Raw genomic sequence first — 54,749 nt, 5'->3', positions numbered from 1 at the left:
AATAGTCGCCCGATTGAAACGGCACGGCAGTCCCCTTATATACCCCGCAGTAAGCAACAACTCATCCGTCAGGAGAACGTAACAACCATGATGCGCATTCTGTTGTTTGTAGCCACCAACCTCGCGGTGGTGCTGGTTGCAAGCATTACCCTGAGCCTGTTCGGCTTCAACGGGTTCATGGCCGCCAACGGGGTTGACCTGAACCTCAGCAGCCTGCTGGTATTCTGCGCCGTGTTCGGCTTTGCCGGCTCCCTCGTCTCGCTGTTCATCTCCAAGTGGATGGCGAAGATGAGCACCGGCACCCAGATCATCAGCCAGCCGCGCACGCGCCACGAGCAGTGGCTGCTGCAAACGGTCGAGGAGTTGTCCCGTGAGGCGGGCATCAAAATGCCCGAAGTGGGCATCTTCCCGGCCTATGAGGCCAACGCCTTCGCCACCGGCTGGAACCGCAACGACGCGCTGGTCGCGGTGTCCCAGGGCCTGCTGGAGCGCTTCTCGCCCGATGAAGTGCGCGCGGTACTGGCCCACGAGATCGGCCACGTGGCCAACGGCGACATGGTCACCTTGGCGCTGGTACAGGGCGTGGTGAACACCTTCGTGATGTTCTTCGCGCGGATTATCGGCAACTTCGTCGACAAGGTGATCTTCAAGAACGAAGAGGGCCAGGGCATTGCCTACTACGTGGCCACCATCGTGGCGGAGCTGATCCTGGGTATCCTGGCCAGCATGATCGTGATGTGGTTCTCGCGCCGCCGCGAGTACCGCGCCGACGAAGCTGGCGCGCAACTGGCCGGTACCTCGGCGATGATCGGCGCCCTGCAGCGCCTGCGCGTGGAGCAAGGCCTGCCGGTGCACATGCCGGACACCATGAAGGCTTTCGGCATCAATGGCGGCCTGAAGCACGGCCTGGCCGGCCTGCTGATGAGCCACCCACCGCTGGAAGACCGCATCGAGGCCCTGCGCCGCCGCGGCTGATCCACCTGAGAAAACAAAGGGCGACTTCGGTCGCCCTTTGTTATTCCCGGCCTTACGCAGCTTCTGTGGGAGCGGGCGCGCCCGCGAACACCGGCAAAGCCGGTGCCATCTACCGCGCCGCCTGGTTCGCGGGCACGCCCGCTCCCACATGGGCCGGGTCAGCCTGCCCTACCTGCTTACCGGCTGAGCCGGTACACCCGCTCCAACAAACTCGAGGCCCCAGCCAGCACAAACTTCGGGCTCTCCTCAATCACCTCCACAGCCTCCAACTGCTCCACCTGCCACCCCGCAAACCCCTGCCTCAGCTCTTCATCGCTTACCGAAAACGGCGGCCCGGCCAACAACGACTGGTCATACTCCAGCGTCACCACCAACCCGCGGCAATTGGCCGGCAGCAACCCCGACAACAGCTGCATATACCGACCACGCATTTGCACCGGCAAGGCAATCACCGCCGCCCGGTCATACAGCCCCACGCAGTCATCAACATCCTCCGCCCGCAAGGCAAAGAAGTCGCCACACCACAGCTCCACATCACCACTGCGCCACACCTCGAATGCACCCTGCTGCCGCACCTCGGCTTCCAGCCCGTGCTCAACGAAGAAATCCTCCACCGCCCGCCGCGAGAGCTCCACGCCCATCACCTGATGCCCCTGCCCTGCCAGCCAGACCAAATCCAGGCTCTTGCCACACAAAGGCACCAACACGCGGCTGCCCGGCGCTAGCGGCAACTGTGGCCAATACTGCTGCAGATAGGGGTTCACCTGCGCCTGGTGAAAGCCGATCTGGTTGTCGGCCCACCGCTGCTGCCAGAACGCTGGCTCCATGATCACTCCCGATTTTTAGATGATTTGTCGGTAAAACTTGGTTTGGATTTCGATCTGTGGTTGATCGAAGATGACTGCATCTTAACCTCCAGGACCCCTGCCATGCTGCCCAGCCTGTTCATTTCCCACGGTTCCCCCATGCTTGCCCTGCAACCCGGCGCCAGCGGGCCGGCGCTGGCCGGGTTGGCCAACGCATTGCCACGGCCGAAAGCGATCGTGGTGGTGTCGGCACACTGGGAAAGCCGCGAGCTGCTGGTGACCGGCAGCGCACAGCCAGAAACCTGGCACGACTTCTACGGCTTTCCACCGGCCCTGTACGCGGTGCAGTACCCGGCGCCAGGAGAGCCCCGTCTGGCTGGCGAGGTCAGTGAGCGGTTGAAGGCTGCGGGGCTATCAGCGCAGCTGGACATGCAGCGCCCATTCGACCATGGCGCCTGGGTACCCCTGTCGCTCATGTACCCGGATGCGAACATTCCCGTGGTGCAGGTTTCACTGCCCAGCCAGATGGGGCCAGCACTGCAGCTGAAGGTGGGCCAGGTACTGGCAGGGTTGCGTGCCGAGGATGTACTGCTGATGGGTTCGGGCAGCATTACCCACAACCTGGGCGAGCTGGACTGGCATGCAGGGCCGGATGTGATTGAGCCGTGGGCGCTGGCGTTCAGGGATTGGGTGGTAGACCGGCTGCAGGAGGATGACCAAGCGGCGTTGCTGGATTACCGGCAGCAGGCGCCGTTTGCGGTGCGCAACCATCCCAGTGATGAGCATTTGCTGCCGCTGTTTTTTGCCCTCGGGGCCGGGAGCAAGTTCGGCGTGGTGCATCAGGGGTTTACCCTGGGCGCGCTGGGGATGGACATCTACCGGTTCGACTAAAGGGCCTCTTCGCGGGCTTGCCCGCTCCCACACGTACTACACAGGCACTGAAATCTGTGGAGTACCTGTGGGAGCGGGCAAGCCCGCGAAAGGGTCGGTACAGGCAAAAAAAATCCCCGACCTGGGCCGGGGATTTTTTTAGCGCGCCAGGATCAATCCTCGCGGTAGCGACGCAGCTTCAGCTGCTTGCCAGCCACACGGGTATCCTTGAGCTTGGACAGCAGCTTCTCGAGGCCGTCTTCCGGCAGCTCGACCAGGCTGAAGCTGTCGCGCACCTGGATGCGACCGATAGCGTCACGTGCCAGGCCACCCTCGTTGAGGATCGCGCCCAGCAGGTTCTTGGCGGCAATGCCGTCACGGGCACCCAGGGCGGTACGGCAGCGTACGCGGCCTTCGGCCAGCGGCAGCGGCGCACGGCGCTCGCGGTCACCACGGTCAGGGCGCTCGCCACGCTCACCACGCTCACCGCGCTCGGTACGCTCGCCACGCGGGGCGAAGCTTGGTACCAGCGGCTGCTCACGCTCTACCGCAGCCAGGTCCAGCGCCTGGCCATTGGTGGCCTTGCGCAGCAGGGCCGATGCCAGTGCACGGGCGCTGCAACCCAGGTCGTTGGTCAGGCGGTCGAACAGGTCGCCGTGAGTGGCTTCTGCTTCGGCTACCAGCGGCGCCAGGCTGTTGGTCAGCTTCTTGATGCGGGCATCCAGCACGGCCTGGGCATTCGGCAGGCGCGCTTCAGCGACTTTCTGCCCGGTTACACGCTCGATCACCTGCAGCATGCGGCGCTCACGCGGGGTGACCAGCAGCAGTGCACGGCCATCGCGACCGGCACGACCGGTACGGCCGATACGGTGTACGTAGGACTCCGGGTCGTACGGCATGTCAACGTTGAATACGTGAGTGATGCGCGGTACGTCCAGGCCACGGGCGGCAACGTCGGTAGCGACGACGATGTCCAGGCGGCCATCCTTGAGCGAGTCGATCACGCGCTCACGCTGGTTCTGGGCGATATCGCCGTTCAGCGCAGCAGCCTTGTAGCCTTTGGCTTCCAGCGCGGCGGCCAGGTCCAGAGTGGCTTGCTTGGTGCGCACGAAAGCGATCAGTGCGTCGAACTCTTCCACTTCCAGCAGACGCAGCACTGCCGGGATCTTCTGGTCGGCGTGGACCATCAGGTGGGCCTGCTCGATCGCGGTAACGGTCTGGGTCTTGCTCTGGATCTTGACGTGCTTCGGTTCACGCAGGTGACGCTCGGCGATCGAACGGATCGACGACGGCAGGGTCGCGGAGAACAGTACGGTCTGACGGGTAGCCGGGATTGCGTCGAAGATCACTTCGAGGTCATCCATGAAGCCCAGCTTGAGCATCTCGTCGGCTTCGTCCAGTACCAGGTACTGTACAGTCGACAGGACTTTTTCGTCACGGCGCAGGTGGTCGCACAGACGGCCCGGGGTAGCGACGACGATTTGCGCGCCGTTGCGGATGGCACGCAGCTGTGGGCCCATCGGGGCACCACCGTACACGGCCACCACGTTCACGCCTGGCATTTGCTTGGCGTAGGTTTCGAAAGCGGTAGCAACTTGCAGCGCCAACTCACGGGTTGGCGCCAGGATCAGGGCTTGCGGTTCGCGCTTGCTCACATCGATCTTGTTGAGGATCGGCAGGGCGAAGGCAGCGGTTTTGCCGGTGCCAGTCTGCGCCTGGCCGATCATGTCGTGACCGGCGAGGATGATCGGGATCGATTGTTGCTGAATGGCGGACGGCTCTTCGTAGCCGGTCGCCAGAACGGCAGCAACAATGTTCGGATTAAGATCGAGAGCGGCGAAGCCGCCGGTTTCCTGGGTCATGGGTCTGCCTCTAAGTGCATCCGCAAAGACCCATGCTGCAAAGCTGCACATGCCTTGAAAGACCGGAAGGTCACCCAGGCAGCTTTGTCGGCGGGGATTTGCGAAAACGATTGAAAAAGAAAACTTGGGAAGGTCCGCCTAGCGGACGTGCAGCCGAAGCTGGACTCGGAGGATTTGCACCACCTGATTTTGAGGCCCGCTAAAAGACCGGCGCGTACTATACCCGAAATAGTGCAAGGACGTGAGGAATATTTTCAGGGTGCGTAGCCAGCATCGGGCCATCAATGCCTTGGGGCTGAATCGATAATTCTTGACTGCCTTCACCGGCCCTATCGCCGGCAGCCTCACCACAACGTGATCAGGTAGCCGGGCGAATCTCGCGAATCAGCCCTTCAAGGCTATACCCCAAGCGCGGCGCCAAGGCCTCGGCCCGGGCCCGCAGCCCATCGATGTCCAGGCTCTGCTCCAGATCCGCCGGTACCAGCAGGATCACATTGCCCTCCTTCACCGGCAACTCCCAGTAATGCCTGTGGTACAGCCCGCGCAGCAACGCCGCACCCAGCGGCTTGCCGTCATCGGTGGCCCACTGGTTGATCACCAGCCAGCCACCCGGGTTGAGCTGCTGCTGGCAGTTCTCCAGAAATTTCCACGCCAGGTGCCCTACCCCTGGCCCATGGTCGGTATACAGGTCGACGAACAGCAAGTCGGCCTTCTCTGCCGTGGGCAACAGCTCCAGGGCGTCGCCGATGCGCACATACAGCCGTGGGTCGTCGTCCAGACCCAGATACTCCATGGCCAGGCGCGGCACGTCCGGGCGCAGCTCGATGGCTTCGATGTCGTCCAGCGGCAGGAACTTCATGCAGGCCTGGGTCAGCGTGCCGGCACCAAGCCCCAGAAACAGCGCGCTCTCGGGCAGTTCATGGCACAACGCGCCGACCAGCATGGCGCGGGTATAGTCATACTCCAGCCAGCTGGGGTCAGCGGTGAACACACAGCTTTGCTCGATGGCATCGCCAAATTCCAGAAAGCGGTAGTCGTCGACTTCGTACACGCTGATGACGCCAAAGGCATCTTCCACCCGTGCCAGTAGCCGCTCTTCCCGTTCCGCCGTCATGTTCAACACCCACCCGCGCAAAAGCGCGCATTGTCCGCCAACGCCCTGGATGCAACAAGCGTGGCGGCAACTGTTACCATGGCCTATAGCCGATAACCTACAAGACCGAGCCCGACATGAACCAACCGTGGAGCCCTGACAGCTGGCGCGCCCTGCCGATCCAGCAGCAACCGACCTACCCCGATGCCGGGCACCTGCTGAAGGTCGAACAGACCTTGGCCAGCTACCCGCCACTGGTGTTCGCGGGCGAGGCGCGCGAGCTGCGCCGGCAGTTTGCCGAGGTAACGGAAGGGCGCGCGTTCCTGTTGCAGGGCGGCGATTGCGCCGAAAGCTTTGCCGAGTTCTCGGCTGCAAAAATCCGCGATACCTTCAAGGTGCTGCTGCAAATGGCCATTGTCATGACCTTTGCCGCCGGTTGCCCGGTGGTCAAGGTCGGGCGCATGGCCGGGCAATTCGCCAAGCCGCGGTCATCGGGCGATGAAACCATCGGCGACATCACCCTGCCCGCCTACCGCGGCGACATCGTCAACGGCATCGGCTTCGACGCGAAAAGCCGCATCCCCGACCCGGACCGCCTGTTGCAGGCCTACCACCAGGCCACCGCCAGCCTCAACCTGCTGCGCGCCTTCGCCCAGGGCGGCTTTGCCGACCTGCATCAGGTGCACAAGTGGAACCTGGACTTCATCGCCAACTCGGCGCTGGCAGACAAGTATCACCAGCTGGCCAATCGCATCGACGAAACCCTGGCGTTCATGCGCGCTTGCGGCCTGGACAGCGCGCCGCAACTGCGCGAAACCAGTTTTTTCACTGCCCACGAAGCACTGTTGCTGAACTATGAAGAAGCCTTCGTGCGTCAGGACAGCCTGACCGGCGACTATTATGACTGCTCGGCGCACATGCTGTGGATCGGCGACCGCACGCGCCAGCTGGACGGCGCCCATGTTGAGTTTCTGCGCGGCGTGCACAACCCGATCGGGGTCAAGGTTGGCCCCAGCATGAACCCCGAGGAGCTGATCCGCCTGATCGACACGCTCAACCCGGCCAACGACCCAGGGCGCCTGAACCTGATCGTGCGCATGGGCGCGAGCAAGGTTGGTGACCACTTGCCTGGGCTGATCCGCACTGTCGAGCGCGAGGGGCGCAAGGTGCTGTGGAGCTCCGACCCGATGCACGGCAACACCATCAAAGCCAGCAGCGGCTACAAAACCCGCGATTTTGCGCAGATCCTGGACGAGGTGAAGCAGTTCTTCCAGGTACACCAGGCCGAAGGCAGCCATGCCGGCGGTATCCATATCGAGATGACCGGGCAAAACGTTACCGAATGCATCGGCGGTGCGCGGCCGATCACTGAGGATGCGCTGTCTGACCGGTATCACACACATTGTGATCCGCGGATGAATGCCGATCAGTCGCTTGAGTTGGCATTCCTCATCGCCGAAACCCTCAAGCAAGTACGGCGCTGAGCGCGTTTCGCTTTCCGCTTTCCGCTTTTGATTTTGCTTCTAAGCGCGCGATAGTTCAGGCGACACAGGTTGCGACTTCAGGAGGCTGAGCGAAGGGCATGCGGAGGGAGGTGACGGGCATGGATGCCCGTCAAGCGCTGAGGCCCCATGGATGGGGCCTTCGGCGCGTACTCCCGGGAGCATGCCCGTAGTGAGGGAACCCCGGAGCGCAGCGCAGGGGCCGGATGATGGGAGCGCAGCGTTTTTTGGTTACTTTTTGTCGCGTTTGACAAAAAGTGACTCGCCGTAAGGGCGAAAAGGTGAGTCAGCGTCGCCCTCGCAAACGGCCTATGCGCGTCATCAAAACCAGCGCTTTCCGCTTTTTGCTTTTTGCTTTTTGCTTTTTGCTTCTCGCTTTTCGCTTTTCGCCTCAAGGCGTGCGCATCAACATCACGGTCAACATTCATTTGCAAAGGCGGCGCGCAATCACCTTTCCGCCCTTACGGCGGGTCACTTTTTGTCAAACGCGACAAAAAGTAACCAAAAAACGCTGGCTCCCATCATCCGGCCCCTACGCTACGCTCCGGGGTCCCCTCGCTACGGGCATGCTCCCGGGAGTACGCGCCGAAGGCCCCATCCATGGGGCCTCAGCGCTTGACGGGCATCCATGCCCGTCACCTCCCTCCGCATGCCCTTCGCTCGGCCTACTGAAGTCGCAATCTGTGTCGCCTGAACTATCGCGCGCTTAAAAGCAAAAGCAAAAGCAAAAGCAATAGCAGCGGCAGCGGCAGCGGCAGCGGCAAAGCAAAAACGGTCGCCAGACCTGGCGTTACTTACGTAGTGGGTCATCCCAGAAATGCCGGTCGGCTTCTTGCTGGATATCCGCCCGGCTCAATCCCAGATCGTGCAGGGTCGCATCACTGAGGCGGGCCAGTTCCTGCCGTTGGCGGTACAGCTGCAGCCAGCGCGCAAGGCGCTGCAGGGTCGCATGCCACAGGTGGTTCAGGGTAAAGGCAGGTTGCTGGATGCTGCTGACATGACCTTTCATCGTGAAGCCCTCCGTGTTGATGGCCTCAGTTTCACGCCAGGCTTAAGATCAATCCAACGAATGTTTCTGATGCGATGCATCTCGGAGATTGATGCAATGTCCCTTTATCAGAGCCTCGATGCGGACGTGCTGCGTACCTTCGTCGCCATCGCCGAGCAAGGTGGCTTTACCCGCGCCGGCGAAGTGGTCAACCGCACCCAGTCGGCGGTGAGCATGCAGATGAAACGGCTGGAAGAAGATATTCTGCAGCGCCGGCTGTTCGAACGCGACGGCCGCCAGGTCCGGCTGACGGCCGAAGGCCAGGTGCTGCTGGGCTATGCCAGGCGCATCCTCAAGCTGCATGGCGAAGTGTTCAATACCCTGCGCATGCCGCACATGGTCGGGCTGGTGCGCATCGGCACGCCAGACGACTATGCCATGCGCTTTCTGCCCAGCATCCTGTCGAGCTTTGCCCAGGCATACCCGCTGATACAGGTGGAAGTGCATTGCGACTCGTCCAAGCAGCTGATGCTGCGCCAGGACCTGGACTTGACCATCGTCACCCGCGAGCCTGGCAACGAAATCGGCCAGTTGCTGCGCCAGGAGCGCTTGGTGTGGGCTGCCGCCGAAGGCTTCTGCCCCCAGGAGCAACGGCCGATGCCGGTGGCACTGTTCAATACCGACTGTTTCTGCCGCGCCTGGACCTGCAATGCGCTGGAGGCTCAGGGCATCGACTACCGCATTGCCTACACCAGCCCCAGCCTGGCAGCGATCTTTGCCATCGTTACGGCGGGGTTGGCGGTGACGGCGCAGTTGCAGAGCCTGATTGGCGGGAACATTCGGATTCTGGGCGAAAGCGAAGGCTTGCCGCAGTTGCCCATGGCCAATGTGATGCTGGTGCGCAGTACGCATAACCCCTCGCCAATTACCGACTGCATGGCCGATTACATCATTGAAGGTTTCCAGTAGGCCAAACGCACCCCATCACCTGCAGGGGCAGCCTTGTGCTGCGAATGGGCCGCAAAGCGGCCCCACACATTCAAAGCTCAAAACCGAGCATGACCGCGCACACCACCAAAAACACGCAGAACATCGCGCGCAACACCTTCTCGGGCAACGCATGGGCCAATTTCACCCCCCAGCTGATACTGAGCAAGCCACCCACCGCCAAAGGCAGCCCTACACCCCAGTCAACACTGTGATGCGCCCCATACGTCACCAGGGTGACCAGCGTACTGGGTGCCGCCAGCGCCAACGAAAGGCCTTGCGCCACCACCTGCGTCGTGCCAAATACGCTGGTCAGGATCGGCGTAGCGACCACCGCCCCGCCCACCCCGAACAAGCCGCCCATAGTGCCGGCAAAGCTGCCAAGCACACCCAGCCACGGCCAGGCATAGCGCATCTCGGCACTGGCCGGCGCCGCCTTCATGAACATGCGCGCCACATTCCACACCGCCAGGGCTACCAGGAAGCCGACAAAGCCCAGGCGCATGGAATGCGCATCCAGCCCCACCGCCCAGATAGACCCCAGCCAGGCAAACACAAAGCTGCACAGCGACAGCGGCACGGCATGGCGCAGCTCGATGCGGTTGCGCTGGTGATAGCGCCACAGCGCCAGCAGCACATTCGGCACCACCATCACCAGCGCCGTACCCTGCGCCAATTGCTGGTCCAGACCAAAAAGCACGCCCAACGCCGGAATCGCGATCAGCCCACCGCCAATGCCGAACAAGCCCCCCATGGTGCCCAGGGCTGCGCCCAGCACGATATACAACAACCACTCGATCATCAGGGCCTCGTCCGCCTGTACAAATAATGCGAGCATGCTAACGATTGTACGCTGGCGGGGAAACGCACAGCAGCGCACAATGGCTATGCGTTTTTCGCAAAAGCCAGGCAGCCATGAGCCCCGATACCCTGACCGATCAGTTGAGCCTGTTCCTCGACGTGCTGGAAACCGGCAGTTTTTCTGCCGCCGCCCGCCGCCATCCGCTGACGCCCTCTGCCGTGGCCCGGCGCATCGACAACCTGGAAAGCGCAGTCGGCAGCCGGCTGTTCACCCGCAGTACCCATGCCGTGCGTGCCACACCGGCAGGCAACGCCTTTGCCGAGCGGGCCAGGCGCATCATCGAGGAACTGCGCCTGGCGCGCGCCGAGGCGGTATCGTTGAGCAATGCCCCGGAGGGGTTGATCCGCATCGACGCGCCCGCCGCGTTCGGCCGCCGCCACCTGGCCCCGGCCATCGCCGACTTTCTGGTGGCCTACCCGGGCCTGGACGTGCAACTGCGCCTGATCGACAGCTTCGTCGACCTGCATGGCAGCCACCTCGGCGAGGTCGATCTGGTGCTGCGCGCTGGCCCGTTGGCAGATACCCGCCTGGTCGCTACGCCGCTGGCCTACATGGTGCGCATCGCCTGCGCCAGCCCGGCCTACCTGGCCAGCCGTGGCATCCCCACCTGCCCCAGCGAATTGCCCGGGCACGATGGGCTGGACTGGGATGGCCTGGCGCCACCGTTCGCCTGGCGCTTCAACGTGGCCGGGCAAACCCGGCTGTACCGACCCACGCGCATGCGCATGGCCGCCAACAACGCCGAAACCTTGCTGTTCGGCGCTCTCGCCGGCCTGGGTATAGCTCACCTGCCCACCTGGCTGATCAGCGAATACCTGCTACGTGGCGAGCTGGTGCCGTTGTTTTGCGACGGCGGCCTGCCCAAAGCCGAGACCAGTGGCATCTATGCACTACGCCTGGAACATGAAACGAACTCTCGCAGCCGTTTGCTGCTCGAATTCCTCAAGAGCCGCTTCAGCCCGATTCCACCTTGGGACCTGGCCTTGCGCAATGAACTGCGTGAGCTACACACGCACTAATGATCAGCATGCCAGAATTTCCCTTTGATCACTTTCAAGGACCTGCATGAACGCCGACACCCAAGTTTCCTGTGACGAGCTGCTGCTGGACAACCAGGTCTGCTTTGCCCTGCATTCCACCTCGTTGCTGATGACCAAGGTCTACAAACCGCTGTTGCAGGCACTGGGGCTGACTTACCCCCAGTACTTGGCCATGCTCGTGCTCTGGGAGCGCGACGGCCTGACTGTGGGTGAGATCAGCCAACACCTGCTGACTGACCCGGGCTCGCTCACCCCGCTGCTCAAACGCCTGGAAAGCGAAGGCCTGCTGCAACGCAACCGCAGCCGCGAAGACGAACGGGTGGTGCTGGTGCAACTGACCGACAAGGGCCGTGCGCTGCAGCAACAAGCCAGGGAAGTGCCGCAATGCATCCTCAAGGCCAGCGGACGCAGCCTTGAACAGTTGCAGCAATTGCAGGCCGACTTGCTGAAGCTGCGCGAAAGCCTGCAAAAAAACCTCTGATGACTATGCTGGGCAATGGCCGCTCGGCCAGAAGGTGAAAATTTATCTTGCGCGCTAACTAATCGCGCGCTAATTTAAATCCCACACCAACCCGCGCCTCCCTGCAGACGGGAGCGCACAGCACATTAGCGAGGCTCAAGATGCAAAAGGTGACTCCGCTGTACATCGCAGAAGCTACCTCCACCGGTGGGCGCGACGGCAAATCACGCTCCAGCGACGGCAAGCTGGAAGTCAAGCTCAGCACCCCCAAAGAGCTGGGCGGTGCAGGCGGTGACGGCACCAACCCCGAGCAGCTGTTCGCCGCCGGTTACTCGGCCTGCTTCATCGGCGCCTTGAAGTTCGTGGCCGGGCAAGAGAAGAAAGCCCTGCCGGCAGATGCCTCGATCACCGCCAAGGTCGGCATCGGCCAGATCCCGGGTGGTTTCGGCCTGGACATCGACCTGCACATCAGCCTGCCGGGCCTGGTCGAGGCCGATGCCAAAGGGCTGGTGGAAAAGGCGCATCAGGTTTGCCCGTATTCCAATGCCACCCGCGGTAATGTGGATGTGCGCCTGCACGTAACCGTTTAAGCCGCGAAGGCTTGCGCTTGCTTGAGTGGGAGCGTTGAGTATTGGCTTAACCTCAGGCACAAAAAAACCCGGCGAGGCCGGGTTTTTTTGTGGGCATTGCAAGAAGAATTACTTCTTGGAACGGCCTTTGAAGCTGTTGTCGCGAGTGTCGATGTCGATCCACTCGTCGATCTGGATGAAGTCGGCAACCGAAATCTCGGTACCGTTCGCCAGCTTGGCAGGCTTCATGACTTTGCCGGAGGTGTCACCGCGAGCAGCGTTCTCGGTGTAGACAACTTTACGGCTGATGGTGGTCGGCAGTTCAACCGATACCAGGCGGCCTTCGAAGAACACGGCTTCGCAGACGTCTTCCATGCCTTCTTCGATGTACGGCAGAACGGCTTCGATGTCTTCGGCGTTCAGCTCGTACATGGTGTAGTCGGTGGTGTCCATGAAGGTGTACTCGTCACCATTGATGAACGACAGGGTCGCTTCTTTGCGATCCAGGATCACGTCGTCCAGCTTGTCGTCCGCACCGTATACGGTTTCGGTCTTGTAGCCGGTCAGCAGGTTCTTCAGCTTGGTCTTCATGATCGCGCTGTTACGGCCCGACTTGGTGAACTCAGCTTTTTGAACCAGCCACGGGTCGTTGTCGATCCGCAGTACGGTACCGGGTTTCAGTTCTTTACCAGTTTTCATTACGAAGTATCCGAATCTGGATGGATTTATAAAAATCGAGGCCGCATATCATAGCCAATTTCGGTAAAACTGTACCAGCGTCATGGCAAGGTCCGGCTGAGCGGCCTGTCGCGCGGCCCAAAGCCGGGCATGTTGCTGCAGTTGCGGCCAATGCTGGCGGGCCGCCTGCCAGGCCTGGGCCATGTCCGAATCCATGTTCCAGGCGCGCCACAGGCCCATGAGTGCGGCGTCGGCATCGCCTGACAAGCCCCGTCGATAATGCGCCAGGAACGCTTCCAGCTTTTCCCAGTGGGCGTTCTCGTCCTGCACGTAGATATGCCACAACATCGGCTGCGCGGCCCATTGCGCACGCACAAAGGAGTCTTCGCCACGCACCGCGTTGAAATCGCAGCTCCACAGCAAGCGGTCGAAGTCGTCCTGGCTGACGAAAGGCAGCACCTGTACGGTCAGCGTACCGCGCTTACGCACATCCCCCACTTGCAATGGCGCCTCGCCAAGCCACTGGCTGAGGCCGGCGACGATACGGCCTTGCGGCACCAGCAGGTGACAAGGTTGATCCCCTGAGGCCAAGGCATCGAGCCAGTTGGCCAATTGTGGGTTTTCATAAGCGAACAACGAAATCAGCAATGCCCCGTGCTCGGGGCTTACGCCCAAGCCTTGCAGAAACGCCTGCCGTGCATCGGCCGAGTGCTGGAACGCGTCACGCCGGGCCAGCAGCTCACCCTCACGCAGCAGGCCACCGGTTTTATCGGTAAAGCCCGGGAAGAAAAACACCTTGCGCAGGCCATTGGGCTGCGGCGATGGCAGGCCATGGCAGCCTTCCACCCAGTCCTCGGCACTGAGGTATTCAAGGTTGAGCCACAGCGGCGGCCGCGGGCAGGCACGCATGGCCTCGACATAGGCGTTGGGCAACTGGCAGGCAAAGGCACCGATCACCACGTCGGCAGGCGCCACCGGCAGCCACGCCGCCGGCCACTGCCGCACCTCCACACCTTGCTGCCATTGCTGCGCGGCAGCGGCATGGGCGCCGGGGCACATGGGCGTGAAGGCGTTCAGGTCATCCACCCACAGGCGCACCGCCAGGCCATGCTCGGCCACCAGCTGGCGGGCCAGGCGCCAGGTAACGCCGATATCGCCGTAGTTGTCGACGACGCTGCAGAAGATGTCCCAGGTGGCTTTCATGCGCCGCTCCCCTTTACCTGCGGAAAAACGCGGATTCTGCCCGACAGCATGCGACAATGCACCCTGCCCCACCCTGCCAAGGAGGTTGCCATGCGCCGCACCCGTGAACTGAAGATCACCCTGAAGCCGCTGCAGTTGGTCCTGTGTGTTGCCTTCGGCCTCTGGCTTGGCGCCGTGGCCATCGCCCTGAGCCTGTGGCTGGCCCTGCAACTGTGGCCCGCCCAGGTAGCGCCCATTGCCCAGGCTGTGGCGCCAGCCCTGGTAAAACCGGCAACGCCAGTGGCGCAGCCGCAGGATGCGCAAGCGGAGATGTTCGAACGCTACCAACACATCCTGCACAGACAGGAACAGCAGCAAGCCGCCGAGGCAGCCCAAGGCAACCCGCGCAACCTCAACAACCCCAAGTGCCAGTTCTGGCTGCAACAGAACCGCACTGCACCCACTGACAAAAGCCAGGCCAACGTGCTGGAGTTCTGTTACTGACCATGGACAAGCCCCACCTGCTGGCGCAGATCGTCGCCACCCTCGAGCATGACCTGGACGTGCTGACCCGGGCGGCGCAAACCGCCTACGAAGCTGCCACCGCGGAAGAAAACATCGCCGAGAACAAATACGACACCCTGGGCCTGGAAGCCTCCTACCTGGCCACCGGCCAGGCGCGGCGCAGTGCCGAGATACGCCAGGCGGTGCTGATTTACCAGCAACTGCTGCTGCGCGCCTACGACCCTGCGCGCGGGGTGCAGGTGAGCAACCTGGTGACGCTGGAGGATGAAGCTGGCGAGCGACGCCGAGTGTTCCTGGGGCCCGAGGCAGCGGGGTTGAAGATTGGTGACGGCGACGAGCTGGTCACGGTAATTACCCCTCGTTCACCGCTGGGGCAGCTGTTGCTGGGCAAGCGGGTCGACGACGAGGTGAGCCTCGGGATGCAGATACTGTTCATTGTTGATGCTGCCTGAACCGGCCTCTTCGCGGGCACGCCCGCTCCCACAAGGCCCCCACTGTCTTCAGGGCTGTGATATCCCTGTGGAAGCGGGCGGGCCCGCGAAAGGGTCGGCACTGGCAATAATTCGCTAAAGGGCCTGCAAGGCATCGAACCGCCCCGCCAGCCCCTGCTCGGCAAACTGCTCCACCACAAAATCGATAAACGCCCGGGTCTTGCCGGGCATCAGCTTGTGCTCGGCGAAATACAGGCTGATATGCCCATCGTCCACATACCAGTCCGGCAGTACCCGCTGGAGCCGCCCGCCCTGCAAATAGGGCACTGCAAACGGCAGGCTCACCAGCGCAATCCCCAGCCCCTGCTCGGCCACCGCACACGCGGCATCCGAATCGCTCATGGTCATCGCCTGGCGTAACTGTAGCGGCTGCTGCGCCTGCCAGCGGCTGGTCAACGGCCACGAACGCACCCGCCCGGTCTGGGGTGAGCGAATCAGGATGCCGTCATGCCGCTGCAACACCTGCGGGTCTTCAATCTGCGCATGCCGCTGCAGGTACGACGGTGCCGCCACCAATACCCGGTGGGCCGGTGTCAGCTTGCGCGCGACGACCCCCGGCGGCAGCTCGAAACCACCCCCGATCGCCGCATCGAAGCCTTGGCCGATCAGGTCGACCTGGCGGTTGTCAAAATGCCAGTCCGGGGTAATCGCCGGGTAGCGGCGCAAGAACTCACCCAGCAGAGGCAACACATACAAACGCCCGAACACCGTGCCCATACTCACCCGCAGCAGCCCGGCCGGCTGCCCTTCGGCGCTGGCCAGGTTGGCCACGGCGTACTGGATGGTGCGGAAGCTGTCACTGACTTCACCCAGAAAACGCTGCCCCGCCTCGGTCAAGGTCAGCTTGCGCGTACTACGCTGGAACAACCGCACGCCCAGGCGCGACTCCAACTGGGCAACATGCTTGCCCACGGCGGCGGGGGTAATGCGCAAGCGCCTGGCAGCCTCGGCGAAGCTGCCGACCTCGGCACTGCGGATGAAGCATTCCAACGCGTTGAACGATTCCATGGCCATGATTGGCAACCAAAGGTTTACTCTGCTGATAGTGATTGCCATCTTATCAGCAGGTAATCGAGCGCCGATACTGCGCCCATCCAAGGCATTTCGGCCTGGCTTCCAGCAGGAGATCAGCATGTCCAAGCAACTTACACTCGAAGGCAAAGTGGCCCTGGTACAGGGCGGTTCCCGCGGTATTGGTGCGGCCATCGTGCGGCGCCTGGCACGCGAAGGCGCACAGGTGGGCTTCACCTATGTCAGTTCTGCCGGTCCGGCAGAGGAGCTGGCACGGGAAATCAACGAAAACGGCGGCAAGGCCCTGGCCCTGCGCGCCGACAGCGCCGACGCCGCCGCCGTACAACTGGCCGTGGATGACACCGTAAAGGCCTTCGGCCGGCTGGATATCCTGGTCAACAACGCTGGCGTACTGGCGGTGGCGCCACTGACCGAATTCGACCTCGCCGACTTCGACCGTACCCTGGCGGTGAACGTGCGCAGCGTGTTCGTCGCCAGCCAGGCCGCTGCACGCTACATGGGCCAAGGCGGGCGCATCATCAACATTGGCAGCACCAACGCCGAGCGCATGCCGTTCGCCGGTGGCGCGCCTTATGCCATGAGCAAGTCGGCGCTGGTTGGCCTGACCCGCGGCATGGCGCGTGACCTGGGGCCGCAGGGCATTACCGTGAACAACGTGCAGCCAGGGCCGGTGGACACCGACATGAACCCGGCCAGCGGCGAGTTTGCCGAAAGCCTGATTCCGCTGATGGCGATCGGGCGGTATGGCGAGGCGGATGAGATTGCCAGCTTCGTGGCTTACCTGGCGGGGCCGGAGGCTGGCTATATCACAGGGGCCAGCCTGACTGTGGATGGTGGGTTTGCGGCCTGATTGACGGGCTGCCTGTACCGGCCCTTTCGCGGGCAAGCCCGCTCCCACAGGCCCCCACAGGTCCAGGGCTGCAGTGAGCCTGTGGGGCGGGTTTACCCGAGACGCTTGCGCGGGCTCACCCGTTACCTCACTCAGAAAGGCCCTGGCAGCCGGCGCGCCACCATCGATCTATCCGCTTTCAAGAGGGATAAATTGAAAACGCTACATTGGCGTCATCCCTGACACTTCCTGATAATTACCCCCCATTCACTCCTGCCGCCACGAGAACCTAATGAACACCCCCCTCAGCCGCGCCCTGATCCTGCTGATGGCAACCGCCACCGGCCTGGCGGTGGCCAGCAACTACTACGCCCAACCGCTGTTGCACAGCATCGCCCAACAGTTCGGCCTGAGCACCGCCAGCGCCGGCAGCATCGTGATTGCCGCGCAGCTCAGCTACGGCGCCGGCCTGTTGCTGCTGGCACCGCTAGGCGATCTGTTCGAGCAGCGCCGGCTGATCACCGTGATGACCGTCATTTCCACCGTTGGCCTGGTCATCAGCGCCTGCGCACCCAGCCTGCCCTGGCTGATCCTTGGCACGGCGCTGACCGGGCTGTTCTCGGTGGTGGCGCAAATTCTCGTGCCGATGGCCGCGACCCTGAGTGAACCGCATCAGCGCGGGCGGGCGGTTGGCACGCTGATGAGCGGCCTGCTGCTGGGTATCCTGCTGGCGCGCACCGCTGCCGGCTTCATGGCCGAGCTGGGCGGCTGGCGCAGCATCTACGTGCTGGCCGCTGTGCTGATGGGGATCACTGCCGTGGCGCTGTACCGCAGCCTGCCGCAGCACCACAGCCATGCCGGGCTGAAGTATCCGGCCCTGATCGGCTCGGTGTTTCGGCTGTTCCTCGAAGAGCCGGTACTGCGCCTGCGCTCGCTGCTGGGGCTGCTGGCGTTCAGCCTGTTCGCGTTGTTCTGGACACCGCTGGCATTCCTGCTGGCAAAGGGCCCCTACCACTACTCGGATGCCGTGATCGGCCTGTTTGGCCTGGCCGGTGCCGCGGGTGCGCTGTCGGCCAACTGGGCCGGGCGCCTGGCCGACCGCGGCAAGGGTTCACTGGGCACCACCGTTGGCCTGGTGGTATTGCTGCTGTCGTGGGTGCCGCTGGGGTTTGCCGAACAGTCGCTGCTGGCCTTGCTGCTGGGCGTGCTGATGCTCGACCTGGCGGTGCAACTGGTGCATGTGAGCAACCAGAATGCGGTGATTGCCTTACGACCAGAAGCACGTACGCGACTGAATGCCGGGTATATCACCTGCTACTTCATTGGCGGGGCGCTGGGGTCGCTGCTGGGCACGCAGCTGTTCCAGCGCCAGGGCTGGATGGGCATTGTGGTGGCGGGATTGGTGATTGGAGCCTTGGCGTTGCTGGCCTGGGGGTTGGCCGAGCGCAAGCGCAAGAACGCCTTGCAGGTAGCCTGAAAGTCGTCGCCGTGATTCGCGAGCGCGCCCGCATCAGCCAGGGTGACAACATACCGCACTACCCTCCGTCGCCTTGGCGTTGACTTGCCTGCCCCGGCAGCGCTCAGTAGGCCCTGGTCAAATGCCAATACCTGACAGGACGATTTTATGACAAGACTCACGGTTCAATCCGGCGATTTCTTGCAAGGTGAAGGCGAGTATCGCAATGGATCGCTCACACTCAAGACCCCGCGCAGCCCGTCCCCGGGCGAGCGGATTTCCCTGGCACGTATCAGCGACCTGCGCCTGGCCAGCCTGGAATCCAACCGCAGCCTGGGCACTGCCCTGGGCTGGGGCGTGGCTGGCGCACTGGTGGCCGGGCCGGTAGGGTTGCTGGCCGGGCTGTGGCTGGGCGGCAAGGAAGAAGAAGCGACCTTCCTGGCCACCTTCAAGGACGGCCGCAAGCTGATGGCCGTTACTGATGGCAAGACCTGGTCGAAGATCGATGACAACTGGCGCCAGCATAAGCGGCCAGTCAGGGCAGGCTGACTGAATATCGCCAGGCCTGGATCGTTTTATGTTGAAGGCGGCTGGTAAGATGCCGCCTTTTTTCATGGCCTGTGCCGCGCCTCCAGGAGCCCCACCGCATGCCCCCGGTTCACCCCCGCCTGCCCCTGAGCCTGCTCAGCCTGGGCCTGGCCCTGCATTGCCCCCATGTGCTTGCCGAAGACAGCGTGCTCCTTGACCCGGTGCAGGTTTCCGACACCTACGCCAACGACGGTTACCAGGCGCGCCAGGCCACAGTGGCCGGTTTCCAGCCCGCGCCGCTGCTCGACACCCCGGCCTCGGTCAGCGTGTTCGGCCAGCAACTGCTGGAAGACCGCCAGGTACGCAAGCTCAGCGAAGTGCTGCAAAGCGACGCCTCGGTCGGCGAAAGCTATGCACCCATCGGCTACTACGAAAACTTCAACGTGCGCGGTTTCGAGCTGAACGCTGCCAGCAGCTACCGCATCAACGGCCAGACTATCGCCGGCGAGCAGAATGTTGCCCTGGAAAACAAGCAGCAGGTGGAACTGCTCAAGGGCCTGTCCGGGCTGCAGAGCGGTGTGTCAGAGCCGGGCGGCCTGATCAACTACGTGACCAAGCGCGCCGAAGACGTGCGCAGCATCACCCTATCGACCAACGAACAGGGCGAACGCTACCTGGCCACCGACCTGGGTGGCTGGTTCGGTAGCGAAAGGCAGTTTGGCCTGCGCGCCAACCTGGCCCATGAGGACATCCGCTCTTATGTAGACCATGCAGACGGCAAGCGCGACTTCGCCTCGCTGGCCTTCGACTGGCAGATCAGTGCGGATGCTACCTTGCAACTGGACGCCGAATACCAGCACCGCGAACAACGCTCGGTGCCAGGTTACCAACTGCTTGGCGGCGCCGAACTGCCCCATGGCATCGACCCCAGTGACCGTCTGGCCTATCAGCATTGGGCCAAGCCGGTGCAGAACGACTCGCTGAACCTGGGGGGGCGCTTCGAGTACCGCTTCAACGAGGCCTGGACCGGCACCCTGAGCGCGTCGCGCAGCAAGGTGGTGATCGATGACTACAGTTCGTTCGCCTGGGGTTCGAGCGAAGGCGCGTTCTTCGGCAGCAATGGCGACTACGACATCTACGATTTCCGCAGCCCTGACGACACCCGCCGCACCGACGAGGCACAGGCCATGCTCAACGGGCGCTTCGATGCGCTGGGGGTGGGCCATGAACTGACCGTGGGCAGCAGTGCGCAGCGCCGCACGCTGGACCAGCGCCCGTACTACAACGAATGGCTAGGCACCGGCAACATCTACACCGGGGCCCCGCCCCTCGCCCCGTCTGACAAGCCGGTCGGCGCCAGCGAGCGACGCCTGGACAGCCGGCAGTATGGCCTGTTCGTCAGTGATCGCATCAGCCTCAACGAGCACTGGCAGACCGTGCTGGGCGCCCGTGAAGTGCGCCTGGACGAAAAGACCTGGGACGAGAACGGTGTTGCTGGCCGCCATACCCGTCAGTACGAATTGCTGCCCAATGCTGCGCTCATCTACAAGCCGCAGGCGGATACCACCGTGTATGCCAGCTACTCCAAAGGGCTGTCGGCTGGCGGCACTGCGCCCTGGTTCGCCAGCAATGCTGCGCAGATCCTCGCGCCTACCACTTCACACCAGCTGGAACTGGGCATCAAGCACGACTGGCAGGGCCTGACCCTGAGCGCCGCGTTGTTTCAGATTCGCCAGGCTTACCAGTACGCGCGGCCAGAGGGTGCCGGCACCTTCACCTACGTGCAGCAAGGCCAGCAAAAGAACACCGGGCTGGAACTGGGCGCCAGCGGCTGGGTGACCCCGAAGCTGCAGGTACAGGCCAGTGCGGCAGCCATTCGGGCGCGGGTGCAGAACAGCGGTACCGATGACTATGAAGGCCACCAGGCAATCAATGTGCCCCGGTTCCGCGCGGCGTTGCACGCCGAATACAGCTTGCCAGTAACGGGCCTGGCGCTGCTGGGCGGAGTGCGGTACAGCGCCAGCAAGTATGCGAGCCAAGCGGGTAATGTGGAGGTTGGCGGGTATACCGTGTTCGATCTGGGTAGCCGCTACCGCACGCGGGTCGGTGGTTATGACACGGTGCTGCGGCTGACGGTGGATAACGTGTTCGACAAGCGTTACTGGCGCGATGTAGGGGATTACCTGGGGGATAACTACCTGTTCCAGGTTGCACCGCGTACCGCTCGGCTTTCGGCTTCGGTCAGCTTCTAGATCGCCGGGGCCGCCCCCACAGGAAATCGACCATCCTGTGGGGCACCTGTCTTACTCAATTTCTAGAATCTAGCGCAATCCCTGTGGGAGCGGCTTTAGCCGCGAACACCGGCGCAGCCGGTGCCATCCACCGTGTTGGATGCTTCGCGGGGCAAGCCCGCTCCCACAGGTCCAACCCCGCAGGCTTGAGGCTGATGCAGTACCTGGGGAAACAACTGGCCTGCTCAATTTCTAGAATCTAGCGCAATTGGACTGTGGGAGCGGGCTTGTCCCGCGAACACGGGCGAAGCCCGTGCCATGCACCGTGTTGGATGCTTCGCGGGGCAAGCCCGCTCCCACAGGTACCCCGCAGGCTTGAGGCTGATGCAGTACCTGGGAAACAACTGGCTTGCTCAATACCTCAAAACTGGCGCGATAGGCTGCACAGCAGCCCCCAATGGCACTTGAAAACAAAAAGCCCCCGAGCTTTTCAGCGCGGGGGCTTTTCGTAGAATGTGGCGGTGAAGAAGGGATTTGAACCCTTGATACGATTTCTCGTATACACACTTTCCAGGCGTGCTCCTTCGACCACTCGGACACTTCACCGTTTCTCTTCAAGCCTTGCAGCCTGTCGAGGTGCGCTAATTTAGTGAAAGAGCTTTCCTTTGGCAAGCATTTTTTTCAAATTTTTCATGTATTTGCACCTGGACCCGACTGGACGCTGACCGACCAGTCAGCCTTGCTGCTTTACCTCGCCCATTGCGCTGGGTAACGTCTTCGCCACGCCAACAAAAGGACTCTGCCATGAGCGAGCTGATTACCTACCACGCCGAAGACGGCATCGCCACCCTGACCCTGAACAACGGCAAGGTCAACGCCATCTCGCCGGACGTCATCACGGCCTTCAATGCCGCGCTGGACCGCGCCGCCGAAGAACGGGCGGTGGTGATCATCACGGGGCAGCCGGGCATCCTCTCGGGTGGTTACGACCTGAAGGTGATGACCAGCGGGCCCAAAGAAGCCATCAGCCTGGTCACCGCTGGCTCCACCCTCGCGCGCCGCCTGCTGTCGCATCCGTTCCCGGTCGTGGTCGCCTGCCCGGGCAATGCCGTGGCCAAGGGTGCCTTCCTGCTGCTGTCGGCCGACTATCGCATTGGTGTCGAAGGGCCGTACAAGGTGTGCCTGAACGAAGTGCAGATCGGCATGACCATGCACCACGCAGGCATCGAACTGGCCCGCGACCGCCTGCGCCGCTCGGCCTTCCATCGTTCGGTGATCAATGCCGAGGTGTTCGACCCGCAAGCAGCGGTGGATGCCGGCTTCCTTGACAAGGTGGTGCCGGCCGAGCGGTTGCAGGAAGCGGCGCTGACCGTGGCGCGGGAATTGAAGAAGCTGAACATGCTGGCGCACAAGAACACCAAGCTGAAAGTACGCAAGGGGTTGCTCGAAGCGCTGGACAAGGCGATCGAACTCGACCAGCACCACATGGGTTGACCGCTCGAGCCCTTTCGCGGGCAAGCTCGCGAAAGGGCGCGAACAGTCTCACACACAGGTTTGCCCCAACCAGTGCACACCCGTACACTGCCTGGCGACTGTCTGGTGTGAGTCGTACCATGCTTTATTCGTTGCGCATGTTTCTGCTGGCGCTGCATTTTCTGGCCGTCGGCGCCATCGGCCTGCTCATTGGCCTGTGCCGGCCCTTCAACCCCGACAACAGCCGCGTATTCGCCCGCCTCTATAGCCGCCCGGCCACCTGGCTGATGCGCATCAGGGTCAAGGCCGAAGTCGGCCCGCTGTGGGACCAGCCGCCAGGCTGCGTGATCGTCGCCAACCACCAATCCAACTTTGACCTCTTCGTGCTGGGCCAGGTCGTGCCACAACGCACGGTGGCCATCGGCAAGAAAAGCCTGGGCTGGATCCCGCTGTTCGGCCAACTGTTCTGGCTGGGTGGCAACGTGCTGATCGACCGCAAGAATGCCTACCAGGCGCGCAAGGCCCTGCAGAAAACCACCCGGGTGCTGCAGGACGATACGTCGATCTGGATTTTCCCCGAGGGCACGCGCAACCCCGGCGAGCATCTGTTGGCATTCAAGAAAGGCGCGTTCCACATGGCCATCGAGGCCGGTGTACCGATCGTGCCTGTGTGCGTCAGCCGCTATGCCGGGCGCATGCGCCTGAACAGCTGGCGTCAGCGCACGGTCATCGTGCGCTCGCTGCCGCCGATAGCCACGGCCGGCCTGACCCAGCAGGACCTGCCGGCGCTGATCGAGCAGTGCCGGGGGCAGATGCAGCAGTGCATTGACCGGATGGAAACCGAGCTGGCCTGATCCGGGTTGCTCTTGAGCCGGGTACAGCCCAAGCTGTACACCGTGTTCAACCGGAATAAGCGGGCAACCATGGGTCGAGTCGTGGCGTCAGCGGTGTACAGCGCCGGCAGGAAAGTCACCAACATCAGCATCGACGAAGGCAGCGAGTGGGCGCGCAAGCCGGGGCATTTCGTGTGGATCGGCCTTGAAGAGCCCAACGCCGAGGAACTGGCTAACCTGCAGTGCCAGTTCAACCTGCACGAGCTGGCCATCGAAGACGCGCTGGAAAAACACAGCCGGCCGAAGCTGGAAACCTTCGGCGATGCGCTGTTCATCGTCACTTACTCACCGGTACGCCACGAAGGCAAGCTGGAGTTCATCGAAACCCACATCTTCGCTGGCAACGGCTACATCATCACCTGCCGCAACGGCCACTCCAAATCCTACGCCATGGTGCGCCAGCGCTGCGAGGCGCGGCCTTTGCTGCTGGAGCACGGCGAAGACTTCGTGCTGTACGCCTTGCTCGACTTCGTTACCGAGAACTACCAGCCGGTCAGCGAAGCCATTCATGGCGAGATCGAGGCGCTGGAGCAGAGCGTGCTGGGTGGTTCACTGCAAGAGGACGACATCCGCCGCCTGCACAGCCTGCGCCGCGACATCCTGCGCCTGCGCCGCTACGTGGCACCAATGGTGGAGATCAGCGAGGAACTGCAGCGCCTGAGTTTCCCGTTCATCGACAAGAACATGCGCCCGTATTTTCGTGATGTGCAGATTCACGTGACCCGGCAGATGGAAGACCTGGCGGGCATCCGCGACATCGCCAGCCAGACCATCGAAATCGGCATGTTGCTGGAGTCGTCACGGCAGAGCATCGTGCAGCGCAAGTTTGCGGCATGGGCGGCGATTCTGGCGTTCCCTACGGCGATTGCCGGGGTGTACGGGATGAACTTCCAGAACATGCCGGAGCTGAGCTGGCATTACGGATATTTTGCAGTGCTGGGGGTGATTGCGGCGGGATGTACGGGGCTGTATGCCAGCTTCAAGAAATCGGGTTGGTTGTAAGACTTTTGGGGCCGCCTTGCGGCCCCCTAGCCATTATGCCGCGTCGTGCTTGTTCACAGGCTGCTGGATAAACCGCAACATCCACTCCCCTACCAGATCGCCCTGGTGCTCGGTGGCCAGGCTGGCCACGGCCTTGTGGTACACCTCGTTGCCCAGGTGTTCCTGACGGGCATCGAGCAGAGCCCTGGAATAGTCGTGGACGAACTCCGGGTGGCCCTGGAAGCACAGCACCTGGTCGCGAATATGGTACGCCGCGTTCGGGCAGAAATCGCTCGAGGCAATCACAGTGGCACCTTCCGGCAATTCGGTCACCTGGTCCTGATGGCTGATCAGCAAGGTCAGCTCCGACACTTCCGGGTCCATCCACGGCGCATGCGCCGCCAGCGAATAGCGATGAATGCCCACGCCCCAGCCCTTTTCGGCGCGCTCGGCCTTGCCACCCAGGGTCAATGCCAGCAACTGGTGGCCGAAACACACGCCCAGCAACTTCTCGCCACGCTCGTACAACTTCAGCAGGTAGGCCTTGAGCGTCTGGATCCACGCATCGGTGCCAAACGAATCGGCCTTGCTGCCGGTGACCAGATAGGCGTCGAACACTTCATGCTCGGCGGGGTAGTCGCCGTTCATCACGTTGTACACACAAAATTCGGCGGCGATCGGCTGACGCGAGAACAGCTGCTCGAACATCCTGCCGTAGCCCTGGTATTGCGCCGTCAACTCCGGACGCAGGACATCGGTCTCAAGGATGCAGATGCGTAACGACATAGGAATAGTCCTGAACGACATGGGTGGGAATCTGCTGTAGAGACTGACGCGAAAGGCACGTACAAGCAAGTAGGCTGCACTGACGAACGGTCACATTTCGTCGGCGACCCGCTAGCAGCACTGCCAGTGTCTAACGAGAGCCTGCCAGCGGGCTGGCACATGGCCTCATAACTATAATGAATCAAGAGATCATGCAAATAGAACAAAGGGTTCTCAAATATGGATCCCGCACACCCTACTGTTGGTTGTATATCGAATTACTAGAGGCATGCAGTTCTGGCGTGATGCAACGCCGCTGCGATCGACCCGAAGCGCGACAAGGAAGCCAACGGGTATTCAGGAATAACAACAAGAAGGCGGTCCGCCATGTTCAGACAATCGAAAATTCGCCAAGCTGGGCTCATTTTATTCGCCACCACATTACTGCTGATACTGCCGAACCTGACCCGTTTGTTCGGCTGAGGCGGCGGTGGCGCCGGGGGTAGCGCACAGGTAACCTGCTGGCCTTGATGGTCGGAGAACGCCTATGCGCCGCTGCCTTACCCTGTTTGCATTGCTTTTGAGCCTGCCGCTGTCGGCGGCGCAACTGCAGCTTGAGCTTGGTGCCCAGGCGCGCCAATGGAGCAGCGCCGAACTGCTCAGCCACCCGCAGGCTCGGGTAATCAGCATTGAACAGGATGTTTCCTACAAACGGCCCATGCATTACCGCGCCGTGCCGTTGGCTGCGCTGTTACCCGGCGTAAGTGCCAGCGACCACCTGCAGGCCGTGGCGCTGGATGGCTTTGCGGCAGAGATGCCGGCTGCGCCGCTGCTGCAGCAAGGGCCGGCACGTGCGTGGCTGGCCGTGGAAGACCCGGGCAAACCGTGGCCACCACTGGGCCCTGGCAAACCAGGGGCCGGGCCATTCTACCTGGTGTGGACAGCCCCCCAGGCCAGCGGCATTCGCCCCGAGCAGTGGCCGTTTCAGATTTCGACGATTCGCAAACTCACGCCCGTAGCACAGCGTTTTCCAGCGCTACTGCCGGACCCGAAGTTGACGGCCAGCAGCCCGGTGCACCAGGGTTTTGCGCTGTTCCAGCAGAACTGCCTGGCCTGCCACCGGCTGAATGGGGCCGGGGACGCGCAGGTGGGGCCGGATTTGAATCTGCCACATAACCCGACCGAGTACTTTCAGCCGGCTTACCTGCGCAAATTGATACGAAACCCGCAAAGCTTGCGGCAGTGGCCGCAGGCAAAGATGCCGGGATTTGACGAGCGCGTGTTGAGCGAGCAGGAGCTGGACAGTTTATTGGCCTATCTAAGCCATATGGCTGGGCGCAGGCCCTGAAGAAATGTGCGTTTCTTCGCGGGCGAGCCCGCGAAGAAAGCAGGGTGTAACGGTCAGGCTATGGGTCGCTCGTGCTTGACCCCCCATCCTTCCACCTCCCCCCCATAAGGTGTCACCAACTGCTCGAAGGTCTCTTCAAAATCGCCAATCCCGCCATGGGTGGCGTACATGACTTTGCTCAACTCCAGGTGCCAGGCGCCATCGCCCAGCTCCTTGACCTGGGCATTCAACGATTCCCCGCGAAACTGACCGGCCGCGCGGCGCGCCCCTGCTTCGTCGGGGAAAATGGCATAGAACTCGATGGGGTGGATCTGGGTGAAGTCGAAACCGCCTGCTTTCATCTGGCGCAGGACGTTACTGCTGATGTCGTCGTTCTGGCTGCTCATGAAACGTCCTCCTGAATAATGCTATGGATAGACTTTCCGTGCACTACGCACCTGCCGGCATTTGCCGGGCAGTTCGAGCTGATGCAAGACGCGAATTGAAGCGGTGCCAACCCGCAGAATAGGCAGGCACCTTCCCTCATCCTAGCGCCTGAACAGACGCCACGCAAACGTGTGGGTCAGGGCGCTTCGTCAATGCGGGTGATGGTCACCCCGCTATGCTCCTTGAGCCAGCGGGCGGTCGGGGAAATGGTGCGGTCCTGGAAGTCGTTGAGGTCCAGCTCGTCCATTACCGGGAACAGTTGCGAACGGATGGCCCGCGCGGCTTCCTCTTCGCTGGGGCGGTGCTCAGCCCGCAGCATCATGGTGGACGGTTCGCCTTTTTGATCGGCAAAGGTGACTTCCCACTCTTTCATTGAACAAGTCCTCCCAATCCAGGGACACCAAGGTGTGATGCCTGATTAACTGACCTTGGGGCAGGGAGAATGTTCAGTCTGTGAGGGCCTCTCGCGGGGCAAGCCCGCTCCCACAGCGATATCACCGGCCGGACTGCGATGATAACCCTGTGGGAGCCGGGCTTGCCCCGAGGAATGGGCCGCCAAGCGGCCCTTTTGCAGCCTTACTTCGGCGTGCCGTGCACCACCCCAGCCGTGTTGTCCAGCAGGCTCTTGGTCGCCGTCTGGATATACGCTTCGAGCTTCTTGAGCATTTCCGGCTGGTCCGGGCTTTCGATCAGCTCGGCCTTGAATTCGCTGCCCAGCTGGTAGCGGTACATGCGAGGGGTCATGTCCTTGGACTCGATCAGGATGCGGTCACCCTGCACCAGGCCGACGATCTGCTCGCTGCCAGACGGCTTGATCATGCCCACGCCCTGGTCGCCCTCAGGCAGGTTGAGCAGGTCGCGGCCCCAGCACTGGTGACGCGCCTGGCCACCCAGGCGGCCCATGATGGTCGGCACGATGTCGACCTGGGTGCCCACGGTGTGGTTTACCGCACCGAACTTCTCCTGGATGCCCGGGGCAATCAGCAGCAGCGGTACGTTGAAGCGGCCCAGGTCCAGCTCGGTGACCTGCTGGTGGTTGCCGAAGCCATGGTCGCCCACGATGACGAACAGGGTGTCCTTGAAGTACGGCTCTTTACGTGCCTTCTCGAAGAACTGGCCCAGCGCCCAGTCCGAGTAACGCATGGCGGTCAGGTGCTCATCCAGGCGGCCCTGGCCGGTAACCTTCTCGACCGGCAGGTCTTTCGGCAGCGCATACGGAGTGTGGTTGGACAGGGTCTGCAGCAGCGCGTAGATCGGCTTCTTGCCGTCGTGCTTGGCCAACTCCTCGTTGCCGCGGTCGAACATGTCCTGGTCGGACACGCCCCACGTCGGGTCGGAGAACACCGGGTTGACGAAGTCGTTACGGCCGATGAAGGTGGTCATGCCCTGGTTGCCGAAGAACCCGGACTGGTTGTCCCAGGCAAAGTCGCCGTTGTAGACGTACACATCATCGTAATCACGGGCGCTGAGCAGCGCCGGCAGGCCCGACAGCTTGTGGCCACCTTCCGGGGTCTGCATCAGGTATTCGAAACCTGGCAGGTTGGGGAAGCAGGCCATGGTGGCGAACATGCCTTGGTGGGTATGGGTGCCATTGGAGAAGAAGCGGTCGAACAGCAGGCCTTCCTTGGCCAGCTTGTCGAAGTACGGGGTGATGTTGTTCGGGCTGCCCAGTGCACCGACCGAGTGGCCAGCGAAGCTTTCCATCAGGATCACCACCACGTTCTTGATCGGCAGGGTCCGCTCGGCCGGCGGCAGGAAGTCGCGGCGGATGGCAGCCTCGTCGGCGTCGACCAGGGTGTCATTCGGGGTGAGCAACTGCTTGCGTACGGTTTCGGTCGCCACGCCCTGCTCCAGGACCGGCTTCCAGATGTTGGCGCGGTCCTCGCCGAAGCGGCTCTTGGCAGCGTCGATCAGGGTCAGGGTGCCGTTCAGGCCCAGCTGGTTGACGAAGTTGGAGTCGGTGGTAAAGGCGTCACCCCAGCGCATCGGCGGGCCTTGGCGCAGGGTGCCACGGGCGGCAACCACGGCCACCAGCAGGATCACCATGAACACCGCCAGGCGGTTGTACCACGGCGCAACGCGCTGTTCGCCCTGGCCCCGGGTGATGCGGTCGATGCCTTTGAACAGCAGGCTCAACAGCCAGGTGCCGAAGGCCCAGGCCAGCAGATAGCGCACCACCGGGAAGCCGTACCAGAGCATGCTCATGACGGTTTTCGGGTCTTCCTTGATGTACTGGAACACCAGGCCGTTGAGGCGCTGGTGGAACTCGCGGTAGAAGTCCATCTCCATCAAGCCGAGGAACATCACCACGCTCGAAGCGAGGGTCAGCCAGAAACGGAACACACCACGCCGGGCCATGGCCCAGGGGCTGAGGATGGCCAGCAGCAGCGGAATGCTGAGGTACACCACTACCCGCAGGTCGAATCGCAAGCCGTTGAGGAAGCCCTCGGCGACGGTCGAATAGGGCGTATCGCCGATCATGTCGCTGTTGTAGACCAGCAGTGCCAGGCGCACGAGGCTGAGCATCAGCATGATCACAAGGGCGCTTAGCAGCGTGTAGGCCAGGTGGGATTTCAGGGTCGGCGAGAACGATGCTCGCGCGCCCCGTTGCTTCAGGGCGTCCGTGTTAGCCATGAATGGGAAGGTCCTAGGATTGCGGTTTGCGGAGATGGCGGTGGTGCTAGACCAACGCAGCATTGTGCGGGTGCGGATTCTGTTTAAACCAATGTGAAAATTTTGTCACGGCCCCATTACTGCTTATGTCTGTGACAGCGGTTCGTGGAAGCGGGCTTGCCCCCGAAACTGACGCCGTGGAGGATGGCACGGGCTTCGCCCGTGTTCGCGGGACAAGCCCGCTCCCACAGGGATTGCGCTAGATTCTGGAAATTGAGCAAGCCAGTTGTTTCCCCCAGGTACTGCATCAGCCTCAAGCCCACAGGGATTGCGCCAGATTCTAGAAACTGAGCAAACCAGTTGTTTCCCCAGGTACTGCATCAGCCTCAAGCCACAGGGATTGCACTAGATTCTAGAAACTGAGCAAACCAGTTGTTTCCCCAGGTACCGCACCAGCATCAAGCCCACAGGGATTGCGCCAGATTCTGGAAATTGAGCAAGCCAGTCGCTCCCGAAAGCACTGCACCGGGCTCAGATCCGCACATTGCCCCGCGGCCCGGCGATCGCCCAGATCACCAGCCCCACCACCGGTAGCAGTGCGATCAGCAATATCCACAACACTTTGATGCCCACCTCGCTGCTGCTTTTGATCACATTGAGGATGGCCCAGATATCCAGCGCCAGAATGATCAGCCCGACCAGGCTGTTGAATGTCGACCCCATGCCTAAACTCCTGTCCAGAGGCTTTGCTGCACAGCATAGTCAGCTATCGCGGCAATAGAAGGGAATCCTTGGCGGTTGGTGCAGGTCCCTGAGTAGACTGCCTGCATACATTGATTCGAGGTTCGCATGCCCCCGGCCCACACCCAAAGCGCCCACACCCCCTCACTGCTGAACGCCTGGCGCCAGCAGGTCGTGAACACCCCCTGGCTCAGCGCGGGCCTGGGGCTGAGCCTGTTGGCAGTGATCGTGCTGCTGGCGGCCAGCTTCTGGAACGCTGTGAACGGCGACCATGCCGACAACCTGCACCTGGCCGTGCTGGGCGGCTTGTCCGGCTTTGGCGCTACCGCCCTGGGCGCAGTCCTGGCGGTGGTGCTGCGCGATGTCAGCGCACGCACCCAGGACGTGATGCTCGGTTTTGCCGCTGGGATGATGCTGGCGGCCAGTTCGTTTTCGCTGATTCTGCCTGGCCTGGACGCCGCCCGCGAAATCACCGGCAACGGCCCGGCCGCGGCGTTTACCGTGGTACTGGGCATGGGCCTGGGCGTGCTGCTGATGCTCGGCCTCGACCGCTTCACCCCGCACGAGCACGAAAGTACCGGCCCATGCGGGCCCGAGGCCGAGCGCATCAGCCGGGTGTGGCTGTTCGTTCTGGCGATTACCCTGCACAACTTGCCTGAAGGCATGGCCATTGGCGTGAGCTTCGCCAATGGCGACATGAACATCGGCCTGCCGTTGACCAGTGCCATTGCCATCCAGGACATCCCCGAAGGGCTGGCCGTGGCGCTGGCCCTGCGCGCTACCGGGCTGTCGAACCTGAAGGCGGCGCTGGTGGCGATCGGCTCCGGGCTGATGGAACCGCTGGGGGCGGTGATCGGGCTGGGGATCTCCACCGGCTTCGCCCTCGCCTACCCGATCAGCATGGGCCTGGCGGCGGGGGCGATGATCTTTGTGGTGAGCCACGAGGTAATCCCCGAAACCCACCGCAACGGCCACCAGACAGCGGCGACACTGGGCTTGATGGGCGGGTTTGCGGTGATGATGTTCCTCGACACCGCACTGGGCTGAGGCTGAACACCGGCCCCTGCCACAAGGGCCCTGACAGGCGTTAGATGTGTACAGCGACTTTCAGGGCTTCCAGGGCCGGCTCCACCTTGATGCCCACCTCTGCGCCCAACTCCAGCACCCGCGCCAGGTCATGCTGCCCCACCATCACCATCTGCAGTTCGTCATCCAGCAACTGGCTGAAATTCAGCAGCACATACCCCCCGGCCTCTTTGTTCAGCGCGCCCATCTGTACCTGGATGCGGTTCAGCGCAGTCAGCGGCTCGGTGCGGGCAAGTTGCTTGGGCTTGAGGGTAAACGGCACGCTGTTGTCGAACGACTCGCTGATTTGCTGGAACAGGTCCTGGTAGCTGTCGGCCTGGAACACCACGGTGTCCGGCAGGCTGCCCAGCACCACCCACTCGCCCAGCGGGATAGGGAAGCTGTCGTCGTAGTTGATATCGGGGTTGGCGGCCAGGAAGGCGGCCGGGTCGGCGTAGGCCTGGGCAGCCTCGTCGGCGATGCGCTCGATGTCGGCCTCGCGCATGCAGCCAGCGCCAATAAGGCTGATGAATTCGAGCAACTGAGTTTTCATGAAGGGGGCCTGCGACGGGTGAAAAGTCGCCAAGGATAGCCGCAAATGCCCCCTGGCGGTTAGCCGGCCAGCACTTGCAGCCGCGCGGCAGCATCCACTGCACCCATGGTCTGCGCCGCCATCAGCGCAGTGGCGCCGCGGGCATCCTGGCGCGCCGGGTCGGCCCCCTGGTCCACCAGGTAGTCGAGGATTTCGCAGCGGTTGAACATGGCCGCCAGCATCAGCGCAGTTCGCCCGTCCTGTGCGGCAGCGTCCACCGGCACGCCGTGCTCCAGCAGCAGGCGGATCATCGCCAGGTCACCCTTGAACGCCGCACCAGCAATCGGTAGTTGGCCGTTGTCATTGGCAATCAGTGGGTCGGCGCCTTGCGCCAGCAGTACCCTGACCGCTTCATGGTGGCCGTGGTAGCTGGCCAACATCAGCAGGGTGTCGCCCTTGTGGTTACGCAAATTGGCTGGCAGGCCGCTGGCAAGCAGGCGCCCGAGCATTTCGGCATCGCCCTGGCGGGCACGTTCGAACACTTGCTCGGCAAAGGCGGCGGTCTCGTCATTGGTCATGGTGGCGGGCGCGGTTTGGCTGGACATCGGGAACCTCCTGGCAGAAATGATTGCCCAAGTGTTTGTCAGGCACGCCGATGCGGTCAAAGGTTCAGATTCTATTGCATCGATAGGTAAAGCCCCCACCATGCAAAATGCACTGTGCAAAATGCACGACCATGCAGCCTGCACGATGCCGCTTCTGAAAAAAACACTTAAACCCCTGTTTTTGCTGGAATTTTAAGACCGTAAGGTTCTGGCACGGTCGCTGCAACATTCAACTCACGTCTGCCACATTACAGCCAGGAGTTGATATGGACCTCATTCAGCAAAAGTTCGTCTCGGTATTTTCGGCCTACCAGGTAAATACCCAAGCCCGCCCCGATGGCGGCGTGCTGCTGACCCTGCGCGCTGCTGATGGCAAGGTTACCCGCCGGGTGCTGACCTATGGCCAACTGCACAGTGCCGAGCAGCTGTCGTGGGCGATCAGTGCAATCCGCCGCGACCTGGCCGAGGAGGCCAGTGAACTGCCCGTGATCAACATGCTGCAAAGCCAGCAGCGCTTTGCCCTCCCGACCTACCGCTGAGTTTTGTAACGGCTTGACTGGCCTCCTTGCGGGTGAGCCCGCGAAGAGGCCGGCAATGCGATTACAACTCGTCGATTCCCAGAAACGCCCGTGACGTCACATCCCCGGTAAACCGCGCCTGCACGCCCTGCTCGCTGCCATACAGGCGCAACGCCAGGCAAAACGGCGTCTGACCCAGTTCCACCCAGCGCCGGATCCCGGCCGGCACTACCAGCTGGTCTCCCTTCTCGCACAGCACCGAATACACCCCATCCGCCAAACGCAGGCCTACCTGCGCCCGGCCACTGACCACGGCAAACACCTCGTCGGCGTCATGCACATGCTCATCACGCACATCGACCTGCGTCGGGTCTTCACCGTCACGGTTGAGCACCACGAAGGCCTGGCTGCCATGCGCCGTCATCAGCTGGTCCAGATAAGCACGGCAGGCCTCCAGCACTTCTGCCTGGGCAGTGCCCGGGCGCACCCGCAGCCCATGCTCGGCATGCGCCAGGCGCACGCCGTGCTCGGCGAGGGTGGCGGCAATGTCATCGTGGTGGGTCAGCACCTTGTTCGGCAGGTCCGGGCTGGCGGGGTGAAAAACGCAGAGAATGCTCATCAGGGGCGGGTCCTGGTCGGTTGCGCACAAAGGCCTATGATAACGGCTGCAGCCAAGGCTGCGGCACTGGCCATACCAAAGGTGAAGGTGGGCCCCAGCAGTTTCCAGCTGTAGCCCGAATACAATGCGCCCAGTGCGCCGCCGGTACCCGACAACGCAGCGTACAGGGCCTGGCCCTGGCCTTGCTGGCGGGCGCCGAAACTGGCCTGCACGAAGGCGATGCTGGCTGCGTGGAAGCAGCCGAAGGTGGCCGCGTGCAGCAGCTGGGCGAAGATCAGCACCGCCGGCTCACCGGCCAGGTTGCCCAGCAGCAGCCAGCGCCCGGCCGCCAGCAGGAAACTGGCCAGCAACACCCGCTGCACGCTGAAGCGGGCGAACAGGCGGCTCATCAGCATGAACATCAGCACTTCGGCCACCACGCCCAGGGCCCACAGCAGGCCAATGGCGCCACGGCTGTAGCCCAGGTGCTCCAGGTGCAGGGTGAGAAAGGTGTAATACGGCCCGTGGCTCAGTTGCATCAGCGCCACGCAGGCATAGAAGGCGACTACCCCGGGTGCCCGCAACTGCTGCAGGAAACCACCCGTATTGCTGCGCTCGCCCTGCTCCACCGGCTGGGCATTGGGCACCCACAGGCTGGCAGCGACGATACCGGCCATGATCGTGACCAGCGCCACAGGGTAGATGTCCAGGCTCAGCCACTCGAACAGCCGGCCCAGGCCGACCACCGTAAGGATGAAACCGATCGAGCCCCACAGCCGAACCTGGCTGTACCGGGAGGTCTGCCCGTGCAGGTGGGCCAAGGTAATGACCTCGAACTGGGGCAACACGGCATGCCAGAAAAACGCATGCAGGGCCATCACCAACGCTAGCCAGGCGTAGCTCTTGCCGAAGAAAATCAGCGAAAAGGTGGCCAGGGTACACAGCGCGCCCAGGCGCACGATCAGTAGGCGCTGACCGCTGCGGTCGCCCAGCCAGCCCCACAGGTTGGGGGCAATGCAGCGCATCAGCATAGGGATGGCCACCAGCTCGCCAATGCGCGCCGGGGAGAAGCCCAGGTGGTCGAAGTACAGCGCCAGGAAGGGGGCGGTGGAGCCCAACAGGGCGAAGTAGAAGAGGTAGAAACTGGACAGGCGCCAGTAGGGGATTGCGGGCATGGGTTCAGCCAATCAGGTTGTTTCCTGCACCGGCCTGTTCGCGAACTTGCACGCGAACAGGCCGGTGCAGACGAATCAGAGCTGGCCCAGCACCGGGGTATTCACGTGCACATCGGCATTCTGCGCACGGTGGCGCAGCAGGTGGTCCATCAGCGCAATAGCCATCATCGCCTCGGCGATTGGCGTGGCGCGGATGCCCACGCACGGGTCGTGGCGGCCTTTGGTGATGACGTCCACCGGGTTGCCATCGACGTCGATGGAACGGCCCGGGGTGGTGATGCTGGACGTCGGTTTCAGCGCCAGGTGGGCAACGATCGGCTGCCCCGAGGAGATCCCCCCCAGGATGCCGCCGGCATTGTTGCTGAGGAAGCCTTCCGGGGTCAGTTCGTCACGGTGTTCGGTACCGCGCTGGGCGACACTGGCGAACCCTGCGCCGATTTCAACACCCTTCACGGCGTTGATGCTCATCAGCGCATGGGCCAGTTCGGCATCCAGGCGGTCGAAAATCGGCTCGCCAAGACCAGGCATGACGCCTTCGGCGACCACGGTGATCTTGGCACCTACCGAATCCTGGTCACGGCGCAGCTGGTCCATGTAGGCCTCCAGCTCCGGTACTTTGTCCGGGTCGGGGCTGAAGAAGGCGTTCTGCTCCACCGACTCCCAGGTTTTGAACGGGATTTCGATCGGGCCCAGCTGGCTCATGTAGCCACGCACGGTGATGCCCTGGCTGGCCAGGTACTTCTTGGCGATGGCGCCCGCGGCTACGCGCATGGCGGTTTCGCGGGCCGAGCTGCGGCCGCCGCCGCGGTAGTCGCGGATGCCGTACTTGTGGTGGTAGGTGTAGTCGGCGTGGGCCGGGCGGAACAGGTCCTTGATCGCCGAATAGTCCTTGGACTTCTGGTCGGTGTTGCGGATCAGCAAGCCGATCGAGCAGCCGGTGGTGCGGCCTTCGAACACGCCGGAGAGGATTTCAACCTCGTCAGCCTCCTGGCGCTGGGTGGTGTGCCGGCTGGTGCCGGGCTTGCGCCGGTCAAGGTCGTGCTGCAGGTCGGCGAGGGAAATTTCCAGGCCCGGAGGGCATCCATCGACAATGGCGACCAACGCCGGGCCATGGCTTTCGCCAGCGGTGGTGACAGTGAACAGCTTGCCGTAGGTATTGCCGGACATGGACGCTCCGCGAGATCTGCCTGAAATGGACGAAAGCGGCAGTATACAGATGCTTTGCTCGCCTGTGCTGGCTCTTGACGTGTGCCCGCTCTCACAGCACCGCCACCCGCTGCACAGCCCCAGAACCTTCCCGCAAACATTGGGTCAAATCTCCATCTCCCCATGTAGTAACCACATGATGTCGCGCCTCGTCGCCTTTCTCCTCCTGCTGTGCACCGGCCTGGCCCAGGCAGCAGCCCCTACCGTGCTGCAACGCCCGATCGACCTCGACACCGGCCAAGGCGTGCTGCACGGCAGTTTGCTGCTGCCACAACAAGCCACCCCGCCCCCCGTGGTGCTGATTATCGCCGGCTCCGGCCCTACCGACCGCGACGGCAACAACCCGGCGTCCGGCAGGGTCGACAACCTCAAGCGCCTGGCCCTGCTGCTGGCCGGCGAACACATCGCCAGCGTGCGCTACGACAAGCGCGGTGTGGCCGCCAGCCAGCCGGCGACACCCGACGAGCGTGATCTGACCGTGGAGCGCTACGTGGCCGATGTGGTCGCCTGGAGCCACAAGCTCAAGGCTGACCCGCGCTTCGGCCCGCTGATCCTGATCGGCCACAGCGAAGGCGCGCTGATCGCCAGCCTGGCCGCCGAACAGGCCGGCGCCAGCGCTGTGATCACGCTGGCCGGCAGTGGCCGACCCATGGCTGATGTACTGCGCGAACAGCTGGCCCAACGCCTGCCACCCGCGCAGCTGGCCAGTGGCAGCGCCCTGCTCGACCGCCTGCAGGCCGGGCAGACCAGCCTGGAGGTACCGGCACCACTGCGCCAAGTGTTCCGCCCCAGCGTGCAGCCGTACCTGATATCGCTATTCCAGCAAAACCCGGCAGCCGCCTTTGCCCGCCTGCCCATGCCGGCGCTGATCGTGCAGGGGCGCAACGACGTGCAGGTGGACGTGGCCGATGCCGAGCGCCTGAAAACGGCCAAGCCGGATGCGCAACTGGTACTGATCGACGGCATGAACCATATGCTGCGCATCAGCCCCAAGGACATGAGCCAACAACGCGACAGTTACCTCAACCCCGAATTGCCGCTGGCGCGCGAGTTGGGTGAGCAGATTGTGACGTTCATCCAACATTTGCCATCGGCCTGACCCTCAGGTCTTGGCCAGGACGGCCGATAATTGCGGTATTAGCGGCGCGTTGGGCCTGCTCACGCAGCCCCTGCCGCCTGCCCGTATCCAAGGACAAGCCCTGATGACCACCGCCCCCGTCGCCGCAGAACCGGCCGAAGAACCTCAGCAAAGCCCTGCCCTGCCCTGGGCCGAGCTAACCGCCGAACACTTCCAGTTGCTGCGCCTCGCCGCCCTGCCCATCGACCGCAGTACCGGTGCGCGGCCGCTGCGCTTTGTGCAGTTTGGCTACGCCGAGCGCCACGACAAGGCGCACAGCCTGCTGCGCATGGAAATCACCCTGCCTGGGCAGAAGGTACACAAAGAGCAGAACCGCCTCGACATCCGCGTCGACCATGCCGAACGCCGGGTACGCATTGGCAGCGAACACGGCCTGCAAATTGAGCCGGTCAACCGTGGCATCGGCCGCTTCATGCTGGCCCAGGCCGCGCAATGGTTGCAGCGCAAGTGGTCGCACTACCAGGTAGAGGGCATGGCGCTGCCGAGCAAGGATGCGCTGAACGAGGATTCACGCCTGCGTCGTGACAACTGCCTGCGCGGGGTGGGGATCGAGGTGGAGTACGAGGACAACCAGCACTTGAAGGGCCGCACCGTGGACATGCCGGCAGGCCAGTTGAAGGCGGCCTGGAACAGTGAGCGCTTGCAACGGGTAGAGATCCTGGATGCCGCCCACCTTCTGCAGCAGGCGGACCAGCAGCTGCAGGAAATGGAAGGGCAGCTGCGCGAGCGGGATGAGCGAGTGGCCAAGTACCGGCGCGAAGATGGCGGCTTGCGCTTCACCATTACCTGCCTGGTGGCGTTTGCAATGTTCCAAGCGGGGTTGCTGATCTGGATTGCCACCCGCTGACACCGCGTCGCCTGCTTGCGGGCAAGCTCGCGAATGGGCTGCAAAGCAGCCCCCCTTCGCAATCAGACCCGGGCTTTGAACAACTCCTGATGCCGGCGGCACTGCTCGGCCGTCAGCATGAACACCCCATGCCCGCCGCGCTCGAATTCCAGCCAGGCAAAGTCCACCTCAGGGTATAGCGCCTCGACATGCACCTGGCTGTTGCCCACCTCGACAATCAGCAAGCCCTTGTCCGTCAGGTGGTCGGCCGCTTCGGCCAGCATGCGCCGTACCAGGTCCAGGCCATCATTGCCGCAGGCCAGGCCAAGCTCTGGCTCGTGATGGTATTCGGCCGGCATGTCGTCGAAGTCTTCGGCATCGACATACGGCGGGTTGGACAGGATCAGGTCGAAACGCTGCCCCGGCAAGCCGGCAAAGCCATCGCCCTGCACGGTGTACACGCGGGTGTCCAGGCCGTGGCGCTCGATGTTCTGGTTGGCCACTTCCAGGGCCTGGAACGACAGGTCGGCCAGCACGACTTCGGCCTCGGGGAACACGTCGGCAGCCACGATGCCGATGCAGCCCGAGCCGGTACACAGGTCGAGGATGCGCGCCGGCTCGCTGGCCAACCAGGGTTCGAAGCGCTTTTCGATCAGCTCGCCAATCGGTGAGCGCGGCACCAGCACCCGCTCGTCGACAATGAACGACATACCGCAGAACCACGCCTCACCCAGCAGGTAGGCCGCTGGCACGCGTTCTTCGATACGGCGCTTGAGCAGGTGCTGCAGGCGTACCCGCTCGTCGTCCTCGAGCATGCAGTCCAGGTAGCTGTCGGCCACCTCCCATGGCAGGTGCACCGCGCCCAGCACCAGCAGGCGGGCCTCGTCCCAGGCGTTGTCGGCACCGTGGCCGAAGAACAGGTCGTGCTCGTGGAAGCGGCTGACCGCCCAGCGGATATAGTCGCGCAGCGTGCGCAGACGGGATGTGATCACGGGGTACTCCTAATTCAGACCGGACAAAAGTCTAACAGCCCGGGGCTCACATTTGTTCCATCGGATCGTCTGCGGGCTAGCCACAGGCCAGTAACCATGCCGCTTGCGTTGTCAACCATTCCCATTGGCGCCAATGCAAGGGAGAATAGGTGTACAAAAGCCCTTCCAAGGAGCCCTTGATGTCCGTTCCAACCACGATGTTCCGCCTCACTGGCCGCGACTACCCGCCGGCCAAGCTGAGCCACGCCAGCCTGATCATCATCGATGCGCAAAAGGAGTACCTCAGTGGTCCCCTGCAGCTGTCGGGCATGGACGAGGCCGTGGCCAACATCGCCAGGTTGCTCGACGCCGCGCGCAAAAGCGGCCGTCCGATCATCCATGTTCGCCACCTGGGCACGGTGGGTGGCCGCTTCGACCCACAGGGGCCGGCTGGCCAGTTCATTCCAGGGCTGGAGCCACTGGAAGGCGAAATTGTCATCGAAAAGCGCATGCCCAACGCATTCAAGAACACCAAGCTGCACGAAACGCTGCAGGAGCTGGGCCACCTGGACCTGATTGTCTGCGGTTTCATGAGCCACTCCAGTGTCAGCACTACCGTTCGCCGCGCCAAGGACTATGGTTACCGGTGCACGCTGGTGGAAGACGCTTCGGCAACCCGCGACCTGGCGTTCAAGGACGGGGTGATCCCGGCCGCGCAGATTCACCAGTGCGAAATGGCCGTGATGGCCGACAACTTCGCTTGCGTGGCCCCTACCTCCAGCCTGATCTGAGGCGCTGGCACGACCGCCCGGCAGCCGGGCGGAACCCGATGGGCGGCAGCAGGTCGAATTCCGGATATCCACAGAGGAGAGCGGAATGAAGCTCAAAGGCAGTTTCGACGCCAAGCGCCTGCGCCCGCGCCAACCGCGTAACTGGGGCGCGCGCCTGGCAGCCGGCCTGTCGGCCCTGCTGGCGACCCTGGGCGTGCTGCTGGCCATGGCCGGCGTCGCCGGGCTGCTGGGCAACTACCCTGCCCTGCAGGAACTCAATGCCAACAAACCGTTGTCCGGCATCCTGACCGTGGCCGGCCTGCTGCTGCTGTGGCTGGGCGTACGTTTCTGGCGGCGCAGCCGCATTCGCCTGCGCCGCGGGCGCGAGCTGAACCTGTCCCCCCACCTGATGAAAAAACACGACTGAAACGCTGCTTGCGCGGTGGTTGTGGGGGTAGGTTCACCCGCGAAAGGGCCAGCACAGGCTGCACACCGCCCCACAGTCGCGTAAACTACGCCGCCCACGTGGAGGCACCATGCAAGACGACGATTTTTCCCTGTTCAAGGCCGAAGTGCGCGGCGTGAAGCCGATCCGCCACGACCGCGCCGAAGTCGGCAAGCCCAAGGCCGACCGCCAGCAGCTGGCCGGCCTGCGCCAGGCCGCGACCGTACGCAGTGACAAGGCCCTGGTCATCGACGGCATGTCCGACCAGTTTGTCATCGACGTGGGCGCCGAAGACGAACTGATGTGGCGCCGCGACGGCGTGCAGGAAACCCAGCTGCGCAAGCTCAAGCTGGGGCAGATCCCGTTCGAAGGCAGCCTCGACCTGCACGGCATGACCGTGGAAAAGGCGCGTGAAACCCTGTGGGACTTCATCGCCGAAGCCACCAAGCTCGAAGTCCGCTGCGTGCGCGTGACCCATGGCAAGGCTGCGCGCCTTGATGGCAAGCGCCCGATGATCAAGAGCCACGTCAACACTTGGCTGCGCCAGCACCCGCAAGTGCTCGGTTTTGCCTCGTGCAGCGCCCGCCACGGCGGCACTGGTGCGGTCTATGTGATGCTCAAGCGAACCATGCTCGAAGGCCGCGACGAGTAACGCCGTGCTTGCAGCGCCGCGCGCAGCGCCGTACCCTTCGTTTTTGCGTTTTTTTCCCCACAGGTAGATCCATGTCCCTGGAACAGAACTACACCGAGATCCTCAGCCAGCTGGGCGAGGACGTCTCCCGTGAGGGCCTGCTCGACACGCCCAAGCGGGCTGCAAAGGCGATGAAGTACCTTTGCCGCGGTTATGAGCAAACCCTGGAAGAAGTCACCAACAACGCGTTGTTCAGCTCTGACAACAGCGAAATGGTACTGGTCCGGGACATCGAGCTGTATTCGATGTGCGAACACCACATGCTGCCGTTCATCGGCAAGGCGCACGTGGCCTACCTGCCCAAGGGCAAGGTACTGGGCCTGTCGAAGGTGGCGCGCATCGTCGACATGTTCGCCCGTCGCCTGCAAATTCAGGAAAACCTAAGCCGCCAGGTGGCCGAGGCGATCCAGCAGGTTACCGGTGCCGCCGGCGTGGCCGTGGTTATCGAAGCCAAGCACATGTGCATGATGATGCGCGGCGTCGAAAAACAGAACTCGACCATGATCACTTCGGTGATGCTGGGTGAGTTCCGCGAAAATGCTGCCACTCGTAGCGAGTTCCTCAGCCTGATCAAGTGATTGGCTGCTGACCCCGAGCCGACCCCTGCGGGTCGGCTTTTGCATTTCAGGAGTTGCCCATGATCGTCAAAGCCCTGCGGGTTGGCCTCGGCCAGCTTATCGTGTTCGGTGACTGGATCAGCCGCCCGGCCAAACGCAAGCGCGACGCCGCCGCCCAGGCCCGCGTCGAGCAAGCGGCCAAGGGCCTGGCGCTGTACCAGTTCCATGCCTGCCCATTCTGCGTCAAGACCCGCCGCACCCTGCACCGCCTGAACGTGCCAGTGGCGCTGCGCGATGCCAAGAACGACCCGCTGCACCGTCAGGCCCTGGAAGAAGGCGGCGGTCGGGTGAAAGTGCCGTGCCTGCGTATCGAAGACGCTGGCAAGGTGACCTGGATGTACGAGTCCAAGGCCATCATTGCTTACCTGGATGAGCGGTTTGCGTCGGCCTGACGGTTTGTAGGCATCCTGTTCTGGCCCTTTCGCGGGTAAACCCGCTCCCACAGGCACCCACAGTATTGAGCCCTGTGGTACCCGTGTGGGAGCGGGTTTACCCGCGAAGAAGCCAGTACAGGCTGAAGATAAACCTGGACTATCCCACCATCGGCACATGCCGGGGGTGGCTGCTGACCCGCTCCAGCCAGGCCCTTACCGCCGGGTACTCTGCCAGGTCGAACCCGCCCTGCTGCGCCACATGGGTGTAGGCGTACAACGCCACATCAGCAATCGAATACTGCTCGCCGACCAGATACGGCGTCATCTGCAACTGCCGCTCCATCACCTTCAGCGCCTTGTAGCCACCCTTGTGCAGCTTGCGGTATTCCTCCAGGCGCTCGTCCGGCAAGCCCAGGTAAAACTGGATGAAGCGCGCCACGGCAATGTAGGGCTCGTGGCTGTACTGCTCGAAGAACTGCCACTGCAACACCTGCGTACGCAGCCGCGGCTCGGCGGGCAGGAACTCGCTCCCATCGGCCAGGTAGTTGAGAATGGCATTGGACTCCCACAGGTAGCTGCCGTCTTCCAGCTCCAGCACCGGTACCTTGCCGTTAGGGTTCATCGCCAGAAACTCGGGCGTTTCGGTTTCACCCTTGAGAATGTCCACCGGGTGCCATTCATACGGCCGGCCCAGCAGGCTGAGCATCAGCTTGACCTTGTAGCAGTTGCCCGACTGGTAGTCGCCATAGACCTTGTACATCGCCCCTCCACTGCCAAGCAGTTTTGCAATTGCGCCCAATAGTTGGTGACTGTACGGCTAAATGCAATGGCCGCTGTATGGCAAGGATCAACCTTGCCCGCTGTAGTCTGAAAAAACTGCTTACACCTTTACAAGGATTTTGTTCATGACCGATGCCACTTCCGCACGCCTGCGGCCCTTGGCAGACACCTCGCCGTCGGCGGTGGTGGCCGGCTTTATCGCCATGCTCACCGGCTACACCAGTTCGCTGGTGCTGATGTTCCAGGCCGGCCAGGCGGCCGGGCTGACCACTGCGCAGATTTCGTCGTGGATCTGGGCGCTGTCGATCGGCATGGCGGTGTGCAGCATCGGCCTGTCCCTGCGTTACCGCACGCCGATCACCATTGCCTGGTCCACCCCCGGCGCTGCCCTGCTGATCACCAGCCTGGGTGGGGTCAGCTACGGCGAGGCCATTGGTGCCTACATTACCTGCGCGGTGCTGGTCCTGGTGTGCGGCCTGACCGGCAGTTTCGAGCGCCTGGTCAAGCGTATTCCGGCCTCGCTGGCCTCGGCACTGCTGGCGGGCATCCTGTTCAAGATCGGTAGCGAAATCTTCGTGGCCGCGCAGCACCGTACCCTGCTGGTACTGGGGATGTTCTTCAGCTACCTGCTGGTCAAACGCCTGTCGCCGCGTTACTGCGTGCTGGCCGCGCTGTTGGTGGGTACGGCGTTGTCCGGTGCGTTGGGCCTGCTGGACTTCAGCGGCTTCCACCTGGAAGTGGCCAAGCCGGTGTGGACCACGCCTAGCTTCTCGCTGGCGGCAACCATCAGTATCGGCATTCCGCTGTTCGTGGTGGCGATGACCTCGCAGAACATGCCCGGCGTGGCCGTGCTGCGCGCTGACGGCTATCAGGTGCCGGCCTCGCCGCTGATTTCGGCTACCGGCTTTGCCTCGCTGCTGCTGGCGCCGTTCGGCTCGCACGGGATCAACCTTGCAGCGATCAGCGCGGCGATCTGCACCGGCCCGCATGCCCATGAAGACCCCGGCAAACGCTACACCGCGGCAGTATGGTGCGGGATTTTCTACGGCATTGCCGGGGTGTTCGGCGCCACGTTGGCGGCACTGTTTGCGGCGTTGCCGAAAGAGCTGGTGCTATCGATTGCGGCATTGGCACTGTTCGGTTCGATCATGAACGGGTTGACCGTGGCCATGAGCGAGGCGCGTGAGCGTGAGGCGGCGGTGATTACCTTTATGGTGACCGCTTCGGGGCTGACCTTGTTCTCGATTGGTTCGGCGTTCTGGGGGATTGTGGCGGGGGTGTTGGCTTTGGTGATTCTGGGGCCGCGTAGGGTATGACGGTAGAGTGGTGTCGAGGGTGAGACCGAGCGCCGCCCGCGCGGCGCGCGATCTCAAAACCAACACACATCCCCCGCCAGGCCACCTAAAGCCTGAAATGCCCCACCATCCCCTTCAGGTCAGTACCCAGTTGCGCCAGTTCGATGCTGGAGCGGGCATTGTCCTGCATCGCCAACGCCGCCTGGTCGGCACTGCCGCGGATCTGCGTGACACTGCGGCTGATCTCTTCCGCCACCGAGCTCTGCTGCTCTGCCGCCGCAGCAATCTGCTGGTTCATCTGCTGAATCAATGACACCGCCGCCGCAATGCTGCCCAGCGCACTTTCGGTCTGCAGCGCATCGGCCACGGCCAGGCGCACCAGCTCGGTACTGCCGCGGATCTGCGCCACCGACTGCTGCGCGTTACCGCGCAGGCTGGCCACGAGGGTTTCGATCTGCTCGGTAGACTGCCGGGTACGCCGGGCCAATGCACGCACCTCGTCGGCCACCACGGCAAAGCCACGCCCCTGCTCGCCAGCGCGGGCGGCTTCGATGGCAGCGTTCAGCGCCAGCAGGTTGGTTTGCTCGGCCACGCTCTTGATCACGGCCAGCACGTCACCAATGGTGTGGATCTCGGCGCTGAGGCTGTCGATGCCCGCACTGGCGGTTTCCGCCGCAGCCGCCAGCTGCTCGATGCGCTGCATGCTCTGGCGTACCACCTGCTGGCCAGCGTCTACCTTGTCATCGGCTGCCTGCGCCGCCTGCGCGGCCTCTTCGGCATTACGCGCCACATCGTGCACAGTGGCAGTCATCTGCTGCATGGCTGTCGCCACCTGCTCGGTTTCTTCTTTCTGGCTGCCAACCTCGCGGTTGGTCTGCTCGGTCACCGTCGACAACGCCTCGGCATTCCCGGCCAACTGCTCGATGCCCTGCTGCAAACCGCTGACAATGCCGGAAAGCCCGGCAGCCATCTGCTGCATGGCCTGCATCAGCTGCCCCACTTCGTCGCGGCGCGGCGCCTGGGCATCAAAGCTCAGCTCGCCAGCAGCAATGCGCTGGGCACGGGCAATCACGTGCTTGAGCGGGCCCACCACCGCACGGGTAATCAGCCAGGCCGCCAGCACACCTGCGACCAGCGCCAGCACCGTGGCCAGGCCGATGGCAACGGCATTGCGCTGCAGTTCACCCTGCAGGGCCTGCTGCTGGCCGAGATAGGCCTGGTCGACCCGCCCGGTGGCTTGTTCGGCGCTGGCTTGCAACTCTGCCTTCAGGCCCTGCTCGCGGGCCAGCTGGTCGGTGTATTCGTTGAGTTTTTCCGAGAAGCTACCAATGTGCCCGGCCACTTCGCCCAGCACGCTCTGGTAGCCGGCATCGCCGACCGCCCCCTGTAGCTGGCCAACCAGGCTGGCAGCTTCGACGGTTTGGGCAATGCGTTCCTGGCTGACGCCGTCCTCGCCCTTGCGGCTTTTCTCCAGGCGTACCCGGGCTTCATCCATGGCTTGCAGCATCAGCCGCGATACCTGGGCCACCTGCGCGGCCTGTTCCAGAAACTCGCCGCCCTGCTGCCCCTGTGACTGCTTGAGCGTGTAAACGCCATCATCGGCCAAACCGGCTTGCAGCACATCAAGGTTGTTGGCCACGCTGGAAACCGACCAGCTGGCCATGTCCAGCGCCAGCTCCTTGGCCTGCACGGCCTCGACAAACGCCTCGAAGGCCTGGCCGTAGGCAGCAAGGTCGGTTTGTGCCGCCGCCAGCGCTGGCAAGCCCTGGGCGCGGTCGACCAAGCCCTGCAGGCCAGTGCGCAAGGCCTCGACCTGCCGGGGGTCGGAGCGCAGGGCAAACGCCTGCTCGTGCTGGCGCAGGCGCAGCAGGTCGGTATTGAACTGGGCCAGCTGACGCAGACCTTCAAAACGCTGACTTACGCTGTGCAGCGCGGCAATGCCAATGGCCGCCACCGCCAGCGTCAGCAGCAGCACCAGGGCAAAGCCCAGGCCGAGTTTGCGGGCCATGCCCAGGTTGGCCAGCACGCCGTGCTTGGTTGCGCCCATCGCCAATTCCCCTTCTGCCTGCCAGGTTATCCCGAAGACCAAGGGTGGCAACGTTGCCAGCCAGTGAACAAGGGGCTGGCGTCAGAATAGTGTCAAATAGCTATGTGCGTGTCGCTATCAGCTTGGCCGAGGTCGCACTGCGTACTGGAGGACGGGCTGGCCGAGGGAATCCTGCCCGTGGGCGACCGTGCCGACCGCGCACGGAGAGGGCGAGCTGCGAAGCCGGCGGCGCGTTCCCCTCAGATTGCCGTCGCGCCACCATCCACCGTCAGGCAATGCCCGGTGGTGAACGCCGCCCCGTCGCTGCACAGGTACAGCACGGCGCTGGCAATTTCCTCAACCTTGCCAATGCGGCCCACCGGGTGCATGGCGGCAGCGAATTCGGCCTTGCGCGGGTCGGCCTGGTAGGCCCGGCGGAACATGTCGGTGTCGATCACCGCCGGGCACACGGCATTTACCCGGATGCCCTTTTTGGCGTACTCGATCGCCGCCGACTTGGTCAGGCCGATCACCGCATGCTTGGAGGCGCTATAAATGCTCATCTTCGGCGCCGCCCCCAGCCCCGCTACCGACGCGGTATTGACGATTGCCCCGCCCCCCTGGGCCATCAGCAATGGCAACTGGTACTTCATGCACAACCAGACACCCTTCACGTTCACGCCCATGATCGCATCGAACTCGGCCTCACTGCCTTCGGCCAGGCGACTCTGCTCGATCTCGATACCCGCGTTGTTGTAGGCGTAGTCCAGCCGGCCATACGCCGCAATCAGCCGCTCGTGCAGCTGGCGCACCTCAGCGTCGCGGGTAACATCACAGGCAATGAACGACGCTTCACCGCCCGCTGCCCGGATCTGCTCCACGGTCGCCTCGCCACCCACCGGGTCAAGGTCGGCCACCACCACTTTCAAGCCCTCGCGGGCGAACGCCAAGGCGGTCGCCCGGCCAATGCCGGCGGCAGCACCGGTAACCAGGGCTACCTGGCCAGAAAAGGTCATGCTCATCGCGTGCTCCAGTGACGGTAGGGTGGGGTGGGGTGCTGAGCATAGTCAGCCGCCGCTTGGCCGGGCAGCATCATCACACCAACGGTTGGGCTACCATGCTTGTCAGTGATGTTAAGGACCTGCCTACATCAACAAGGTAGATTGAACGCCTGACTCCCTCCACTGCCCACAAGGACCCGCCATGACCCAGACCAACCGCCGCTTCCTGCTGGCCAAGCGCCCCGTCGGCGCCGTGCGCCGTGACGACTTCACGTTCGAGCACGTACCTGCCGAACAGCCCGGCGAAGGCCAGGTGCTAGTGCGCAACCTGTACCTGTCACTGGATCCGGCCATGCGCGGCTGGATGAACGAAGGCAAGTCGTACATCCCGCCCGTGGCCCTTGGCCAGGTGATGCGTGCCCTTGGCGTGGGCGAAGTGGTTGCCTCCAACCACCCCGCCTACACGCCGGGCGACCATGTCAGCGGCGCCCTTGGGGTGCAGGACTACTTCACCGGCGAGCCCCAGGGCCTGCACAAGATCGACCCCAACCTGGCACCGCTGCCGCGCTACCTGTCGGCGCTGGGCATGACCGGCATGACTGCCTACTTCGCCCTGCTTGACGTCGGCCAGCCCAAGGCCGGCGACACCGTGGTGGTTTCCGGCGCGGCCGGCGCGGTGGGCAGCATTGTCGGGCAGATTGCCAAGCTCAAGGGCTGCCGCGTGGTCGGCATTGCCGGCGGTGCCGAGAAGTGCCAGTACCTGGTGGACGAACTGGGCTTTGACGGGGTGATCGACTACAAGGCCGAAGACGTGCTGGCCGGCCTGAAGCGCGAATGCCCGAAAGGCGTGGACGTGTACTTCGATAACGTCGGCGGCGACATCCTCGATGCCGTGCTGACCCGCATCAACTTCAAGGCACGCATTGTGATTTGCGGCGCAATCAGCCAGTACAACAACAAGGAAGCGGTGAAAGGCCCCGCCAACTACCTGTCGCTGCTGGTTAACCGCGCGCGCATGGAAGGCTTTGTGGTGATGGATTACACCAAGGACTACGGCAAGGCCGCGCTGGAAATTGCCGGCTGGCTGGCCAGCGGGCAGGTGAAGAGCAAGGAGGATGTGGTGGACGGGCTGGAGACGTTCCCCGAGACGTTGTTGAAGCTGTTCAGTGGGGAGAACTTTGGCAAGTTGGTGTTGAAGGTTTGATTGGGGGGTGGGTTTGAGGGTGCATGCCTTGCGAGGTGTGACGCCTGTGAGACCGAGCGCCGCCCGCGCGGCGCATCGCGAGCTGCGCTCGCTCCTACGCTTGTTTCGGGCCAGTTATTTCTGGGGGATTTGCGCGCGTACGCCTGGGCGCATGGCGCGATATTGCGTCGTACAAACAAGGCGGTCGCGCGCGCCTGTCACAGGCGTGACTGGCCCGAAAAAAACGTAGGAGCGAGCGCAGCTCGCGATGCGCCGCGCGGGCGGCGCTCGATTTACGCACCACCTCAAACCCCAAGACGGCACCTGGTAGCCTTGATCCCATTTCCCGACGCGCACATCCAACCCTTGCTCTGGTAGCATCCGGCGCGCATCAACATCTTCTTCGCCGGCTCATCCGGCAATCATCGGTAAATCAATAACATGGGCCTTGCAAGCAGCAAAGGTCTAACGGGGGATTAATGGACTTATGGACTGCCTTCCAGGCAATCATCCTGGGAGTAGTTGAAGGGCTCACGGAGTTTCTGCCAATCTCCAGTACCGGGCACCAGATCATCGTTGCCGACTTGATAGATTTCGGCGGTGAACGCGCGATGGCGTTCAACATCATCATCCAGTTGGCGGCGATCCTGGCAGTAGTGTGGGAGTTTCGCGGCAAGATACTGGAAGTGGTGTTCGGCCTGACCAGCCAGCCCACTGCACGGCGCTTCACGGGCAACCTGCTGTTGGCGTTCCTGCCGGCGGTGGTGCTGGGCGTGCTGTTCGCCGACCTGATCCACCACTACCTGTTCAACCCGATCACCGTGGCAACCGCCTTGGTGGTTGGCGGGGTAATCATGCTCTGGGCCGAACGCCGCACCCACCGCGTGGCGGTCGACCACGTTGATGACATGCGCTGGACCCATGCCTTGAAGATCGGCTTCGTCCAATGCCTGGCGATGATCCCAGGCACATCGCGTTCCGGGTCCACCATCATCGGCGGCCTGCTGTTCGGCCTGTCGCGCAAAGCGGCCACCGAGTTCTCGTTCTTCCTGGCGATGCCGACCATGGTCGGCGCAGCAGTGTATTCGGGTTACAAGTACCGTGACCTGTTCCAACCCGGCGACCTGCCGGTATTCGCCATCGGCTTCGTGACCTCGTTCATCTGCGCCATGATCGCCGTACGTGCGCTGCTCAAGTTCATCGCCAACCACAGCTACGCGACGTTCGCCTGGTATCGCATCGCCTTCGGTCTATTCATCCTGGCTACCTGGCAGTTCGGCTGGATCGACTGGTCGACAGCTCAGGGCTCATAGCACGACACAAAAATGAAACAGGGCTGCATCCGCAGCCCTTTTCATTGGTCAGGTTCAGCCGCGTATTTCAGCGACGACCGCAGCCAGCGCTTGCGCCGGGTCCGCCGCCTGGCTGATCGGACGGCCGATCACCAGGTAGTCCGAACCGGCATCCAGTGCCTGGCGCGGGGTGAGGATACGGCGCTGGTCATCCTGCGCACTGCCCGCGGGGCGAATACCCGGGGTCACCAGCTGCAGCGATGGGTGCGCCGCCTTCAGTGCCGGGGCTTCCAGCGCCGAACACACCAAACCGTCCATGCCAGCCTTCTCGGCCAGTGCCGCCAAACGCAGCACCTGCTCTTGCGGGTCAACATCCAGGCCGATACCGGCCAGGTCTTCGCGCTCCATGCTGGTCAAGACCGTCACGCCAATCAGCAACGGCTGCGGGCCGCTGCGCTTGGCCAACTCTTCACGGCAGGCCGCCATCATGCGCAGGCCACCGGAGCAATGCACGTTGACCATCCACACACCCATCTCGGCTGCAGCCTTCACGGCCATGGCGGTGGTATTGGGGATGTCGTGGAACTTGAGGTCCAGGAACACTTCGAAACCCTTGTCGCACAGGGTTTCGACAATACCCGAAGCGCTGCTGGTGAACAGCTCCTTGCCCACCTTTACCCGGCACAGCGCAGGGTCAAGCTGGTCAGCCAGCTTCAGGGCGGCCTCACGGGTAGGGAAATCCAGGGCGACGATCAGGGGCGTCTGGCAGGCGGACATGGCAGGGTCTCTTTGCAAGTCGAAAACGGCGCGCATTGTAAACGATGTGACGCAGGCTTTGGGGCCCGCGGGTCACGGAATTGGCCCGGCACGGGCTGGCTCCTATAATTGAACCATTGGAATGGGCAATTGCTCAAAATTCATACAAGCGCCGCCCATCACCCCGTAAAGGAGAACGACAATGCCCTGGTATGCCTGGCTGATCCTCATCATAGCCCTCGGCTCCATCGTCGGAGGCTTGATGATGCTGCGCGACACGGCAAAAAAACTGCCGCTGACTGAAGAGCAATTGCGCAAGGTGCATGAGCGCAATGCGGAGGCGGATGCCAAGGATGCGCAGGACCGGTAATGATTACTGCAGCACGCCGCTTGGAGTGCTCATTAAGCCAAGGTGCCGGCGACTCACCGGCACTTGGAGTAGGGTGCGACCACGGTTTGACGTTAATGGTCAGCCCGTGACATCGGATTCATCGATCCAGTCCCAACCACCGTTCCTCTAGTCGCGCCAAGGCAGTAATGGGTTGGCCTTGCCCCACTGCTAACTTGAAGTCTCCAGGCCATTCGCCCGCGACGCCAACACGCTCCACCTCCAGACGGCGGATGTATTGCAAACGCCCGTAATCCGTAAGAAGTTCCCCCATTACGCGGGCAATTTCCGAGCGCACAACCTGGGCAGCAAGTACTTGTTTTGCAACCATTTTTCGGTCACTCAACATCAGCCAGCCCTGTTTGCCCAAGCGGGCAAGGTTAATCGCAGCTATTAGCGACATCCCTACACCGACTGCCGCAAAAATGTATTTTTCGTACGCGGCAAGCCAGTAAATCGCCAGGCCAACCAGCGCGGCAATCACAGCTATGAAGCCAACTGCGACGCATACGAAAATCCAAAAGTCTCTTTGAGCGACCTGACGTATCAGGGAGCGTACGGCACGGGTGACAGAAAAGTAGTCGAGCACCAGAACCGACAAAGCCAGACATATCATAAGGTAGTCTAATGGATGATCCGAGCACAAAGAATACAAACAGGCTGGCGACGCTTTATTCACCGGGGTTAATCCAAGAACACTCATAAGCGCCATGACTAGCAATACGATGAATATTATATTTCTTGTCACGAACGGCAAGCTTGCCCAGTACCCGGACCGGAACAAAGACCTGACAATACCTGCGCCATATTTTTCTCCGGCACTTGGGTCAGAAGTGCGAATGATGGTGCCGAGGTCCGCGATTGAAGATATTCGGCCTGCCAGGCAAATGGCCAACGCGTATACGACTGAAGAAGCAAAAACCATAGGTGAAAGCACAAACAACACGGTGGCGGCAACGACCGATACCTGTAGGTTGATGACCCTCCTCCGGGCAATTGCATGTACCCCCTTCAACGCCTCCGACAACGATAAGCCAAGCAGGATACCCTTGCGCGCACGCCAGAACCTCAGATCGGGTATGGCGAACAGATAAGATACGATCACCTTCTCCAGTTCCGGCGCTACACGTGGCAGATGTCGACACGCCCTGAAGGCAGTCTCTTGCAACCAATCATTGCCGCCGGTAAGGGCCAGTGAAAGCATGGGTACTGTTTTGGTCTCGGGCAACAAGCCGGTCGCTTCCAGGCAGATTTTGGCCAGAATCAGGTTGTCACCGCGCTCGACGTGTTCACCGACAAATTGGTGTAACTCAGCCTCAAAAGACTTCACCGCGGCACGTCTGGAACAAAAAGCATCAACCAGGAAACGCAAGCAGTGAATTGCACGCATCCGCTGCGTTTCCACATCGAAGCTAGCTTTGATGTCATACCAACACAATTGGGCGATCCGCTCAGCTTCGTCGGGCTCGCAGATTTGTGCATAGAGCACCAAGGCGTCGCGCCCTCTCGAGTCTGTAGGAATATCTGAAATCGGCGCTTCGTCCGGATTTTCAAGCAACCTTCGGGTTACGAAGTATTCAAGAAAGCGCCGGTGAACAAATGCGAAAGACTGCTCATCGCCCGTAGTAACCCTGGCAATCCGAATGCCCCGCAAGGTAGCGAGCACGACTTCGACCTTTTCTGACGCGAAGTGGCTGCTGATATCCTTTACAGGTGCTTCGAGGCCATACGAAGAAGTAGAGAATACAAACCAGGCGATTTCTGTAGCAAGGCTCATGAACTCGGCGATGGTTACACCCGCCTCTTCGAGCCGTTGTTCGCGCCGCTTAAGCCGTTTTAAAATGTAGCCCTCATAGATCTGCGCCTGATTGTCCGGCAGACCAGCGTTGTCTTTGACCCAGTCGCCAAGCAACGCCATCATGAATGGGTTGCGAACCAGTGGGACGAGATCACGACGTTCACTGAAAAGCTTCACGCCCTTATCCCGTGTGAAGCTGGCAAACCGCGACAAGCCATTCAGCACACTGGCCTCGGAAAGCGGGCGAATTTCCAGGACTTTTTGCGCAAGGAATGACTGCGTAGGACGGCGAAATACGCGAGAAGCCAAAATGCCTTTGGATTCTGGGCGATCCGATATGAATCTGGAAATCACCCGCGACAACGCATCTACCACTTCTTCATCCTGACCCGTGTCGAGCAACTCGGAAATTTCGTCGAATGAGTCGAAAATGAAGAACAACCTGCCCGAGTGCCACAGCCGCACGAAGTAGTCGTTCACGAACCCTTCGAGAAAGTCGTCGTCTTTGGTGATTCTCGCCAGTACAAAGGCCTTCAGATCGCGAAAATCGAAGCTGACCCGCCCGTTGTCATCCACGCGCTTCGGTACCCATTCCCTCAGGTTGATATAGATGGGGATGCGGTTCGTGGCACTCACCTCATCCATCATATCCAGGGCAAGTTTGCGCAACGCCACACTTTTGCCAGCCCCTGGCACCCCCAGCAGCAAGAATGACTGCAGCTTTTTGTCGACCTGAATCGCCTCCTGTAGGTCCAGCACTTTCTTGCGGGTCGCGACGCCGTGGCTGGATAGTACTTCCACCTCTGCTTCCAGCTCCGCATAGTATTCTGGGTTCCAATTGCTTTGCCTATCGAGTGTGACGAGGTCATTGCGCAGAATCGAACAGAACGCCTTCAGCTTTTTCTCAAAGTTTTCCTCGGGAAAGTCGTCTTTCAGTGGGGATGAATCGCTCCCTGCGATCGTCTTGTCACGCGTAAAAAAGAACACCGTCAGTACGACAAGATAGAAAAACACCAGCACCGAAATTGGCGTCGTCACATCAAAGTTGAGATTTTTGACCCATTCCGGCAACCATTCAGGCTGCCGAGAGGCCACCACTGAGGCAACCGCCGAACCCAGTGCAGTCGCCCAACCACCTACGCTTGCAGTCAACGCGATCGCGCCAAGCAAGCAGGCCATGCGAATTTTGTTGATACCGTAGCCTGGGGGCATTACCAACGGCCGAAGGAGCCATATCAGGATGCTAATGAAAATGGCCAAGCCTATGGCTAACGTGCCTGATGCAAAAACCGCCGTGCATACGACGACAATGGATATAACCAGGATCCAGATGACAAATTTATGGCTCTGCGACATCAGAGGTAAGCGTCCTATGCTTGTGGGTCAGTAATCGGACGCGACTATACCGGTGGCCGCGGCGTTGGTCACTTCGCGCAGCCAGGGGCCAGATTATTAGTAATCCGGCCCCTCCCCTGTTACTCCACCATCACCTTTTCCCGGTTACGCTCCAGCAGTGCGTTCCCAATCCCCTTGATCTCCAGCAACTCATCCACCGAAGCAAACGGCCCATTGGCCTCGCGGTAAGCGACGATGGCCTCGGCCTTAGCCTTGCCTATCCCATTCAGCTCCTTCTGCAAAGTCAGCGCATCCGCTTTGTTCAGATCCAGCCGCGGCGCCTCCGCTGCAGGCGCCTGGGCCACTATCGGCACCGGTTCGACCACGGCAGTGGTGCTGGCAGGCGCCGCGCTAAGGGAGAACGACAGGCTGGCGAACAGCGGCAGCAGCAGGTACGACAGAACGTTGTTGCGCATGGGTGAACACTCCTTGGGTTGGTCGTTTTTCAGCAGCCGGTTTCCCTCGGCTGCGTCATCAACCCTAGCGGGGAAACCCTCAGTAAAAAAGCCACCATGTGCGGGCAACGGTAACCAAATAAGTACATAAACATGACAACATCGATGACCCAAAATCTTTGAACATCGGACTTCCCGAGGACCAGCCTGTTGATAATCGCGCCCCAGGATATGGCCGGCAGGATTTCTCCGAACCGCCAATCGTCTATTCACGCCCACGGCCGTCCACATTCCCACATCCCTTGCCGAATATGTCGCAGGTCGAGATTGGGGTTGGGCTGACAGGCGCATGCCTTGGAATGTTTGTCGTTTGTGAGATCGAGCGCCGCCCGCGCGGCGCATCGCGAGCTGCGCTCGCTCCTACGTTTTTTTCGGGCCAATTATTCCTGGGGCATTTGCGCGCGAACGCCTTGGCGCATGGCGCGATATCACGTCGTACAAACAAGGCGGTCGCGCGCGCCTGTCACAGGCGTTACTGGCCCGAAACAAACGTAGATACTCTGTTGGCGGTCAAGCTTTTTTGAGGTGCTCAGCGCTGAACAGCTTGGCCGTATCAAAGGGCTCATCGCCACGCATGCATGCCCAGGCACCTGTCAGGTATTTACGCATGACGGCGGCGATAGCCTGCATTTTCTTCTTCCCT

At 62.3% G+C, this 54,749-nt stretch carries 54 protein-coding genes, 1 tRNA gene and 2 pseudogenes; 30 read left to right on the top strand and 27 right to left on the bottom strand.

From position 1 onward, the window contains the following. Positions 1 to 87 precede the first annotated feature (87 nt). A complete protein-coding gene (gene htpX, locus OO258_RS22525) occupies positions 88 to 975 on the top strand; it encodes a protease HtpX (protein ID WP_012271122.1) in 888 nt (295 codons plus the stop codon). A 176-nt stretch (positions 976 to 1,151) separates the two neighbouring features. Here the strand turns inward: htpX and OO258_RS22520 are convergent, their stop codons facing one another. Beyond that, positions 1,152 to 1,802 (bottom strand): thiopurine S-methyltransferase, encoded by a 651-nt coding sequence (locus OO258_RS22520; RefSeq protein ID WP_266032781.1) that lies wholly within the window; start codon positions 1,800 to 1,802, stop codon positions 1,152 to 1,154. 102 nt (positions 1,803 to 1,904) lie between these two features. Here OO258_RS22520 and OO258_RS22515 point away from each other — a divergent pair, with 102 nt between their 5' ends. After that, positions 1,905 to 2,672, top strand: a complete 768-nt coding sequence (locus OO258_RS22515; protein WP_266032779.1) for a DODA-type extradiol aromatic ring-opening family dioxygenase — start codon at positions 1,905 to 1,907, stop codon at positions 2,670 to 2,672. A gap of 152 nt (positions 2,673 to 2,824) precedes the next feature. Here the strand turns inward: OO258_RS22515 and OO258_RS22510 are convergent. Together OO258_RS22510 and OO258_RS22505 are read right to left on the bottom strand one after the other, a co-directional pair. Then, positions 2,825 to 4,547: pseudogene (locus OO258_RS22510) on the bottom strand (DEAD/DEAH box helicase). A gap of 324 nt (positions 4,548 to 4,871) precedes the next feature. Continuing rightward, positions 4,872 to 5,627 carry a spermidine synthase gene (locus OO258_RS22505; RefSeq protein WP_266032777.1) on the bottom strand — a complete coding sequence of 252 codons (756 nt, stop codon included), beginning with the start codon at positions 5,625 to 5,627 and terminating at the stop codon, positions 4,872 to 4,874. A gap of 116 nt (positions 5,628 to 5,743) precedes the next feature. Here OO258_RS22505 and OO258_RS22500 point away from each other — a divergent pair, with 116 nt between their 5' ends. After that, complete coding sequence (locus OO258_RS22500; RefSeq protein WP_266032774.1) at positions 5,744 to 7,090, top strand: class II 3-deoxy-7-phosphoheptulonate synthase; 1,347 nt, start codon at positions 5,744 to 5,746, stop codon at positions 7,088 to 7,090. An 808-nt stretch (positions 7,091 to 7,898) separates the two neighbouring features. Here the strand turns inward: OO258_RS22500 and OO258_RS22495 are convergent. Beyond that, a complete protein-coding gene (locus OO258_RS22495) occupies positions 7,899 to 8,117 on the bottom strand; it encodes a DUF1127 domain-containing protein (protein WP_110748384.1) in 219 nt (72 codons plus the stop codon). Between the two features lie 96 nt (positions 8,118 to 8,213). Here OO258_RS22495 and OO258_RS22490 point away from each other — a divergent pair, with 96 nt between their 5' ends. After that, positions 8,214 to 9,065, top strand: a complete 852-nt coding sequence (locus OO258_RS22490; protein WP_110748387.1) for a LysR substrate-binding domain-containing protein — start codon at positions 8,214 to 8,216, stop codon at positions 9,063 to 9,065. 70 nt (positions 9,066 to 9,135) lie between these two features. Here OO258_RS22490 and OO258_RS22485 read toward each other — a convergent pair whose 3' ends face one another. Continuing rightward, positions 9,136 to 9,885 carry a sulfite exporter TauE/SafE family protein gene (locus OO258_RS22485; protein ID WP_110748391.1) on the bottom strand — a complete coding sequence of 250 codons (750 nt, stop codon included), beginning with the start codon at positions 9,883 to 9,885 and terminating at the stop codon, positions 9,136 to 9,138. Positions 9,886 to 9,998: 113 nt separating this feature from the next. On the opposite strand from OO258_RS22485, the gene OO258_RS22480 reads away from it, so the two are divergent. From OO258_RS22480 to OO258_RS22470, 3 genes are all read left to right on the top strand, one after another. Continuing rightward, positions 9,999 to 10,964, top strand: a complete 966-nt coding sequence (locus OO258_RS22480; RefSeq protein WP_266032766.1) for a LysR family transcriptional regulator — start codon at positions 9,999 to 10,001, stop codon at positions 10,962 to 10,964. 46 nt (positions 10,965 to 11,010) lie between these two features. After that, positions 11,011 to 11,466, top strand: a complete 456-nt coding sequence (locus tag OO258_RS22475) for a MarR family winged helix-turn-helix transcriptional regulator (protein ID WP_110748399.1) — start codon at positions 11,011 to 11,013, stop codon at positions 11,464 to 11,466. A 140-nt stretch (positions 11,467 to 11,606) separates the two neighbouring features. Then, positions 11,607 to 12,035, top strand: coding sequence for an organic hydroperoxide resistance protein (locus OO258_RS22470; RefSeq protein ID WP_110748400.1), 429 nt, complete (start codon positions 11,607 to 11,609; stop codon positions 12,033 to 12,035). Positions 12,036 to 12,143: 108 nt separating this feature from the next. On the opposite strand, the gene efp is transcribed toward OO258_RS22470, so the two are convergent. After that, positions 12,144 to 12,713: an elongation factor P gene (gene efp, locus OO258_RS22465; RefSeq protein WP_003252871.1), complete on the bottom strand. Its 570-nt coding sequence runs from the start codon at positions 12,711 to 12,713 to the stop codon at positions 12,144 to 12,146. A gap of 48 nt (positions 12,714 to 12,761) precedes the next feature. Continuing rightward, positions 12,762 to 13,895 (bottom strand): elongation factor P maturation arginine rhamnosyltransferase EarP, encoded by a 1,134-nt coding sequence (earP, locus tag OO258_RS22460; protein WP_266032763.1) that lies wholly within the window; start codon positions 13,893 to 13,895, stop codon positions 12,762 to 12,764. Between the two features lie 90 nt (positions 13,896 to 13,985). On the opposite strand from earP, the gene OO258_RS22455 reads away from it, so the two are divergent. Further along, positions 13,986 to 14,378 carry a hypothetical protein gene (locus OO258_RS22455; protein ID WP_266032761.1) on the top strand — a complete coding sequence of 131 codons (393 nt, stop codon included), beginning with the start codon at positions 13,986 to 13,988 and terminating at the stop codon, positions 14,376 to 14,378. Positions 14,379 to 14,380: 2 nt separating this feature from the next. Beyond that, positions 14,381 to 14,851 (top strand): GreA/GreB family elongation factor, encoded by a 471-nt coding sequence (locus OO258_RS22450; protein ID WP_266032759.1) that lies wholly within the window; start codon positions 14,381 to 14,383, stop codon positions 14,849 to 14,851. Positions 14,852 to 14,965: 114 nt separating this feature from the next. Here OO258_RS22450 and OO258_RS22445 read toward each other — a convergent pair whose 3' ends face one another. Next, positions 14,966 to 15,904, bottom strand: coding sequence for a LysR family transcriptional regulator (locus OO258_RS22445; protein WP_266032756.1), 939 nt, complete (start codon positions 15,902 to 15,904; stop codon positions 14,966 to 14,968). Between the two features lie 118 nt (positions 15,905 to 16,022). Here OO258_RS22445 and OO258_RS22440 point away from each other — a divergent pair, with 118 nt between their 5' ends. From OO258_RS22440 to OO258_RS22425, 4 genes are all read left to right on the top strand, one after another. Then, entirely contained in the window at positions 16,023 to 16,772 is a 750-nt protein-coding gene (locus OO258_RS22440) for a 3-oxoacyl-ACP reductase family protein (protein ID WP_266032753.1), read from the top strand. A gap of 271 nt (positions 16,773 to 17,043) precedes the next feature. Next, on the top strand, positions 17,044 to 18,228 hold the full coding sequence (locus OO258_RS22435) for an MFS transporter (protein ID WP_266032750.1): 1,185 nt from the start codon (positions 17,044 to 17,046) through the stop codon (positions 18,226 to 18,228). 147 nt (positions 18,229 to 18,375) lie between these two features. Beyond that, positions 18,376 to 18,756: a hypothetical protein gene (locus OO258_RS22430; RefSeq protein ID WP_110748421.1), complete on the top strand. Its 381-nt coding sequence runs from the start codon at positions 18,376 to 18,378 to the stop codon at positions 18,754 to 18,756. A 98-nt stretch (positions 18,757 to 18,854) separates the two neighbouring features. Beyond that, positions 18,855 to 20,987, top strand: a complete 2,133-nt coding sequence (locus OO258_RS22425; RefSeq protein WP_266032747.1) for a TonB-dependent siderophore receptor — start codon at positions 18,855 to 18,857, stop codon at positions 20,985 to 20,987. A 495-nt stretch (positions 20,988 to 21,482) separates the two neighbouring features. Here OO258_RS22425 and OO258_RS22420 read toward each other — a convergent pair. Beyond that, positions 21,483 to 21,572, bottom strand: a tRNA-Ser gene (locus OO258_RS22420). 198 nt (positions 21,573 to 21,770) lie between these two features. On the opposite strand from OO258_RS22420, the gene OO258_RS22415 reads away from it, so the two are divergent. The 3 genes from OO258_RS22415 (at position 21,771) to OO258_RS22405 (ending at position 24,334) form a co-directional block, all read left to right on the top strand. Beyond that, a complete protein-coding gene (locus tag OO258_RS22415; protein WP_266032744.1) occupies positions 21,771 to 22,460 on the top strand; it encodes a crotonase/enoyl-CoA hydratase family protein in 690 nt (229 codons plus the stop codon). 119 nt (positions 22,461 to 22,579) lie between these two features. Further along, positions 22,580 to 23,293 (top strand): lysophospholipid acyltransferase family protein, encoded by a 714-nt coding sequence (locus OO258_RS22410; protein WP_110747861.1) that lies wholly within the window; start codon positions 22,580 to 22,582, stop codon positions 23,291 to 23,293. Positions 23,294 to 23,362: 69 nt separating this feature from the next. Next, positions 23,363 to 24,334 (top strand): magnesium and cobalt transport protein CorA, encoded by a 972-nt coding sequence (locus tag OO258_RS22405; RefSeq protein ID WP_110747948.1) that lies wholly within the window; start codon positions 23,363 to 23,365, stop codon positions 24,332 to 24,334. A 33-nt stretch (positions 24,335 to 24,367) separates the two neighbouring features. Here OO258_RS22405 and OO258_RS22400 read toward each other — a convergent pair whose 3' ends face one another. Further along, positions 24,368 to 25,099: an amidotransferase gene (locus OO258_RS22400; RefSeq protein WP_110747864.1), complete on the bottom strand. Its 732-nt coding sequence runs from the start codon at positions 25,097 to 25,099 to the stop codon at positions 24,368 to 24,370. A 526-nt stretch (positions 25,100 to 25,625) separates the two neighbouring features. On the opposite strand from OO258_RS22400, the gene OO258_RS22395 reads away from it, so the two are divergent. Next, positions 25,626 to 26,426, top strand: coding sequence for a cytochrome c (locus OO258_RS22395; RefSeq protein ID WP_266032739.1), 801 nt, complete (start codon positions 25,626 to 25,628; stop codon positions 26,424 to 26,426). Positions 26,427 to 26,479: 53 nt separating this feature from the next. Here the strand turns inward: OO258_RS22395 and OO258_RS22390 are convergent, their stop codons facing one another. The 4 genes from OO258_RS22390 to OO258_RS22375 all read right to left on the bottom strand — a co-directional run bounded on the left by OO258_RS22390 (position 26,480) and on the right by OO258_RS22375 (position 30,188). Then, a complete protein-coding gene (locus tag OO258_RS22390) occupies positions 26,480 to 26,812 on the bottom strand; it encodes a ribonuclease E inhibitor RraB (protein WP_110747870.1) in 333 nt (110 codons plus the stop codon). Positions 26,813 to 26,988: 176 nt separating this feature from the next. Further along, positions 26,989 to 27,225, bottom strand: coding sequence for a hypothetical protein (locus tag OO258_RS22385; protein ID WP_266032734.1), 237 nt, complete (start codon positions 27,223 to 27,225; stop codon positions 26,989 to 26,991). A 203-nt stretch (positions 27,226 to 27,428) separates the two neighbouring features. Continuing rightward, positions 27,429 to 29,486 (bottom strand): LTA synthase family protein, encoded by a 2,058-nt coding sequence (locus tag OO258_RS22380; RefSeq protein WP_266032731.1) that lies wholly within the window; start codon positions 29,484 to 29,486, stop codon positions 27,429 to 27,431. A gap of 510 nt (positions 29,487 to 29,996) precedes the next feature. Further along, a complete protein-coding gene (locus OO258_RS22375; RefSeq protein WP_110747879.1) occupies positions 29,997 to 30,188 on the bottom strand; it encodes a PLDc N-terminal domain-containing protein in 192 nt (63 codons plus the stop codon). A gap of 126 nt (positions 30,189 to 30,314) precedes the next feature. Between OO258_RS22375 and OO258_RS22370 the strand changes: the two genes are divergently transcribed. Then, complete coding sequence (locus OO258_RS22370) at positions 30,315 to 31,253, top strand: ZIP family metal transporter (protein ID WP_110747882.1); 939 nt, start codon at positions 30,315 to 30,317, stop codon at positions 31,251 to 31,253. A gap of 40 nt (positions 31,254 to 31,293) precedes the next feature. On the opposite strand, the gene OO258_RS22365 is transcribed toward OO258_RS22370, so the two are convergent. Continuing rightward, complete coding sequence (locus tag OO258_RS22365; RefSeq protein WP_266032726.1) at positions 31,294 to 31,824, bottom strand: hypothetical protein; 531 nt, start codon at positions 31,822 to 31,824, stop codon at positions 31,294 to 31,296. A gap of 59 nt (positions 31,825 to 31,883) precedes the next feature. Beyond that, positions 31,884 to 32,408, bottom strand: a complete 525-nt coding sequence (locus tag OO258_RS22360) for an ankyrin repeat domain-containing protein (protein ID WP_266032723.1) — start codon at positions 32,406 to 32,408, stop codon at positions 31,884 to 31,886. A gap of 266 nt (positions 32,409 to 32,674) precedes the next feature. Here OO258_RS22360 and OO258_RS22355 point away from each other — a divergent pair, with 266 nt between their 5' ends. Beyond that, complete coding sequence (locus tag OO258_RS22355; RefSeq protein ID WP_110747893.1) at positions 32,675 to 32,947, top strand: DUF3509 domain-containing protein; 273 nt, start codon at positions 32,675 to 32,677, stop codon at positions 32,945 to 32,947. 61 nt (positions 32,948 to 33,008) lie between these two features. On the opposite strand, the gene OO258_RS22350 is transcribed toward OO258_RS22355, so the two are convergent. The 3 genes from OO258_RS22350 to aroC all read right to left on the bottom strand — a co-directional run bounded on the left by OO258_RS22350 (position 33,009) and on the right by aroC (position 35,866). Beyond that, positions 33,009 to 33,545, bottom strand: a complete 537-nt coding sequence (locus OO258_RS22350; protein ID WP_266032720.1) for an oxidase — start codon at positions 33,543 to 33,545, stop codon at positions 33,009 to 33,011. Beyond that, a complete protein-coding gene (locus OO258_RS22345) occupies positions 33,545 to 34,699 on the bottom strand; it encodes an MFS transporter (RefSeq protein ID WP_266032717.1) in 1,155 nt (384 codons plus the stop codon). The genes OO258_RS22350 and OO258_RS22345 overlap by 1 nt, the downstream gene beginning before the upstream one ends. Positions 34,700 to 34,774: 75 nt before the next feature. Beyond that, complete coding sequence (gene aroC / locus OO258_RS22340) at positions 34,775 to 35,866, bottom strand: chorismate synthase (RefSeq protein WP_110747903.1); 1,092 nt, start codon at positions 35,864 to 35,866, stop codon at positions 34,775 to 34,777. Between the two features lie 175 nt (positions 35,867 to 36,041). On the opposite strand from aroC, the gene OO258_RS22335 reads away from it, so the two are divergent. Then, the gene (locus OO258_RS22335) at positions 36,042 to 37,004 is read left to right on the top strand and encodes an alpha/beta hydrolase (protein ID WP_266032713.1); all 963 of its coding nucleotides are present in this window, start codon (positions 36,042 to 36,044) and stop codon (positions 37,002 to 37,004) included. A gap of 103 nt (positions 37,005 to 37,107) precedes the next feature. Beyond that, positions 37,108 to 37,890: a hypothetical protein gene (locus tag OO258_RS22330; RefSeq protein ID WP_110747910.1), complete on the top strand. Its 783-nt coding sequence runs from the start codon at positions 37,108 to 37,110 to the stop codon at positions 37,888 to 37,890. Between the two features lie 62 nt (positions 37,891 to 37,952). On the opposite strand, the gene prmB is transcribed toward OO258_RS22330, so the two are convergent. After that, a complete protein-coding gene (prmB, locus tag OO258_RS22325; RefSeq protein WP_110747914.1) occupies positions 37,953 to 38,861 on the bottom strand; it encodes a 50S ribosomal protein L3 N(5)-glutamine methyltransferase in 909 nt (302 codons plus the stop codon). Between the two features lie 179 nt (positions 38,862 to 39,040). On the opposite strand from prmB, the gene OO258_RS22320 reads away from it, so the two are divergent. The 5 genes from OO258_RS22320 to OO258_RS22300 all read left to right on the top strand — a co-directional run bounded on the left by OO258_RS22320 (position 39,041) and on the right by OO258_RS22300 (position 41,755). Next, complete coding sequence (locus tag OO258_RS22320) at positions 39,041 to 39,631, top strand: cysteine hydrolase family protein (protein ID WP_110747917.1); 591 nt, start codon at positions 39,041 to 39,043, stop codon at positions 39,629 to 39,631. 85 nt (positions 39,632 to 39,716) lie between these two features. After that, positions 39,717 to 40,037, top strand: coding sequence for a hypothetical protein (locus tag OO258_RS22315; protein WP_266032707.1), 321 nt, complete (start codon positions 39,717 to 39,719; stop codon positions 40,035 to 40,037). A gap of 109 nt (positions 40,038 to 40,146) precedes the next feature. After that, on the top strand, positions 40,147 to 40,707 hold the full coding sequence (locus tag OO258_RS22310; RefSeq protein ID WP_110747924.1) for a Smr/MutS family protein: 561 nt from the start codon (positions 40,147 to 40,149) through the stop codon (positions 40,705 to 40,707). Positions 40,708 to 40,778: 71 nt separating this feature from the next. Beyond that, the gene (gene folE / locus OO258_RS22305) at positions 40,779 to 41,324 is read left to right on the top strand and encodes a GTP cyclohydrolase I FolE (RefSeq protein ID WP_110747929.1); all 546 of its coding nucleotides are present in this window, start codon (positions 40,779 to 40,781) and stop codon (positions 41,322 to 41,324) included. Positions 41,325 to 41,383: 59 nt separating this feature from the next. Further along, the gene (locus tag OO258_RS22300) at positions 41,384 to 41,755 is read left to right on the top strand and encodes a glutaredoxin family protein (RefSeq protein ID WP_110747934.1); all 372 of its coding nucleotides are present in this window, start codon (positions 41,384 to 41,386) and stop codon (positions 41,753 to 41,755) included. Between the two features lie 139 nt (positions 41,756 to 41,894). Here OO258_RS22300 and OO258_RS22295 read toward each other — a convergent pair whose 3' ends face one another. After that, the gene (locus OO258_RS22295; protein ID WP_110747939.1) at positions 41,895 to 42,497 is read right to left on the bottom strand and encodes a glutathione S-transferase family protein; all 603 of its coding nucleotides are present in this window, start codon (positions 42,495 to 42,497) and stop codon (positions 41,895 to 41,897) included. Between the two features lie 145 nt (positions 42,498 to 42,642). Here OO258_RS22295 and OO258_RS22290 point away from each other — a divergent pair, with 145 nt between their 5' ends. Next, positions 42,643 to 43,833, top strand: a complete 1,191-nt coding sequence (locus tag OO258_RS22290) for a benzoate/H(+) symporter BenE family transporter (protein ID WP_266032702.1) — start codon at positions 42,643 to 42,645, stop codon at positions 43,831 to 43,833. 85 nt (positions 43,834 to 43,918) lie between these two features. Here the strand turns inward: OO258_RS22290 and OO258_RS27770 are convergent, their stop codons facing one another. The 3 genes and pseudogenes from OO258_RS27770 to OO258_RS22280 all read right to left on the bottom strand — a co-directional run bounded on the left by OO258_RS27770 (position 43,919) and on the right by OO258_RS22280 (position 46,860). Continuing rightward, positions 43,919 to 44,782: a methyl-accepting chemotaxis protein gene (locus OO258_RS27770; RefSeq protein ID WP_416309227.1), complete on the bottom strand. Its 864-nt coding sequence runs from the start codon at positions 44,780 to 44,782 to the stop codon at positions 43,919 to 43,921. Next, positions 44,780 to 45,307, bottom strand: a pseudogene (locus tag OO258_RS27765) (HAMP domain-containing protein); the annotation flags it as partial. The pseudogene OO258_RS27765 and the gene OO258_RS27770, both read right to left, overlap by 3 nt. 791 nt (positions 45,308 to 46,098) lie before the next feature. Further along, complete coding sequence (locus OO258_RS22280) at positions 46,099 to 46,860, bottom strand: SDR family oxidoreductase (protein ID WP_266032694.1); 762 nt, start codon at positions 46,858 to 46,860, stop codon at positions 46,099 to 46,101. Positions 46,861 to 47,041: 181 nt separating this feature from the next. On the opposite strand from OO258_RS22280, the gene OO258_RS22275 reads away from it, so the two are divergent. After that, complete coding sequence (locus tag OO258_RS22275) at positions 47,042 to 48,043, top strand: NADP-dependent oxidoreductase (protein ID WP_266032692.1); 1,002 nt, start codon at positions 47,042 to 47,044, stop codon at positions 48,041 to 48,043. Positions 48,044 to 48,501: 458 nt separating this feature from the next. Further along, entirely contained in the window at positions 48,502 to 49,335 is an 834-nt protein-coding gene (locus OO258_RS22270; RefSeq protein ID WP_266032689.1) for an undecaprenyl-diphosphate phosphatase, read from the top strand. Between the two features lie 54 nt (positions 49,336 to 49,389). Here OO258_RS22270 and pyrF read toward each other — a convergent pair whose 3' ends face one another. Further along, on the bottom strand, positions 49,390 to 50,091 hold the full coding sequence (gene pyrF, locus OO258_RS22265) for an orotidine-5'-phosphate decarboxylase (RefSeq protein ID WP_010952851.1): 702 nt from the start codon (positions 50,089 to 50,091) through the stop codon (positions 49,390 to 49,392). 181 nt (positions 50,092 to 50,272) lie between these two features. On the opposite strand from pyrF, the gene OO258_RS22260 reads away from it, so the two are divergent. Then, entirely contained in the window at positions 50,273 to 50,440 is a 168-nt protein-coding gene (locus OO258_RS22260; RefSeq protein WP_003252762.1) for a DUF2897 family protein, read from the top strand. 118 nt (positions 50,441 to 50,558) lie between these two features. Here OO258_RS22260 and OO258_RS22255 read toward each other — a convergent pair whose 3' ends face one another. Further along, positions 50,559 to 53,612 (bottom strand): NACHT domain-containing protein, encoded by a 3,054-nt coding sequence (locus OO258_RS22255; protein WP_266032686.1) that lies wholly within the window; start codon positions 53,610 to 53,612, stop codon positions 50,559 to 50,561. 119 nt (positions 53,613 to 53,731) lie between these two features. Continuing rightward, positions 53,732 to 54,067: a ComEA family DNA-binding protein gene (locus OO258_RS22250; protein ID WP_266032683.1), complete on the bottom strand. Its 336-nt coding sequence runs from the start codon at positions 54,065 to 54,067 to the stop codon at positions 53,732 to 53,734. Positions 54,068 to 54,749: the final 682 nt, after the last annotated feature.

This window comes from Pseudomonas sp. DCB_BI (assembly GCF_026240995.1).
Taxonomy (GTDB): Bacteria; Pseudomonadota; Gammaproteobacteria; order Pseudomonadales; family Pseudomonadaceae; genus Aquipseudomonas.
Note: the sequence above shows the minus strand (reverse complement) of the source record. Positions and strands in the feature narration are given on the sequence as shown.

What these genes read in the sequence shown, in the direction of transcription:
- htpX (WP_012271122.1), top strand. Translation starts at nt 88, where the DNA reads ATGATGCGCATTCTGTTGTTTGTAGCCACCAACCTCGCGGTGGTGCTG.
- OO258_RS22520 (WP_266032781.1), bottom strand. Translation starts at nt 1,802, where the DNA reads ATGGAGCCAGCGTTCTGGCAGCAGCGGTGGGCCGACAACCAGATCGGC.
- OO258_RS22515 (WP_266032779.1), top strand. Translation starts at nt 1,905, where the DNA reads ATGCTGCCCAGCCTGTTCATTTCCCACGGTTCCCCCATGCTTGCCCTG.
- OO258_RS22505 (WP_266032777.1), bottom strand. Translation starts at nt 5,627, where the DNA reads ATGACGGCGGAACGGGAAGAGCGGCTACTGGCACGGGTGGAAGATGCC.
- OO258_RS22500 (WP_266032774.1), top strand. Translation starts at nt 5,744, where the DNA reads ATGAACCAACCGTGGAGCCCTGACAGCTGGCGCGCCCTGCCGATCCAG.
- OO258_RS22495 (WP_110748384.1), bottom strand. Translation starts at nt 8,117, where the DNA reads ATGAAAGGTCATGTCAGCAGCATCCAGCAACCTGCCTTTACCCTGAAC.
- OO258_RS22490 (WP_110748387.1), top strand. Translation starts at nt 8,214, where the DNA reads ATGTCCCTTTATCAGAGCCTCGATGCGGACGTGCTGCGTACCTTCGTC.
- OO258_RS22485 (WP_110748391.1), bottom strand. Translation starts at nt 9,885, where the DNA reads ATGATCGAGTGGTTGTTGTATATCGTGCTGGGCGCAGCCCTGGGCACC.
- OO258_RS22480 (WP_266032766.1), top strand. Translation starts at nt 9,999, where the DNA reads ATGAGCCCCGATACCCTGACCGATCAGTTGAGCCTGTTCCTCGACGTG.
- OO258_RS22475 (WP_110748399.1), top strand. Translation starts at nt 11,011, where the DNA reads ATGAACGCCGACACCCAAGTTTCCTGTGACGAGCTGCTGCTGGACAAC.
- OO258_RS22470 (WP_110748400.1), top strand. Translation starts at nt 11,607, where the DNA reads ATGCAAAAGGTGACTCCGCTGTACATCGCAGAAGCTACCTCCACCGGT.
- efp (WP_003252871.1), bottom strand. Translation starts at nt 12,713, where the DNA reads ATGAAAACTGGTAAAGAACTGAAACCCGGTACCGTACTGCGGATCGAC.
- earP (WP_266032763.1), bottom strand. Translation starts at nt 13,895, where the DNA reads ATGAAAGCCACCTGGGACATCTTCTGCAGCGTCGTCGACAACTACGGC.
- OO258_RS22455 (WP_266032761.1), top strand. Translation starts at nt 13,986, where the DNA reads ATGCGCCGCACCCGTGAACTGAAGATCACCCTGAAGCCGCTGCAGTTG.
- OO258_RS22450 (WP_266032759.1), top strand. Translation starts at nt 14,381, where the DNA reads ATGGACAAGCCCCACCTGCTGGCGCAGATCGTCGCCACCCTCGAGCAT.
- OO258_RS22445 (WP_266032756.1), bottom strand. Translation starts at nt 15,904, where the DNA reads ATGGCCATGGAATCGTTCAACGCGTTGGAATGCTTCATCCGCAGTGCC.
- OO258_RS22440 (WP_266032753.1), top strand. Translation starts at nt 16,023, where the DNA reads ATGTCCAAGCAACTTACACTCGAAGGCAAAGTGGCCCTGGTACAGGGC.
- OO258_RS22435 (WP_266032750.1), top strand. Translation starts at nt 17,044, where the DNA reads ATGAACACCCCCCTCAGCCGCGCCCTGATCCTGCTGATGGCAACCGCC.
- OO258_RS22430 (WP_110748421.1), top strand. Translation starts at nt 18,376, where the DNA reads ATGACAAGACTCACGGTTCAATCCGGCGATTTCTTGCAAGGTGAAGGC.
- OO258_RS22425 (WP_266032747.1), top strand. Translation starts at nt 18,855, where the DNA reads ATGCCCCCGGTTCACCCCCGCCTGCCCCTGAGCCTGCTCAGCCTGGGC.
- OO258_RS22415 (WP_266032744.1), top strand. Translation starts at nt 21,771, where the DNA reads ATGAGCGAGCTGATTACCTACCACGCCGAAGACGGCATCGCCACCCTG.
- OO258_RS22410 (WP_110747861.1), top strand. Translation starts at nt 22,580, where the DNA reads ATGCTTTATTCGTTGCGCATGTTTCTGCTGGCGCTGCATTTTCTGGCC.
- OO258_RS22405 (WP_110747948.1), top strand. Translation starts at nt 23,363, where the DNA reads ATGGGTCGAGTCGTGGCGTCAGCGGTGTACAGCGCCGGCAGGAAAGTC.
- OO258_RS22400 (WP_110747864.1), bottom strand. Translation starts at nt 25,099, where the DNA reads ATGTCGTTACGCATCTGCATCCTTGAGACCGATGTCCTGCGTCCGGAG.
- OO258_RS22395 (WP_266032739.1), top strand. Translation starts at nt 25,626, where the DNA reads ATGCGCCGCTGCCTTACCCTGTTTGCATTGCTTTTGAGCCTGCCGCTG.
- OO258_RS22390 (WP_110747870.1), bottom strand. Translation starts at nt 26,812, where the DNA reads ATGAGCAGCCAGAACGACGACATCAGCAGTAACGTCCTGCGCCAGATG.
- OO258_RS22385 (WP_266032734.1), bottom strand. Translation starts at nt 27,225, where the DNA reads ATGAAAGAGTGGGAAGTCACCTTTGCCGATCAAAAAGGCGAACCGTCC.
- OO258_RS22380 (WP_266032731.1), bottom strand. Translation starts at nt 29,486, where the DNA reads ATGGCTAACACGGACGCCCTGAAGCAACGGGGCGCGCGAGCATCGTTC.
- OO258_RS22375 (WP_110747879.1), bottom strand. Translation starts at nt 30,188, where the DNA reads ATGGGGTCGACATTCAACAGCCTGGTCGGGCTGATCATTCTGGCGCTG.
- OO258_RS22370 (WP_110747882.1), top strand. Translation starts at nt 30,315, where the DNA reads ATGCCCCCGGCCCACACCCAAAGCGCCCACACCCCCTCACTGCTGAAC.
- OO258_RS22365 (WP_266032726.1), bottom strand. Translation starts at nt 31,824, where the DNA reads ATGAAAACTCAGTTGCTCGAATTCATCAGCCTTATTGGCGCTGGCTGC.
- OO258_RS22360 (WP_266032723.1), bottom strand. Translation starts at nt 32,408, where the DNA reads ATGTCCAGCCAAACCGCGCCCGCCACCATGACCAATGACGAGACCGCC.
- OO258_RS22355 (WP_110747893.1), top strand. Translation starts at nt 32,675, where the DNA reads ATGGACCTCATTCAGCAAAAGTTCGTCTCGGTATTTTCGGCCTACCAG.
- OO258_RS22350 (WP_266032720.1), bottom strand. Translation starts at nt 33,545, where the DNA reads ATGAGCATTCTCTGCGTTTTTCACCCCGCCAGCCCGGACCTGCCGAAC.
- OO258_RS22345 (WP_266032717.1), bottom strand. Translation starts at nt 34,699, where the DNA reads ATGCCCGCAATCCCCTACTGGCGCCTGTCCAGTTTCTACCTCTTCTAC.
- aroC (WP_110747903.1), bottom strand. Translation starts at nt 35,866, where the DNA reads ATGTCCGGCAATACCTACGGCAAGCTGTTCACTGTCACCACCGCTGGC.
- OO258_RS22335 (WP_266032713.1), top strand. Translation starts at nt 36,042, where the DNA reads ATGATGTCGCGCCTCGTCGCCTTTCTCCTCCTGCTGTGCACCGGCCTG.
- OO258_RS22330 (WP_110747910.1), top strand. Translation starts at nt 37,108, where the DNA reads ATGACCACCGCCCCCGTCGCCGCAGAACCGGCCGAAGAACCTCAGCAA.
- OO258_RS22320 (WP_110747917.1), top strand. Translation starts at nt 39,041, where the DNA reads ATGTCCGTTCCAACCACGATGTTCCGCCTCACTGGCCGCGACTACCCG.
- OO258_RS22315 (WP_266032707.1), top strand. Translation starts at nt 39,717, where the DNA reads ATGAAGCTCAAAGGCAGTTTCGACGCCAAGCGCCTGCGCCCGCGCCAA.
- OO258_RS22310 (WP_110747924.1), top strand. Translation starts at nt 40,147, where the DNA reads ATGCAAGACGACGATTTTTCCCTGTTCAAGGCCGAAGTGCGCGGCGTG.
- folE (WP_110747929.1), top strand. Translation starts at nt 40,779, where the DNA reads ATGTCCCTGGAACAGAACTACACCGAGATCCTCAGCCAGCTGGGCGAG.
- OO258_RS22300 (WP_110747934.1), top strand. Translation starts at nt 41,384, where the DNA reads ATGATCGTCAAAGCCCTGCGGGTTGGCCTCGGCCAGCTTATCGTGTTC.
- OO258_RS22295 (WP_110747939.1), bottom strand. Translation starts at nt 42,497, where the DNA reads ATGTACAAGGTCTATGGCGACTACCAGTCGGGCAACTGCTACAAGGTC.
- OO258_RS22290 (WP_266032702.1), top strand. Translation starts at nt 42,643, where the DNA reads ATGACCGATGCCACTTCCGCACGCCTGCGGCCCTTGGCAGACACCTCG.
- OO258_RS27770 (WP_416309227.1), bottom strand. Translation starts at nt 44,782, where the DNA reads ATGGCTGCCGGGCTTTCCGGCATTGTCAGCGGTTTGCAGCAGGGCATC.
- OO258_RS22280 (WP_266032694.1), bottom strand. Translation starts at nt 46,860, where the DNA reads ATGAGCATGACCTTTTCTGGCCAGGTAGCCCTGGTTACCGGTGCTGCC.
- OO258_RS22275 (WP_266032692.1), top strand. Translation starts at nt 47,042, where the DNA reads ATGACCCAGACCAACCGCCGCTTCCTGCTGGCCAAGCGCCCCGTCGGC.
- OO258_RS22270 (WP_266032689.1), top strand. Translation starts at nt 48,502, where the DNA reads ATGGACTTATGGACTGCCTTCCAGGCAATCATCCTGGGAGTAGTTGAA.
- pyrF (WP_010952851.1), bottom strand. Translation starts at nt 50,091, where the DNA reads ATGTCCGCCTGCCAGACGCCCCTGATCGTCGCCCTGGATTTCCCTACC.
- OO258_RS22260 (WP_003252762.1), top strand. Translation starts at nt 50,273, where the DNA reads ATGCCCTGGTATGCCTGGCTGATCCTCATCATAGCCCTCGGCTCCATC.
- OO258_RS22255 (WP_266032686.1), bottom strand. Translation starts at nt 53,612, where the DNA reads ATGTCGCAGAGCCATAAATTTGTCATCTGGATCCTGGTTATATCCATT.
- OO258_RS22250 (WP_266032683.1), bottom strand. Translation starts at nt 54,067, where the DNA reads ATGCGCAACAACGTTCTGTCGTACCTGCTGCTGCCGCTGTTCGCCAGC.